Here is a 57,671-nt window from a genome sequence, read left to right as displayed (position 1 = left end):
GCCAGACGCCATTGACACCTATTCTATTGGTAAGAAAAATTATATCGTGACTGCTAACGAAGGTGACGCCCGCGAGTGGGGTAGCTTTAATGAGGAGATAAGCATTAAAGATATAAAAGTAGATGGCAGTAAATATAATACCCTAGCGTGTCACGGGTTCGACTGTGTTAATGATAAAGCGCTGGGCAAATTGGCTTTTTCGTCCGTCATGGGTGATGCCAATAAACAGGGCGTTTATGGCACCTTATACAGCTTTGGTGCGCGCTCCTTTAGCATCTGGGATGCCGACAATATGAGTGCGCCCATTTATGACAGTGGCAGCTTGATGGAAAAATATGTTGCGGATAAATACCCGAAGAACTTTAACGCCAGTAATGATAAAAATGACTTCGACAATCGCAGCAATAATAAAGGGATTGAGCCTGAAGGTATCGTGATAGGTCGAGTTGGTGCGCAAACCATTGCTTTTGTAGGGCTTGAGCGCATTTCTAGCATTATGGCGTTTGATGTCACGGATCCGCTGAACGTCAAATTGCTCGGTGAAATTAACACGCGCAGCTTTGATGATGCCAAATTAGCAGCTGCTAAAAAAGGCACTGCCGCCGCGAATGCCGATGGGGATTTGGGTCCAGAAGGTCTGACGTTTATCTCTAAAGCTGACTCGCCATCAGGCAAGCCATTATTATTGGTTGGATTCGAGGTCAGTGGCACGTCAAGAGTGTTTGAATTAGACTTTACTACTTCATAACTTCAGTCGCTATTTTTCTGATTAAAAATAAGAGATTTAGTGTTGTCAGAAAAACATTATTATTTCAGCTAACCCTCATAAATTGGATACGATTTATGAGGGTTTTTTATGCGTGACATTTTATGCGACCTTTATAGCCGCCGTTTCTTTGATACAGTTGCTACAGCGCGGCGTATTTACTGGTAGATTTCTCGGCAATTAATTTTTTGATGGAGGTAATTTGTGGTGTGGTTGCTTGGCTGCCCGCACTAATTAAGGCTTTGCGCTGGCTGGTATCGAGTGAGCTAATATGGCTAACATTTGGGGTAATGACAATATCAGCGCGTTGCCGTTCAGCATTTGAGGTAGGCTTACGCGGCGTGGTTGAGTTACTATTAAAATTAGCCGTTAAATTATATTCCAATAAGCCCCAAAAGCTACTTAATGAGGTGATAGTAGGTAGCTTAGTATTAGTAAGCGCAGTCGCCTTAGTACCGGAATTAGAATTAGAGCTAGAATCAGTCACGTCAACGGCGATAATTATATCAGCGCCCAAATCACGGGCGCTATCGACAGGCACTAGACTCACTACGCCACCATCAACGTATTTTTTGCCTACGCGTTCTGGAATACGCGGGGCAATAAAGATATTAGGGATACTACAAGAGGCTTGTACCGCAAGTCCCGCGTCGCCTTCGGTGAAAACGGCTTTGGTTAAACTTTCTTTTTCAGTCGCCACTGCCGCAAATGTGATAGGAAAGGCTTCTATCGGACGTCCACCCACTTTTGCATTGATAAAGTTTTTAAGTTTAATCCCTTCAATAAAACCTTGCTTAGATAAGGTAAAGTCGGTCAATGCGCTATCAGGTGTGGTCAATGCCAATTGTTCGAGCTGGGCTGCCGTATAGCCACTGGCATAAAGGCTACCCACTAAGCTGCCGACACTGGTGCCGACCACCAACGTCGGAGTAATGCCACTTTCTTCTAGGGCTTTGATAACGCCAACATGAGCAAAACCTTTCGCACCGCCACCACCTAACACTAAAGCGACACTGGGAATATAAGGCTTAGGCGCAATTTGCACAGGAGCAGCAGAGGGAATACTATTACAGGCATTGGTTAGCAAACCTAGAGCACTAACCAAACTGCTACGTAGTAATAAGGATAAAGGTAGGTGTTTTTGAACAGGGTTGTCAATAAAGTGATTGATAAAGCGGTTAAGTAGAATAGCGGACATAAAGTAGCCTTGTCGATGAACATTAAATCGAAGATATAGGAAACAGAGATACGTTATTAACGCTTAAATATCGAGACGCATCATTACTAAATCACTTAGCATAATCAAGACCTTTGTCAGTTATAATGTTTGGAACGTGTTATTTTTGTAGTATGTTGATTATTATCATTTTATAGTATTTTTATACAGCTATAGCAAGGATGTTAGCAGTACAACACTTAACAATAGATATCCAACAATCATAGGGTTAGGACTTTTTAATGCCGACATCTGCCAGTCATTTATCCGCCACTTTATTCGATACTGCTTCTGTCAATGGAACAGTGGGACAAGTAATGTCGTCGCTGGATATGCCTGTAACGGCACTCGCAGGCGTTGGACCAAAAGTTGCTGAGCAGTTGGCGCAAATGGGTATTGTGCGAGTTTTTGATTTATTGTTGCACTTGCCGCGTGATTATGAAGACCGCAGTCGCATCGTGGCGATTGGTGAGACGATGCACGGGCAAGCGGCGTTGATGGTTGGGCGTATCGTGCATGTTGATAATAAAAGTAGCGGCATGACGGTGATTATCGATGATGGTAGCGGTACGATTGGGCTGCGGTTTTTTAAGGTCTATCCCAGTTTGTTGCAATCAATGAGTGTAGGCACGCGCTTGCAGCTGTTCGGCGAGGTCAAGGTCAGCCGCTATGGTAAACAGCTACATCATCCTGAATATCAAATCCTTACAGATAGCGCACCCGTTACCAATACAGGTCTGCAACCGATTTATCCAACGGTAAAAGGCTTGCATCAAAATAAGCTGCGTACTTTAATTAAATTGGCATTGCAAACGGTTCGTAGCCAAGGTCTGCCAATGACGCTCTTTACCGCTGAGGATTTTGCGACCGTTGCCGATTTACCTTTAGTGTCCTTTAATTCATTCAATAATACAGCAAAAATTGCTGAAAATAATAAGTTAGAAACGGAAGATATTTTTTCTACGCTAGTTCAGCGTGTACCGGAAAACCAAGTAACGGAAAACCAAGTAACGGAAAACCAAGTACAAAAAGCCAATCCCTCTACTTATGATTGTTCAAAATTTGATGAAATAACTGATGAAATAAAGAGTCAAGCCGCTCAAAACGTTTATAACTTAACGATATTTGAGGCATTGGTGTTATTACATACCCCGCCCACTTATACCGATTCTGGGCAGCAATATCATTTATTAACCCAGTTAAGCGCGCGTACGCATGCCGCCTGTCAGCGTTTAATTATTGAAGAGTTGACCGCCCATCAGCTCAGTCTATTGTATCGTCGCCAGCAGTTACATCAACATAAAGCGCCAAAGTGCGCCCCTCAAAGTCCGACGACTGAGCAGTTATTTGCTGCCTTGCCGTTTAGTTTAACAGGTGCGCAAACTCGAGTAATGCAGGATATCACCGCTGATATGGCAACCTCAGTGCCCATGCTGCGCTTAGTGCAAGGTGATGTGGGCGCGGGTAAAACCTTGGTAGCGGCAGGTGCAGCAGGATTTGCGCTTGATAGTGGCTGGCAAGTAGCCGTCATGGCACCGACAGAGATATTAGCCGAGCAGCATTTAACCAATTTTAAGCAATGGTTTGAGCCATTGGGGATTGGTGTTGGTTGGTTAGCGGGTAAGCAAACAGCAAAACAGCGCCGCGAAGCGTTAACGGAAGTTGCCGACAATACCGTGCAAGTGGTTGTCGGTACCCATGCGCTGTTTCAAGAGCAAGTGCAATTTGCCAAATTGGGCTTAGTTATTATTGATGAGCAGCACCGATTTGGCGTTGAACAACGGATGGCGTTGACCAATAAAGGCGTCACGGGCAGCACGCCCCATCAGCTGATTATGACCGCAACACCGATTCCGCGCACGCTGGCAATGAGTGTCTACGGTGATATGGATACGTCCATTATTGATGAATTGCCACCGGGACGCACCCCGATTACCACCGTCACCATTGACCGCAATCGCCGTGATGAAGTTATTGAACGTATCGCGGTGAATTGTGCCGCAGGCAGGCAAGGGTATTGGGTGTGCTCGTTGGTAGAGGAATCGACCGCCTTAGATGCGCAGGCGGCTGAAGCCACTTACGAAGATTTAAATGAGCGCTTAGATATTCGTATTGGCTTAGTCCATGGCAAAATGAAAGCCGCTGATAAACAAGCTGTGATGCAAGCCTTTAAAGCAGGACAATTGGATTTATTAATTGCCACTACGGTAATTGAAGTTGGTGTTGATGTGCCAAATGCCTCGTTAATGGTTATTGAAAATGCCGAACGGTTGGGATTGTCGCAATTGCATCAATTACGTGGTCGTGTCGGGCGTGGCTCAACTAAAAGCTATTGTGTGTTGCTATATCAAACCCCATTATCAGAAACTGGCACGGAACGACTTAATGTGCTGCGTGAAAGTACCGACGGTTTTGTCATTGCCCAAAAAGACTTAGAGCTACGCGGTCCGGGCGAGCTATTAGGCAAACGGCAAACAGGTAATATTGGCTATTATTTAGCCGACCTGATTCGGGATGAGCAGTTGTTTGCGATAGCGCAGCGACTGGCAAGACACATTATCAGTAATCCTGAGCGTAAAGCTGATGTCAGCCAACTTATTCAGCGTTGGATGCCAGAGGCAAGCCGTTATACCAATGCTTAATTTGACCCATTAAACTTTTTATGCATTCAAAATATAATAACTGACAGCGGTAATTATTTAATTTTTATGATTTAACTTTAATTGTTGCGCTCAACTATAGAGACCCATTATGAGTGACTTTCAAGATCCCAATATTCAGAAAAACCCCAAAGCTCAGCAAGATTCTAACCCTGAGCGAACGCATGGAACTGAGTTACCGCCTGAAAATGAGCTGCCACCTTATCGCCAGCCTGATGCCAGCATAAATAAGTCATCGTCAAAATATCCGCTGTGGCTGATACCTGTCATCGTTGCCGTACTAGTCGTGGGCGTATTATTGGGTAAATATTGGGGCAGTAAGGATGCTGCGGTAACAGATGCGCCACTTGCGGTAAACGGTGTGAGTAGTACGCAGAACAAGGATGCCAGTGCGACTGCTGACACTCCTGAACAGACCGTATTATCCGTGGAAACGATACAGCCAAGCCAAGATAATATTGGCAATACCTTAAGCGCGGACGGGACGATTAGTGCCAAAGATATTGCTACTGTCAGTGGTAAGGTCAATGGCGTGGCAATCGAGCGTATCTTAGTGGAGGCAGGTCAGTCGGTCAAAGCTGGTCAAGTACTTGCCGTATTCGATACCGCTGCGTTGCAGCAGCAAGTTCTGCAAGCGCAAGCCGATGTGTCAGAAGCCGAGGCGACCCTTGCTAATGCACGTACGGATGCCGCGCGCGTGTTACCGCTCCTCGATATTGATGCCATTAGTAAACAAGAAGCTGACCGTTACCGCACCAATAAATTACAAGCGGAGGCATCCTTAGACGCGGCAAAAGCACGCCTGAATACGCAGCGATTGAACTTGAGCAATGCCAATGTGGTCGCCCCCGTTAGTGGCGTGATCAGTGAAAAACTGGCTGACGTAGGCATGGTTGCGGGTAGCGACCCTCTCTTTACGATTATTAAAGATGGCATTTTAGAATGGCAAGCGTCTATTGACCCCAAACTTATTGGCGAGGTGAAAGTGGGTACGCCGGTTAAAGTGAGCTTACCGAAAAATCAATCGGTGATGGGTGAGGTCAGCCGAATCGCACCGACAGCGGATAATAATCGCCAAATTACGATTTATGCCAGTTTAGTTGCCAATTCTGCTGCGCGCGCAGGCATGTATCAATCGGGCGAATTCCAATTGGGTAGTGCTAGTAAACAGGTCGTACCCAATAGTGCCATTGTCAGTAATGATGGCTACGATTATGTGATGCTGGTAACGGATATCAAAACCGAAAATGACACTACCAAAAACGACAATACCAACAATGCTAAAACCCAGACTGCTAAAAATGAAAATGCTAAAAACATCGGGCGTATCAAGCAGCTGCGCGTCACCCTTGGCGACCGTGTAGGCGATAATGTCACTATTAAAGAACCGATACCCGTTGACAGTAAAGTGGTGAAACAAGGTGGCAGCTTCTTAAACGATGGTGACTTGGTACGCGTTGTCGATAGCCCAGCGACGCAGGCACGCCCATGAATTTAAATGTGTCGGCTTATTCAATTCGGAATCCACTGGTTGCCATTTTACTGTTTGTCTTATTGACAATGGGCGGATTGTTTGGCTTTCGGCAAATGAAAGTCCAACAGTTCCCTGATATCGATTTGCCAGCGGTCGTGGTAACCGTGACGTTACCCGGTGCCGCGCCGTCGCAATTAGAAAATGACGTGGCAAAAAAGATTGAAAATAGGCTGACCAGTATTACCGGAATTAAGCATATTCGCAGTACGCTCCAAACTGGCGCGGCGACCATTGTGACCGAATTTGTGTTAGATAAAGACATTCAAGAAGCGGTCGATGATGTGCGTTCCGCCGTCGGTGAGGTGCGTGGTGATTTGCCTGCTGCGGCTAATGACCCGATTATTACTAAAGTCTCCACCTCGGGATTTCCGGTCGTTACCTATTCAGTCACTGCCGATAATATGAGCGTGGAGGATTTATCTTGGTTCGTCGATGACACGATTACCAAGCGCCTATCTGATATCCAAGGGGTAGGTGCGATTAGCCGTATCGGTGGCTTGGAACGGCAAATTACCGTGGCAGCTGATCCCATTGTGATGAGCGGTTTGCAACTTTCTATTGCGCAGCTGTCGCAGCAAATTGTAGGCATTCAACAAGATAGCTCAGGTGGTGAGGCAAAAGTTGGTAATACCACGCAGACGATTCGAGTTTTAGGCGCAGTCGAGCGGGCGCGTGAACTCAATGAGTTGCAAATCAACGTGCCGACTGGTGGTACGCAGACACTAGGGCAGATAGCGCAAGTGACCGATGGCGCGGCTGATCCCAGTTCTATCGCTAAGCTTGATAGCAAAACGGTGGTGGCATTTAACATCACACGTACGCGCGGTGCTAGTGAGGTTGAAGTCATGGCGCGGGTTGATGACGCGTTGGTGCAATTAAATAAAGACATGAGCAATATCAAAGTTGATAAAGTTTATGATCGCGCCACCCCGATTGCTGAGGATTATCAAGCATCATTACGGATGCTGATTGAAGGCGGTATCTTAGCCGTTATTGTAGTGTTTTTATTTTTGCGCAATATTCGTGCGACCATTGTTACCGCTGTTGCCTTGCCGTTATCCATTATTCCTACCTTTTTAGGGATGTATCTGTTCGATTTTAGTCTGAATATTATCTCGTTATTGGCATTATCATTGGTTATTGGGGTACTGGTTGATGATGCGATTGTTGAAGTCGAAAATATCATGCGCCATCTGCGGATGGGCAAGACGCCTTATGAAGCGGCGATGGAAGCCGCTGATGAGATTGGGCTTGCTGTTGTTGCCACCACTTTTACTTTAATTGCGGTATTTTTACCAACCGCATTTATGGGTGGGATTGTTGGGCAGTTTTTCCGTCAGTTCGGTTGGACAGCAGCGCTTTCGATTTTTGCCTCATTAATGGTGGCGCGTTTGATTACGCCGATGATGGCAGCTTATGTTTTGCGTCCAGAGAAAAAATATGTTGAAAAACAAAGCCGCCTAATGACGTGGTATCTGAAAATGGTCACGTGGACGTTACATCATCGTTGGCTAACGATGGGCGCTACTTTGGTATTATTTGTGGCATCACTAGGCTTGGTCAAACTGCTACCCACTGCTTTTATTCCTGATAATGATATTGACCAAACCCGTGTGGCGATTGAGATGACGCCTGATGTTGAGCTTGCCGATACGGAGCGCGTCGCCGCACTGGCAAGTGCGCGTATCATGACATTGCCTGAGGTCACCCATATATTTACGGCAGTTGGCGAAGGGCAAGCGTCAATGGGTTCAGATTCGAGTGGTGGGAAGGCAAAAAATATCGCAGGTTTAGATATAGTGCTTGTTCCCAGAAAAGAGCGTGGCTCTAAGCAAGAGATTGAACAGCGCATTAGCGCCATATTGGCAGATGTACCAAGTGCGCGCTTTACCGTTGGCTTATCTAGTGGCGGCGAGACTGGCTATAACTTCTCCTTGACCAGTACCAATCCACAAGTGCTCGAACAGACCGTCCAAAAAATCATGACTGATATTCGCGCCTTACCTATCGCAGGTGCAGTTACTAGCGATCGTAGTTTACCGCGCCAAGAATTGACAGTGACGCCTGATAGACTGGCAATGGCTGATAAAGGCGTTACTACTCAAGATATCGCCACCACATTACGTATTGCCACCGTCGGCGACTATGAGCAGCGCTTATCTAAACTTAATCTGGACACCCGCCAAATACCCATTGTGGTACGGCTACCGGATGTGGCGAAACAAAGCGTCAACCAACTCGAAGGTCTGTACGTGCCAAGCGCGCGCCCAGCCGGACAAGGTGTACGCGTCGGTGAAGTCGCCGCGCTCGACTTCGGCACAGGTCCTGCACAAATCAGTCGCCTAGATCGCGAGCGTGCTATCAGTATTACCGTGCAACCGGCAAATGGAGAGCTTGGCGAATTGGTGAAAGCCGTCAAAAACACCCCGACAATGCAAAAATTGCCAGCATCCATTACCATCATTGAACAAGGACAAGCGGAAAATATGGCAGAACTGTTTAGCGGTTTTGTCATTGCTATGTCAGTCGGTATTGTCTGTATTTTAGGGGTGTTAATCTTGCTATTCGGACGCTTGTTGCAACCCTTTACGATTCTTATGGCATTGCCATTATCAATCGGTGGCGCCTTTGTGGGCTTGGTACTTACCAAGAGTAGCTTATCGATGCCGTCGATGATTGGCTTTATTATGCTGATGGGTATCGCTACTAAAAACTCTATTTTACTGGTCGATTATGCGCTAATAGCTCAGCGGCGCGGGCTAGCCCGTTTTGACGCTATTATTGACTCCTGCCATAAGCGTGCGCGTCCGATCATTATGACCACCATTGCCATGGGCGCTGGCATGTTACCACTGGTTTTTGGTTGGGGCGAAGCAGATCCTACTTTCCGCCGTCCAATGGCGGCAGCTGTATTAGGCGGTTTAGTCACGTCAACCTTATTAAGTTTGGTGGTGATTCCAGTGGTATATACCTTGATGGACGATGTGTCTAACTGGTTTGCTAAATGGCTTGTTCCGCATGGTAAAGATAAGTCCGTGGCAAAAGATTCATAGCATTAATAGCGGGTTAATTTTCATAATCCACTAAGGCAATCACTGAAAATTATAAGTTTAAAGAAGATTAAAAATAAAGTAACGGTCTTCCTTTTTTGCCTTACCGTTTAAAAGTTATATATACATTGATTAATGACGACGTTATGAGCACTATCTATAGATCGATACTGTCATCACAACGGACGTGATTTAGGTGTTAAGGCGGTTTGCATTTTTGTCCAGGAATAACGGTATTTATGACTATGTCTGCATCCTTAAGTTCCTCTACAAAGGAATGTCGTTATGAGCTATTTTTCATTTAGTCGAACAACATCACTTTATCAAAAGCGGTTAGCGGCGCTGTTATTGCTGACAGGTAGCATCGTTAGTAGTCATGCTGCTATCTATTTACTTGAGCCTAATAACTCTAACGTACTTTTTGCTATTGATCACTTCAAAACCTCAACTAATACTGGCGGCTTTTACCATTTAACCGGACAGTTAGAATATGATAAGCGTGCGCAGACCGGCAATGTCTCACTTATTATTCCGATGAACACCTTAAGGACGGGAAATAAAGCGTTTGATATCAATTTAGCCAGTGCTGACTTCTTTGATATTATCCAATTTCCGTTAGCGTCTTTTGTGTCTACGCAGTGGCATTTCTCCAATGATAAAGGTCGCTCAGGTGTCACAAAAGTGGATGGTCTACTGACGTTACATGGAAAGACGAACCCAGTCACTTTAACAGCAACCAAATTTAACTGTTACCTCAGTCCTATCGTCAAAAAAACAGTGTGTGGTGGTGATTTTACGACGACGATTGATCGCAGGAAGTGGGATATTCGTAAATATACCTTGTTAGGTATTACGGAAAAAGTAACGTTAAATATTCAGATTGAAGCGGTTAGACAGTAGTTGTTATTTGCAGTTATTGGCTGATAAGATTTATGAGCGACCATAAAAAATGCCGAAACTTATGGTGATAAGTTTCGGCATTTTAGCGTCATGTTAAATAGTCAGTAAAATTATTCGACCGTCACCGATTTTGCGAGGTTACGTGGCTGATCGACATCGGTACCACGCATCACTGCCACATGATATGACAACAGTTGCACTGGCACACTGTAAACGATTGGCGCTAGCGTTTCACAAACATCAGGCACATACACCACATGCATACGCTCTTCGGCAAGCATTTTGCTCGATTCACTAGCAAAGATGAATAGCTCACCGTGGCGGGCATGGACTTCTTGCATATTGGCTTTAAGCTTATCAAACATGCTGTCTTTTGGCGCCAGTACGACGATTGGCATGTCTTTATCAACCAACGCTAAAGGACCATGTTTTAGCTCGCCTGCCGCGTAGCCTTCAGCATGAATATAGGAGATTTCTTTCAGTTTCAACGCGCCTTCTAGGGCGATTGGAAACTGGAGGCCACGACCTAAAAATAGACAGCTTTTTTTATCTTCAAAGCTTTCACTCATCGCTTTGATATCAGCATCAAGATGTAAGCTGGCATAAAGTTGACCCGGCAGTTTCTGTAGCTCACCAAGTAAAGTCGTTAAACGTTGATTATCAATACGAGATTGAGTCACACCGATTTTGAGTACCAATAGCATTAAGGCGGCAAGCTGAGTGGTAAAGGCTTTCGTTGAAGCCACGCCAATCTCAGGACCGGCAAGCGTTGGTAAGAAAATATCGGTTTCGCGCACTAACGATGACGTTGGCACATTACAGAGTGCTAAGCTAACCAATCCTGCTGGATTTTGCTTTTGTGTATCACGTAATGCCGATAAAGTATCCGCCGTTTCGCCCGATTGAGAAATGCAAATTACGAGCGAGTTATCGACCACAACGGGATTGCGATAGCGAAACTCACTGGCTACTTCAACAGAACAGGGTAGACGCGTCAGATTTTCAAACCAGTATTTGGCAACCATACCTGCATGATAACTGGTGCCACACGCAATCACTTGTACGTTACGAATAGCTGCAAGTTGAGTCTCGTGACGTTGTAAAAAGTCATCGCGTAGTTTTGATGTCTCAGCATTATCAATTGCCATTTCAAGGGTGCGCGCAACCGCATCTGGCTGCTCATAGATTTCTTTGAGCATATAATGCTTAAATTCGCCTTTATCCGCGTTGTACTGCTTGGCATCAATTTCGTGAATTTGACGGCTGACTTCAACGCCATCAGCGTAGACAGTAATGCTGTTGCGTGTTAATTTGGCAATATCACCTTCTTCTAAATACATGAAGCGATTGGTCACTGGTAGCAGTGCCAACTGATCTGAGGCAATAAAATTCTCCCCAATACCCACGCCAATCACCAACGGTGAGCCAAGACGAACAGTAATCAGTTCTTCAGGGCTATCGACATGAATAATACCGAGAGCAAAGGCACCATGTAGTAGTGGGATAACGGCACGAACGGCTTCTAATAAATCAGGCGTTTGCTTATAAAGATCATTGATTAAATGGGCGACCACTTCAGTATCGGTTTGCGAAGTGAATTCATAGCCTTTGGCAATCAGCTCTTCTTTAAGCTCAGCATAGTTTTCGACAATACCGTTATGTACTACCGCAATTTTCCCAGACACGTGCGGATGCGCATTGCGTTGTGCAGGCTCGCCATGGGTTGCCCAGCGTGTATGTGCAATACCGATATGCCCATCAAAAAATTCTGGGTTTACTGCAACCGCATCGACCAATGCTTGCACTTTACCCACTTGGCGCTCACGATGGAGCTCGCCATCACGGATGACGGTCAGACCCGCCGAATCATAACCTCGATATTCAAGACGTTTTAAACCTTCAAGTAAGATATTGGCAATATTACGCTCAGCAACTGCGCCGACTATTCCACACATGGCTAACCCTTAAATTAAAATATATTCTATGATATAAATGAGTATATAACTGCGCACTCATTAAATAAATGTTGAGCTAATATTCTCAGCTCACTAATAGCAATAAGCAGCACCACAAAAGAATTGCCGCGCCGCTTATGGTTTTTTAAATATTTCTGACGATAACTGACTATTTCTGAGTTTTAGTTGGGCGCACATAGCTGCTTTTAGCCGTTTGTCTGGCACGACCAAATGCAAGAGAGTGGGCATCAACATCTTTAGTAATCACTGAACCTGCCGCAATGGTTGCTGTGTTATTAATGGTTACTGGCGCGACTAAGCTTGAATTAGAACCCACAAAAACATTATCTTCAATAATAGTTTGCGATTTATTTATGCCGTCGTAATTACAGGTAATTGTTCCTGCACCAATATTCACGCCAGTACCAACAGTCGCATCACCAATATAGCTCAGATGATTGACCTTGCTACCTTTACCAATGGTTGATTTTTTAATCTCGACAAAATTACCTACCTTACTGTTATCAGCAAGTATTGTATCAGGGCGCAAATGTGCAAAAGGTCCAATATCCACGCCAGCCCCAATCGTGGTGTTATCAATCACGCAATATGGTTTGATATAGCAGGCATTACCAATATGAGCATTTTTAATCACACAACCGGCTTCGATATACACGTTATCGCCAAGGGTGCAATCTCCTTCAAACACAACGTTTACGTCAATAAAGACATCTTGTCCCGCGTTTAAGCTGCCGCGAATATCAACCCGTGTAGGGTCTGCAAACTGTACGCCTGCCACTTGTAAATCAGCAACCAGTTTACTTTGCCATGAGCGTTCTAAATTGGCAAGCTGTTGCCGATTATTCACACCTTCAATCTCAAACGCATGCTCAGGTTCAATAGCGGCAATAGTAATGCCATCAGCAACTGCCATTTTAACGATATCGGTCAAATAGTATTCTTGTTGGGCGTTGTCATTGGACAATTCAGGCAAATATTTATGCAATAACGCATTATCGACGCAATAGATACCGCTATTAATTTCGGTGATTTGTTGCTCGTCACTGCTGGCATCTTTTTGCTCAACGATAGCGACGATATCACCAATCTCGTTGCGCTTAATGCGACCCAAGCCAAACGGCTCATTTACAGTTAACGTGAGCATCGACATACCTGCAGTATTCGCGCTTTGTAATGCTGCCAACGTTTGACCACTAACTAAAGGCACATCACCATATAAAATTAAGCTTTGACCCTCGGCTGGCAACTGTGACAAAGCCATTTTTACAGCGTGACCAGTTCCTAGTTGTTCAGTCTGCGCCACCCAAGTAATCGGTAAATGCGCATACTGATTATCGATGACTGTTTGTACTTGTTCGCCACCAAAGCCATAAACGACAATAGTTTCATCCACAGTAAGTTGTTGACAAGTATCTAGTACATGACCAAGTAAGGGTTTGCCTGCTAAGGTTTGTAATACTTTCGGCTTAGCCGACTGCATACGTGTGCCTTTACCAGCTGCAAGTATAATGACGGAAAGTGAAGATGTCATAAAAGCTCTACAATCAAGAAGTTATAATTATTAACAGCCTTAATTTTAAAAATAGGAAAACTGTTAATCGAAAATTATTACAATAATTGCCTACAATTATAGCGCAAATGTTGAGAGAAAATATACTCAATCATTGTCATAGAATTGTTTACATTTCTATAAGCGCATGGCTAATATAACCACTATCCATACCGCCCCTGCCATGATACCGGCGATGATATCATCGAGCATAATACCTAAACCACCCGCCACCTTTTTATCCGCCCAGCCAATCGGTGGCGGCTTAACAATGTCAAAAAAGCGAAATAAAATAAAAGCGCTAATGAGCCCTAGCATGGCTACCGGTTGCGATATGTTTTGCCAAAAACCATCCTGAGCAAAGCCAAGATAAGAAAATGGTAACAAGGTAATCCATATGCCCGCCCATTCATCCCAAACAATATGCGGATTATCATGACCGCCCATTAGGTCAGAAGTTCGACCGCAAATCCAAACGCCAATGACACAAGATAAAATCGTGATGATGAAAAACGGTACAAATCCCAAGCTCATCAGTAGAATAGCAGCGATTAAGCCGCCAACTGAACCCCAAGTCCCCGGCGCACGACGCGGTAAGCCACTACCCAAACCAATACCGAGCCAATAGACGATACGATCCAACCCGCTAGCATGGGCGGGTAGTGGCGGGCAATCATTGGCTTTGCGGATATCGGGTTTAATCAAATTATCAGTCATATATTAGCCTGTAAAATGTTGATAGCCTGTCAGTGTAGGGAAGATGGGAAAAGGAGTAGGTTGTTGAGCCGTGACGGCTTGACCTTGATAAAATAAAGTAGGGGTTAGTGACAGCGAATTGTTGCTAAGAGAAGATGGGTTATGTAGCGCCACCACTTCACCGATACAAGTCACAGGAGTGTTGCTGACTGGAGGTAAAAGATGCGCAGGCAAGGTAAATGCCAATTCGTAATCATCACCGCCCGTTAATTGACCCTGTAAGCGTTCGGCTAAATCAACGCGAGATAACGGCTTACTGGTTGGCAATTGCTCAAGGTTAAGACGCATACTGACAGCGCTTTGCTTGCAAACATGACCTAAATCTTGATAAAGCCCGTCTGAGATATCAATCATTGCCGTTGCGCCCATTTTTGCCAGTGCTGCGCCCAATTGAATACGTGGGGTTGGCATATGCAAGCGATGGGCAAGCTCAGCGCCAATCTCATTATCCGGATGCTGCAACGCATAAGCGGCATCACCAAGCGTCCCTGAGACATACACCTTATCACCGACTTGTGCACCTGAACGGTACACTGCTGGCGTGTTTGCAGTTAATAATCCTTGCGCACTAATACTCAATATTAACGACTCATTGCGCGTGGTATCGCCACCGATAAGCGTCACGCCAAATAACTGACAGGCGTGAAATAAACCGTTAGCAAATTCGGTCAGCCATTGCTCATTGGCAAGGCGCTCAGGTAATGCCAATGCCAGCAAAATACTATGCGGCGTCGCACCCATCGCAGCCAAGTCGGATACATTAACCGCGACCGCTTTATAACCAATGGCAAATGCCAGCTTATTAACTTCCGCCCAATCGGCACTAAAATGCCGACCTTGTACCAAGGTATCAATACAGCTGACCAAGCGCGCCCCTAACGGTAGCGCCATCACTGCAGCATCATCACCAATACCTTTTTCAATACTGTGCTGATTACCATTGGCGAGGGCGCTATCAACTTGTAGCTTTAAGAATATGTGCTCAATCAGCTCAAATTCAGTCATGACTAGTCGTTGCTTTCTTGAGCATTGCTATCTTGATCACCCGTATCTTTCGCTGCTGCCACTAATTCTTTGATATTAGCATTAGCTTGGTTTGGGCGGTTACGTTTTACGGTAGTACTATTCGCACTAATACGCGGTTTTGTTGAAGCGCTATCAATCACGTCATCAGCCGTATGTTCAGGCGTTGCTACTTTAGCAGCAGTTGGCTTCGCTACAGGCTTTTGCGAAGTGCGTAAATTGGCTTTGGTGTCTGCTTCCACTTCTACTGCGCGTAGCTCAATTGCCATTCTATCGAGCACAGCATTTATCAATTTATGGGCGTCAGTGGCACCAAAATGATTATTCAGCTTCATCGCTTCATCAAGTACGACTTTATAAGGAATCTCTAAGCGGTTTTGTAGCTCATACGCACCAACCAATAAAATGGCGTGCTCAACGGTATCCAGTTTATCGATTTCGCGATCTAGATGTTGACTAATCAAGGCGTCTAGCGCTTCAATCTGCTCTGGAATATCACGCATCATGTCATGATAGTAGCCAATATGTACGGTATGCATGGCGTTGGTTGCGCGCGTACGAGCAGCGATATCATGCGGGGCGTTGTCTTTCCAGCCAAGCTTACCCGTCGTATCAAAGCGGCGATCCGTCATCAACCATTCATACAGACCTTGCAGAGCAAAGCGTCGTGCCTTACGGATAGCGGTGTGACTGGTCTTATAAGAAGACTCACTCATATCGAAGTTTTGGTCACCCGCACTGCTGCTTGCAATACCAACAGCATTGGTAGTATCAGAGGTGGTTTGTGCGGTTTTCGCAGCGCTAATGGCGCGCTTGAGTTGGTCAGTCATAGGGGGTCAATACCTGAGTGTCGAAATGATGTTTTTAAATAGTGTTTTAACAAGAGTCTTTAAATAAAATACAACGAAAAATATAAAGCATAAACGGCTAATAAATATTGCCAGCCGATTATTAATGCTTAAGCGCTGCAAACATTTGCTACAGCGCTCATGAACATTTTAAATTTAATAACTGCTTAAAATAATGCCCGCTTAAATAAAATTAAGCAATGTCGCTACTGTCATCGATATCTAATTGTGACAATACCGCAATCATTTCTAGCACCACCATCGCGGCTTCCGAGCCTTTATTACCGGCTTTTGTACCTGAGCGCTCAATCGCTTGCTCAATGCTGTCAGTGGTCAATACGCCATTGGCTACCGGAATATTATAATCGGTCGCGACATTGCTTAAGCCTTTCGCAGATTCACTTGCGACAAAGTCAAAATGCGGCGTGCTGCCACGAATAATCGCACCTAAAGCAACGATAGCATCAAAACGATCGGACTCAGCAGCGCGCTGAGCAACTAATGGCAACTCAAACGCACCCGGTACACGAATAACGGTAATATTGCTACCCAATACGCCATGACGGAGTAGCGCATCGATTGCACCGTCAACCAAGGACTCAACGACAAAACCATTAAAACGCGCCACTACGATACCAATACGGGCATCGGCATTTTGATGAAGATTACCATCGATATGGGTGACGGCACTGCGCTGCTGTTGTAAATTTGACATAAAGATACCTTTGGTTCTAAGTAGACATTATCGATTAGAGTAAATGGTTATTTTTTTGAATATTATAATAGATAACTGAGTGAAAATAAGTGCTTAGCGCTATGATAACATTTTTTCTAATGCTGTTTTTGTTTTACAAGCGCATCTGAATGCCTTGTGCTGCCATATAGTGTTTGGCTTCCATAATCGTGTGCTCGCCAAAGTGAAAAATACTGGCAGCCAGCACCGCATCCGCGCCACCTTGTAACACGCCATCGGCTAAATGTTGTAGATTGCCAACGCCACCTGAGGCAATCACTGGTACATTCACTTGACTGGTAATTTGCTTCATTAATGGCAAGTCATAGCCTTTTTTGGTACCGTCACCATCCATAGAAGTGACCAGTAATTCACCTGCGCCAAGTGCTGCCATTTTGATTGCCCACTCAACGGCATCAATGCCAGTTGGCTTGCGACCGCCGTGAGTAAAGATTTCCCAGCGCGGCATAAGAATGCCATTCACTGTAATGTCAGCCACGCGCTTAGCATCAATGGCGACCACGATACATTGGTTGCCAAATTTTTGTGCCGCTTCGCCAACAAATTCTGGGGTAAATACGGCAGCTGAGTTAATCGCCACTTTATCTGCGCCCGCATTCAGCAAGTTACGGATATCATCGATTTTACGGACACCACCGCCCACTGTTAACGGCACAAATACCGTTTCTGCCATGCGCTCGACCGTATGATAGGTGGTATCGCGTGCGTCACTGGTTGCAGTAATGTCCAAAAAAGTAATCTCGTCAGCGCCTTGCTCGTTGTAGCGCCTTGCCACTTCGACCGGATCGCCAGCATCTTTAATATCGACAAATTGCACGCCTTTAACCACGCGACCGTTATCGACATCCAAACAAGGGATGATACGCTTTGCTAACATAGGGGTTTTCACCTTATAATCAATTCATTCTATAGGACAAGTGTAGCAAAATCATCGCCATATCAGGCAGATTTTCGCCAAATTAACGCGCTTTTAGATAAAGTTCTGGCATTCGTGCTGTATTTGTCGCGATTGCCGTCATTACTACCATTGAAACTTGTAGTTATTACTGTCTACATTTATTCTTATTTACCTTTCCATTTACCTTTTTAATTGTCATAAGTGAGATGTCATGTCTGTTTATACCCAGTTAACCGATGCCCAATTTGCCGAATTTTGCCAACGTTTTGGCGTGGCGTTTGCTCGTGCCATTCCTATTACTCAAGGTATCAAAAACTCTAACTGGTTTATTCAGACGACAGACGATAATGAGGGCGAGCATTCTTATGTCTTCACGTTATTTGAAGAGCGTCCGCCAAGTGATATCGAAAAAATGGCAGTGATTCTTAATCAATTGGTGGGCAAACTACCCGTAGCCGCACCAATGGCATTGGTTGACGGTAAGGATAAGAGCTATGTGATTCATTATGATAATAAAGCCATTACCCTCGTGCCGTGTTTGAGTGGTGCACATCCGCAGCAAACCACCGAAACCATGTGTGCGGATATGGGCGCAGCATTAGCCGTACTCCATGAAACGTTGCAAGCATTGCAGCCAAGCGAAGACTATGGCGTGGCGCTATATCCGTGGAATGAGGTGCGCGACCGCGAAATCCAGTTCATGCCAAGCGATGAAGCCAAGCTGATGCTTGTTATTTGGCAATCTTATAGCGATTTGCCGCTCGATACTTTGCCAAAAGGCTTATGTCATCTCGATATGTTTGCCGATAACACCTTGTGGCATTTAGACGACAATAACGAAACTTTGAGCGGATTGCTCGATTTTACCGAAGTCAGTGTCGAGCATTATGTGATGGATATTGCTATTACTATTAATGACTTTTGCACCACGTGGGGCGATGCTGAGCAGGGCGAATCGGTTGATTTTGACCGCCAAAAAATGGCAGCATTTTTACAAGGCTACGAGTCAAAACGCACTTTGAATACGGACGAAAAGCAAGCCCTACCAGTCATGTTGGCGAAAGCGGCAGTGATATTTTGGCTGCTACGTCTCAACGTCATTCATTACAACCGTACCGAAGGGCGCACGGGTGATAACATTATGGTTAAGAATCCTGACCTGATGAAACGTCTGGCTGCTTATCATTGGTCGCATGTCGAAAAAGCGTGATATTTATTCAATAAGCTCAACCTGCTTAATAAAATCAGCTTAAGGGATTATAAAGTAAAAAAAGCAAATAACAGCGGCAAATGACAATAGCAATGTGGCGTATTGCCGTCAAAGGTGGCGAGCACTCTATCTCTAAAAGGAATTTACCATGACCGATCAAATCGATAATTGGCACAAACTGGCGCGCTACGATACTAATATACAAGGTGAACTTCACGCGAATTTGCTGCGAAATAATGATATCAAAGTATCCGTGCAAGCATTAAGTAGCCTGCCCGGTATGAATTCAGGTGCCGTATTATGGGTGCAAGATACTGATTTGGCACAAGCGCAGCGTATTTTGTCAAGCATTAATACTAATCTTAATGATGCTGACCTTAATAATATTGACAGCACCATCATACTCGATGGTACGAAAGACGAGAGTATAGTAGACAATATAACGACTGACGATAATGGTCATAATATTAATAAAGGCGGTAATGCATAAATGTGTCAACTTTTAGGAATGAACTGTAATACCCCAACCGATATAGGCTTTAGTTTTGCTGGATTTCGTCGTCGTGGTGGCATGACAGATAGCCATGAAGATGGCTTTGGCATTGCATTTTTTGAGCGCAGCCATTGTCCATCGAGTAATGGTAATAGTAACGGCAATACGAATAATGAAGAGTCGCAAAATGCCTCAACCGGTTTGCGTTTATTCCATGATAACCGCCCTAGCCATTTATCCCCCGTTGCTGATTTGGTCAATAATTATCCTATTAAAGCCATGAATGTCATTGCCCATATCCGTAAAGCAACGCAAGGACAAAACTGTTTGGCAAATACCCATCCCTTTACCCGTGAAGTGTGGGGCGAGCAGTGGGTATTTGCGCATAATGGGCAGATGAATAAAGAATTCATTAAACGCTGCCAGCGCTTGCAAGATAACGGTAATGCCTCGCACTGCCAACCCGTTGGTTCAACCGATTCGGAAATGGCGTTTTGTTACCTGATTAATCGCTTAAAAAGCAGTTTTAAAACCCGCCCCGATGAACAAACGTTATTTAATTTCTTAACCACCCAATGTCGATATTTGGCGGCAAATGGCTTGTTTAATTGCTTGATATCAAATGGCAGTTGGCAGTTAGCGTACGCTGGTAGCTTATTGTTTTATCTCACGCGCCAAGCACCGTTTGGTGAAGCAAAATTGGCTGATGATGATTTAGCCATTAATTTTGGCGATGTGACCACTGATAAAGACAAAGTGACCATTATTGTTACTGTTCCGCTCACTGAAAACGAAAAATGGCAGCAGCTAGCCGTTAATGAATGCTTGATTTTTCAAGATGGCGAAGTTCTCTATAAAGACAGTCCAAGCCAGCGTAAGTTTTTGAGTATTGAGGAAGGAATTGCGATTGCACGGGCGGTTGGGGCGAGTGTTTAATGGTAGCTTACAAGGGTAACACTCATGAATAATATTAAAGATTTTTATGTTTTGCGTTATTCTATCGTTAAAGAGGAACCCACACTTATTGAAACGAAAAATCTCCCAGAGCTTAAAGGTGACACTATTTTATCAACCCTTTTATCAGGATATTCATGGGAGACAAGAGGGGTTAGTTATGCGTTTATAGGTTTTTCTAAGGAGGTTATAGACGACTCGATATTTTACGTTGGTAAAATTGCTAAACTGAAAAAAGCGCAGCTTGGTGTTAAAACTTCTGAAGATATAGTCGAGCAGGAAATAGATGACTGGAAAGCAGTTATTCTTATAGTAGATACTAAAAATCAGTTTATTTTTGCTAGAAAAACCTCTTTATTTGGTGATGTATCTCAGATATGTAATTCAATACAAATAGGAATTAATAAAGTAGTCATTCCTGAATATAACTACAAGGTATTCGTTGAACCTGTTCCTTCTAAAGGTAAGTTTTGGGAAATTGTAGATAATAGCGCAAAAATTTATAGATTAGAGTTGATGATGATATCTCCTAATATTATGGAGACAGATAAAACAGCTCGTGCGGCTCTTGAGAATATGAAAAATTTATTTAATCAAGAGAAGACAATTATAAAGATGGAAAATTCAGCAGGAGAGCTTATTATTCCGTATGAGCCTATTGACGGTTACGTGAATTATATTGAAGAGGGCGAGGGAAAGTGGGAGCTTGTAACAGATGATCATAAAACAAAAAAGAAGAAAAAATATAATAGTGACGGAACTCCAGAAATTTTAGAGGTTGATACCGAGGAATTAGAAAAAAATAATTTAGAAATAATGGATACTAAGCAGCTAGAGCTATATGAACTTAGTATATCGCGTACGAATAAATTTCTTTTAAATATCAAGGACTATATCAAGGGTAAAGTGAGAACGCTTTGAGGAATCTTTTAATGGTCTTTATAGTCAGCTTAATACTTGTTGCTATAATTAACTATATAGCGATGGTTCAATATCTTTGTATGTTGTTAGACAATATTACTCCATATCAAAGTGCTATCACTATATTGATTACCACTATTTCTCTATTTATTTATAACCACATAGATACAATCATCAAAGATATACCTGAGGTTCTAAGAGATACAAAAAAAGATTTATATAATAGCGCTATAGACAGTTTAACAGCACTTAAGAATGAAATAATATCCAATCTTATACTAGCCGTTAGTATTCTACTGGTAAGTTATATTGTAAATAATCTGAAATTCTTTTCATGTAATATTAATTACACCTCAGCCAACCTGAATTTATTGGCTACAATATTTTTTTCGCTAACTTTAATTTATATAATTTTTGATCAGATATCTGCTTTTAAGTTTTCAAGTGAATATCGTTCTTTGATAAAAAAGGGTTAATAGCGTGTTGATAGAGTTAGGTTATGAGAGAGTAGCTACACTAAATAAACCCCACAACAGCGCTTAAACTTCTCTCCAGACCCACAAATACACGGCTGCTTTTGGCTCACGGTCATGTCAACCGTTGGGTCAAGGAAATACCATCGTTCATTTTTCTGATTAGCAGATTTGTCGGTTATTTTTACAAAAGCAGATAGTTCATGATGCGCTTGCAACCCATGTTCAGTATTGTAGAACGCTTTAAATTCAACTTGCGCGCGTCGTTTGCCCAGCTTTGGCGTATGTTTTACTATCTCTAATCCTGCCCAATCAGTCTCTTTTGCCCATGATGATATCGATTCAATATCGAGCAAAGTTTGTTGCGCAGGGAAGGTGGTTTTAACAATATAATCTGGTTTAATCAATACAAAAGCACTATAACGGCTGCGCATCAAACGTTCTGCGCTGTCTGCCTTTATGCCATCTGTTTTATCAATATTGTCATGATAGTCCTGACAGCAGTTTTTATAAGACAACAGTGTGGTTGCCGCGTCTGTTGGATTGATTTGGCAAGGGCAGGTTAGGGACGCATTGATAGACATCAGTAGGACTCGTTTTTAAAATAAAATATGACGGTTCAAGGCGATTAATAGTGCAAGCTATCTATTCAAATTATCTATTAAATCAGGTAGCACGCCAACCTTAAGCTGTGCCCAATGAGTTGGGTCGCGCAATTGCTCCCAAAACGGTGCAAAAGGTGGCGCGGCATACACCAATAATGCCAGCAGCACATACAATAATAGATACCACTGTTTATCTTTATGTTGATAAAACTTCATGGCGGTGCCTGATGAGCGTTTCAGCGTCATCCCCGATAAATTCACGCTATACATCTCGTCAAGCGACAAATGTACCATCGCGCCACCAAATAAGAACAGCCCATAAAACCAGCTGATAGACAGCGGATTATGCAAGCCGTAATAGTTCAAACACGTCAGCCCCAGCCCCAAGATTGCCATATACGGTACCGAATGAATCACACCGCGATGCACCGTCATGCTAGTGAATAAGCGGAAGACCACATAACGCATAAAGCCGTAACCTGCCAGCCATAAAGCAATCAGCGCCACCAAGCTCAGCTCACTACGCCAATGCATCACCAAGCCAAATGCAAAGATAAAGGAGGCAATATTGAAGCCAAGCTTAATCGGCGTTGAATTATCAGAATCCAAATCGGGTAACAAGCCGCCTATCGTACCCAAAGCGACACACATCAAAAATCCTGAATCATTAATCAATCCGGCTTTGTACACCGTCAAGCCAAGTACGCCACTGACTGCAAATGCGCCATTTAAGTGGGTATTAAAATTTGCCATAAAAACTTACCATAGACCAGTCGCCAAGCGGAAAAAAAGCGCACTATGATACCATGAGTCACCACGCCAAATGCATAGAGATTGATATCATAGAAACCACACGACCCGTAGAGATTGTCATCATGAACGATACTGTTCCACCAACTCCATCATTCACCACTCCTAAAGCGTCACTTGATTTAAGCTTTGCTGCGATTGACTGGCAAGCGCCATGGATGGCACATATCAGCCACTTACGCTTTCTTAGTGAGAGGGTACAAAATCTAAGCAATCGTACAGAGTGTTCGGCTAAAAATGTGGAAGCGCAAAAGATTGATAAAGCGGAGTCTGATAAAAATTCTGGTAAAAGCAGCACCGTTATTGCTGACTTATTGAATACTGGAATGTGTCAACAAGCTGAGAGAACCCAGCATCAGCCACAGACCAAACTGTTACTAGCCAAATCGATATTAAATAATCAAGCGCATACCTTAAAATTTGTAGCGCAAGATGATTTGCCAGAAGGCATAGGCTATGAGCATTTTATTGGCACGACAGGCAATATTCCGACCCGTGAAAATTTGCATGATTTATTTAATGGCAGTATTTGGCTGACCTTTCCAAAAACCAAAGCCTTGCTGAATTATCATCATATGCTTGAAATGGCTGCGCAAAGTACGAACGCTATTGATAGTCCAAAAAATCCCCGAGGGCGAGTACGCGATACCATTACGGTATTTGATGAAAATGGCGCGATATTGGTGACGTGTGAGCCAGATATTGGTACGGCATTGATTGATTTTAATTGGCAAAACAGTTTGGTTGCGCCGCGTGCTGAGTGGGATAACCCATTGGCGCCACGTAATGATGCCAAGGCGGCAGTATATATTTTTGGTCATGCCTTGCTGGAGCAGCTTATCGAGCCGCGTAAAACCTTATGCGCCCATAGCGTGGTGTTGAACGTGTCGCCCGATTTCTTTACGCAAGCCTTGCCTGAACGGATAGCGCAGATAGATACGCTGCTGGCAGAACATATGCATCATCTACTCTCGCAAGAAGCGGTTACGCCGCGTCAGCTTGCTCCCTTACCGATATTGGGCGTGCCGCATTTTTGGGCAGACAATGTTAATCCTGAATTTTACAGTGATAGCCGAGTCTTTCGTAGTGGTCGCCGTACTTCCCTATAAGTCGGACGCCCGTATAAATAGCTACCTCTTTTAACTATAGATTATTGCTTAGGTACTAACTCTCTGTTTCGTTTACTGTTTTGCCACCATTCGTTAAGCAGTTAGGGTTAACAACTGTGCGCTTATTTGCTATGGTAAAAGGACGCTTTTATCGATTGAAATGGTTTTTATGGCGTTTATTAATGCGCTTGTGAGTAGCGTTATCTAAGGAAACCGGTTTTAATATTATTGATTTTCTCTTCAAGAAGCTATTTAGCCACCTGTTATACCGATAGACCTAACTTAATCTATAGCATAAATAAGGAAGCTACCATGAGTGACATTTTTAACGTAAAAGATACTCTAACCGTCGCTGGCAAGGAATATGCCTACTATAGTTTACCGACATTGGCAAAAACCTATCCGCATATCGAAAAACTGCCATTTTGCATGAAAATTGTACTGGAAAACTTGCTACGTAATGAAGATGGTGGACAGTCGGTGGGTAAAGAGCACATCGAAGCCGTCGCGAATTGGGATGAGGGCGCTGCCCCATCGCAAGAGATTGCTTTTATGCCCGCGCGCGTGGTGCTCCAAGATTTTACGGGTGTGCCATCGGTAGTGGATTTGGCGGCAATGCGTGATGCGGTGGTCAAGTTGGGTGGTAAAGCCGAGCAAATTAACCCTTTTATCCCGAGTGAATTGGTCGTTGACCACTCGGTACAAGTCGATGTTTATGGTCGCGAAGATGCGCTCGATTTAAATAAAAAAATTGAGTTTCAGCGTAATAATGAACGTTATGAATTTTTACATTGGGGCAGACAGGCGTTTAAAAACTTTGTCGTCGTACCACCAGCAACCGGTATTGTGCACCAAGTGAATTTGGAATATCTAGCGCGCGTGGTCATGGCAGCTGCCGTTGATAATGGCGATGGGGTCGAGCTGACCGCTTACCCCGATACGGTTTTTGGTACGGACAGTCATACGACTATGATTAACGGTATTGGCGTGCTTGGTTGGGGCGTTGGTGGTATCGAAGCGGAAGCAGCAATGCTCGGACAACCGTCGTCGATGCTGATTCCACAAGTCGTTGGCTTTGAGTTGACAGGACAGTTGTCCGAAGGCGTTACCGCGACTGATTTGGTACTGCGCGTTGTTGAGATGCTCCGCGCGCATGGTGTGGTGGGTAAATTTGTCGAATTTTATGGTGAAGGCTTAAACAATATGCCGCTTGCTGATCGTGCCACCATTGCCAATATGGCACCAGAATATGGCGCCACTTGTGGTATTTTCCCGATTGATCAAATCGCCATTGAGTATCTGCGCCTATCTGGACGCGATGCGGCGCAAATTGAACTGGTGGAAAAATACGCCAAAGCTCAAGGTCTCTGGCATGATGCTGATACAGAAGATGCTTGCTATTCAAGTAAGCTTCATCTGGATTTAGCCACGGTTCAGACCTCACTTGCCGGACCAAAATTGCCGCATCAACGCATCAATTTAGCGGATATGCATAAAAGCTTTAGCTCCACTTTAGAGACCATGACTAAAGATCGTAAGGCTGCCATTAAAGGTAAAGATCGCTTTGAAGAAGAAGGCGGCAAGCAAGCGCAGGCGAAATCGTTAGCGGCTGAACCAAGCGCCTTTTGTGATGTCACGAGTAATTTTTGTAGCATCGTTGATATTAATGATGAAGAATACAATTTGCGTGATGGGGCGGTGGTTATCGCGGCGATTACTTCCTGTACCAATACCTCCAATCCAGCGGTTATGATTGGCGCAGGACTGGTCGCTAGAAATGCCGCCGCAAAAGGGCTAACCGCTAAGCCGTGGGTAAAAACCTCCCTTGCACCCGGTTCAAAAGTCGTCACCGATTATCTTGAAAAAACCAAACTCATGGACGAGCTGGAAAAAATTGGTTTCTACTTGGTGGGTTATGGCTGTACCACTTGTATCGGTAACTCAGGACCCTTGCTTGAAAGTATCGAAAAAGGCATTGAAGAAAATAACTTGGTCGCCGCTGCCGTATTATCCGGAAACCGTAACTTTGAAGGGCGCATTCACTCTCACGTGAAAGCCAATTATTTAGCATCTCCGCCATTAGTGGTCGCTTATGCGCTGGCAGGTACGGTAGATATCGATATGACTACCCAACCATTGGGTCAAGACCGTGAAGGCAACGATGTCTTCTTAAAAGATATTTGGCCAACGTCTGCAGAGATTAACGAGCTGATTGCTAATAATATTGATGCCGAAATGTTCCATAAAAACTACGGTGAAGTATTTAATGGTAGCAAGGAATGGAATGCGATCGCCTCTCCCGACAGTCAACTTTATCCATGGAGTGAAGCGTCAACGTACATTCAAAATCCGCCCTTCTTTGAAGGTATGACCATGGAACCAGAAGGTATTCCTGATATTGAGAATGCGCGCATCCTTGGTATGTTTGGCGATTCTATTACCACCGACCATATTTCACCTGCGGGCAATATTGATGCGGATTCTCCTGCTGGCTTGTACTTGCAATCACGCGGTGTGATGGAAGCGGACTTTAACAGTTATGGCTCACGTCGTGGTAACGATGCCGTCATGACACGCGGTACTTTTGCCAACATTCGTATTAAAAATCTCATGATGGATGGTAAAGAGGGCGGTTATACCTATTACTTTAAAGGCGATAAAGCTACCCTGAAAGATGGTAAGCAAATGGCTATCTATGATGCGGCAATGAAGTATAAAGAAGACAAGCGTCCGCTCGTGGTGCTCGGTGGCGACGAATATGGCTCAGGCTCGAGCCGTGATTGGGCAGCGAAAGGTACGATTTTACTAGGTGTTAAAGCCGTACTAACGGGCTCCTTTGAGCGTATTCACCGCTCTAACTTAGTCGGTATGGGCGTGTTGCCATTAACCTTTAAAGAAGGTGAAAATGCGCAAACCCATAAGCTCGATGGCTCCGAAGTATTAAGTATTACCGGACTCAATAACGGTGAAAGTAAAACGGCAACTGTTACTGCCACGCGCGCTGATGGTTCAACAGAAACCTTTGAAGTCAACGTCATGCTCCAGACGCCAAAAGAGCGTGAATACGTCCGTCATGGTGGCGTACTCCATTATGTCTTGCGTCATCTAGCCAGTGACAGCATCAATGCCTCATAAGACATGTTAACTTCTTTTAGTTGAAGAAAAGCCCAATCGTCATGATTGGGCTTTTTATTGGATGATATAATCAAACTGTTATTTCAAAGTATTTTTATCTTAAAACTATTCTGCAGCCAAACTGAGTACACCATGACCCGACGCGACCTAATTACCTTTTTCACCTTATCTTTTATGTGGTCGCTGTCTTTTATATTCTATCGTATCGGTGTGCCTGAGTTTGGCTCGTTAGCATTTGCCAGCCTGCGGGTGGTATTGTCGGGGTTGACCATGTTGGTTTTTGTGCTGTTAAACGCAAAAAATCGCCAAGGTATTCGTGAAAATTACAAAGTGCTTGCCGTGGTTGGCTTACTTTCTGCTGCCATTCCGTTTGTCCTGTTTGCTTTTTCAGCACAGACCATCAACGCTGGTGTATTGGCGGTGCTCAATGCGTCTGTACCCATGATGAGTGGCTTTATTGCCAGTACTTTTTTTAAAGATAAACTGTCTAAAAAACAAATTATCGGTTTGATTATTGGTATTGTGGGCGTTTTTATTTTAATGAGTGAAAGCTTATTTACTGAGCAAGGGCAAGCGGTAAGTTTAAGCTCAAGCTTACTACCGATGGGTTATGGTTTATTGGCGTGTGTCGGTTACGCAACGGGGGCAAATGTCACCAAAAATTATCTGTCCGAGATATCACCCATTGCTATCACTGCAGGTTCGCTCATTATTGCCAGTTTAATTATGCTGCCTATTGCTATCTATGCCTTTCCGTATGGACAAAGCATCAGTGTAACAGCATGGTCATCGGTCATTTGCGTTGGCGTATTCTCGACTGCTATCGCGCTTATTTTTATGAATCAGTTGATTAAAAATATCGGTGCCATGAGGGCGACCAGTATTACCTTAGTCATTCCCATTTTTGCGATATTTTTTGGTTATGTGTTGCTTGATGAGGCATTAGATATTGGTGCCATTATTGGTTCAGTGGTCATATTATTTGGCACGTACTTATCTTTAAATTTATCTTTGAAGAATTTGGCTCGGTCATAAAAGCTGGTTTATAAAGGTTCATTGGTAAAAATGCTTACTCAGGCAAAAACACTTACTCAAACATGAGCTGTTTATACCAATAAAAAACGCATAAAAAAAAGCCCAATCACAATATACTGTGATTGGGCTTTTTAGTGGTACGCTTGTTAGTCTAATCCGATGCTTTTTAGCAACAGTGCTAACAATTGACGCCATGTAGTGGCGTCCCCACGGGGGTTCGAACCCCGGTTACCGCCGTGAAAGGGCAGTGTCCTAGGCCACTAGACGATGGGGACGCATAGGGTTGTTATAAAATATCTATAACGGTAACAACATCAGATTGCTTAATAAGCGGTGCCTAGACTGATGCTGTACAATTAGCAAGTAGTTTATCATAAACAGTGGAGACTTATCATAAATAGTATGGTGGAGCTAAACGGAGTCGAACCGTTGACCCCTTGCATGCCATGCAAGTGCTCTACCAACTGAGCTATAGCCCCTCGCTAAGAGTGAGCATATTTTAGGGAAATAAGGGGGGTATGTCAACACCTATTTTAAATAAATCGCAATAAATATCTTAAAAACTGAATTTAATACGATTTCATCTGAATTATCCGTACAAATTATCGTGGATTTTGCTTACTAGCGATTTCTTTAATGGCTTTATCGGTAGTAAATTCTGCTTGCGTGCCATCAGCAAACAGAACGGCACAACATTCAGTCGGAACAAATCTGCCACTATTTTGGATGACTGCCATGATGCCTTTAAAGCCAGTGATATCCGTTGCTTTTAATGAGGCTAATTTGCTATCGGTATAGCCGCAGTAAGTGGTATATATCCACTTTAAATCTTCAAAGTCCTGTCCAGCAGACAGTGTGAGGTTGGTATGATAAAGCTCTTCGACGACTTTACGATAATAGTGCTGCGCTTCTTTTAACGTTGGAAATACAACGTCTTGGCTGTCTATCGTGACGGTTTTGGCTGCCATATTTATGTCCAGTTGAGGTATTCATTAAAATAATAGGAAGTAGGGTGAATTAGTGAGTGCGTAAACTGCTGTTTTTATCATTTTTTATTTAGAGCTTATTAAATTGCATTACCGCCAGCGCTATTCCATGCTTTGGTAAAGCCTGTTACTGGGAAATAGAATGTCTCATTATTATATTGAATTTTAATAGGTGAAGTGGCTGTTTTAAATAGATTAATGATATAACTGTCACCACGATCTGTTTCAGGAGTTAAGTTAAAATAATACTGTTCCGTATCTGTAAATTTTTGACACCAACGTAACATCTTGACCGCTTGACCATTAAATATCATCGTAATGCTATCGGGCGTAGTGGTTCTATATGTACAAACATTAGTATCTTCGGCATAGTAATCGCTAAAGTAAAGTCTTTGATACCCTGAATTAGAGTGTGTGATTTGGGCTGTAAAAATTTTAGTCTCATCACTGTAGTCACTACTATATTCTATTACTGCACTTCCATTGCCTAATTGCGTCCAAGATACAGAAGTTTCGAATCTAGTAGCATAACTTGGCGTTATTACAAAGTTGCTTATAAGTATTAGTACCAAGAAAGTTATCTGCTTCAAGTCTTTCATCTCCAAATTGATAAAATAAGCCAAACAAGTATACAGTCTACAATATTTTAGTTTTTTTGAAAAAAACTAACTTCTAAAAAAAGGCATGTATTCTATATTCGTAGAATTCACGCCTTTTAGTATTATTGCTAATCTATTTTGATTAACTGTTTTCTAGAAAATCCGGAAACTCAGCTGCTTGTTTCTCAAGCTTTTTCAGTTTTTTCTTACCTAAACTACCAAGTACTTCAACGCCATGACGTAAGCGGTTAAGCGTCATATCCGCGCCAATAATTGCCATCGAATTCATCACTGGTGTCGATGAGGTGCTACCGGCAATGGCGACAAAGAACGGTGCCATAAAGTCGCGCATTTTAATATTAAGCTCGGTCGATAGCCCCTGCATGGTAGCGTAGATGTTTTCTTCTGACCATGTCGGTAGCGTTTCAAGCTGCCAAATAGACAGTTGTAGCATTTCTATGATTTGCTCATCTGATAGTGACTTGTGGCTAAAGCTTTCAGCGGTGATTTTCGGTAAATTTTGGAAATAGAATCCACCCCAATTAACGGCATCAGATAGCAACTCGATACGGGGTTGAATGGCAGCTGCCATGGCGGTTAATTTATCGCTATTATTTGCCCAGTCAAGAATTTTGTTTTTCAGTTCTTCAGGGGTTAGGGCACGTAGCCATTCCGCATTGAGCCAGTTTAGCTTTTCGATGTCAAAAATAGGGCCGCCAAGCGAGACACGCTGAATATCAAAGCTGGCAATCATTTGCTCTAAGGTGAATTTTTCTGCTTCGTCAGGCATAGAATAGCCCATACGTCCGAGGTAATTCAACAGGGCTTCAGGTAAGACGCCCGCATCACGATAATAAGTGATTGAGGTTGGGTTTTTACGTTTAGACAGTTTTGATTTATCAGGATTACGCAGTAATGGCATATGGCACAGAACCGGCATTTCCCAACCGAAATATTCATACAGCAATTGATGCTTAGGTGCCGAGTTGAGCCACTCTTCACCGCGTAACACGTGGCTAATGTCCATCAAATGATCGTCAACAACGTTGGCTAAATGATAGGTTGGCAGACCATCGGTTTTGAGCAATACTTGCATATCCACTTGCGCCCACGGAATCTCAACGGTGCCGCGCAGCATGTCTTCAATACGGCAGACGCCTTCCGTTGGTACGCGCATACGAATCACAAACGGCATACCGTCGGCGACCATTTTATCGGATTCTTCACGTGTTAAGTTGGCGTAGCGACCATCATAGCGCGGTGTTTCGCCATTTGCCATTTGGGCGGCGCGCATAGTGTCTAATTCTTCAGACGTACAAAAGCAGCGAAACGCATGGTCGCTATCGAGTAATTGCTGCGCATGTTGTTTATAGATATCCGCGCGTTCGCTTTGGCGATAAGGGGCATGTGGACCACCAACGTCAGGACCTTCCGCCCAATCCAAACCTACCCAACGCAGCGCATCCAAAATCATTTTTTCAGACTGCTCGGTTGAGCGCACTTGGTCGGTGTCTTCAATACGTAAAATGAATTCGCCGCCATGTGCTTTAGCAAATGCCAAGTTAAATAAGGCAATATAAGCGGTGCCGACATGAGGAAAACCAGTAGGCGAGGGCGCAATGCGAGTACGGACAGGACGGCTGCCGTTAGAATGAGTCAATGTTTGCGATAAGGTTTGGGTCATAGTAGTCTCAAAATGTTGTTGTTAATTAAAGAGAGTCAGTGAAAGAGTAGGGGTTAAAAAAGAAGCGAGATGGCGTAAAATAATGCCCCATTATAACAGGGATGGCTAATATTTTTGCCGAAAAGCTCAGATGGTACTTGACTACAGATGTATCCTTGCGATAATAACGCAAGACAAGTCATAACTTGTTTATTTTCATCTAATTATTGGCCAAATTGGTCGTCATTTACTGAGTTATTTGTGTCAATATCAAATTCTAAGCCAAAGTATAAGCCAAATTCTAAAGTCCATCCTTTATCTGCCGCAGATGCTTCTGCTCCATCGGTGGACTCTTCTGCTATGAGTAATCCGCCTGATCAACAGCCAATAGTGCCTGAACCCTTAAGTGCTGTGAATGATTTTGCGCATGATGCTGTACTGTTACAAGAAGCCGTTGCCGCGGTATTGGGCGTCAAATCGTTGTCCCATTCAAAAAACGAAGCTAATAATAGTCTACCAAAAGCTAGCGGTATCTATGTCGATGCAACGTTTGGGCGTGGTGGTCATAGTCGATTGTTATTAAGTCAGCTTGCTGATGATGCGCAGCTGATTGTGTTTGATAAAGACCCGACCGCAATTAGCGTTGCGCGTGAATTGGCACGTATAGACAGCCGCGTAACCGTGGTTCATGATAGTTTTGCGACCCTAACAGACAGTTTAGCAGCGATGGGTATTACCCAAGTTGACGGGTTAATGGCAGATTTGGGTGTATCGTCACCGCAAATTGATGATGGCAGTCGTGGCTTTAGCTTTATGCGTGATGGCGCGGTTGATATGCGTATGGATACCAGTCGCGGACAGTCGGTTGCTGAGTGGCTGATGACAGTCGATGAAGAAACTTTAGCCAATGTGCTTTATGATTTTGGCGAGGAGCGTCACAGTCGCCGTATTGCCCGTGCGATTAAAGCGATGGATAGTTTTGATTCTACCTTAGCATTAGCTGAAGTGATTAAAGTGGCGCACCCAAAATGGCAAAAAGGCAAACATCCCGCGACGCAAAGTTTTCAAGCGATGCGTATTTTTATTAATAATGAGCTTGGTGACGTCGATAGCTTTTTAGAACAAAGTATTGCCATTATTAAAGCGGGCGGTCAGCTGGCGGTGATTAGCTTTCACTCCTTAGAAGACCGCCGTATTAAGCAGTTTTTGCAGCGCCACAGTAAAGGGCAATATCCTGAAGACGAGAAGCTACCGATGCCGCCCAATCGTCCGCGCTACTTTGGTAAGCCTAAACGTGTCGCCCCAAGTAACACAGAGATTGCGGGTAATCCACGTTCGCGCAGTGCTTGGCTACGGTCGGCAACGCGTACGGATACGGCTTATCAGAACGAGCCAAGCTAGGTAAGCGTAGAAAGCTACTATCGTAAATGTATAAAGCCTTCTGTTTAAAATAAAACAGCTAGACGTAAAGTATTTAAAAGTAGAGAATTGGCAGTGTTGCATAGGTATTTTTTATGCTGATGCGATGATGGTAGACTAATTACTACGTTACTGTTAAAAAGCTGTAAATATTATCTGCTACTCTCATAAGCCAATTTTTTATTTGGCTTTTGTTGGTTATTGGCGCTGTAAATGTTTGACAGCCGTTGTTATTGTGTTTTGTGTGTTATTGATGAGTCTGATGGGAAGTGTGACGCTGATAAAGGGTTATCCTGGTCTGTCTTTTATATTTGAGTTTACTTTTTTGAGAGCGTCATGGCAATATCTGGCAAACCTGCAAACCGTCGCAACCCTCCGCTGCCACATTCTGCTGATTTTGGCGAAGTGTTGGTGCAGCGTTTTAGTATGGTGGGTATTTATGTGGCGGTATTATTGCTATTAGCCGCTGCCATCGTGTGGAGCGGTATCAAAACTGCCGAAGCAATTCAGCAATATCATCAGGATTATAAAGCGTTGCAAGATATGAAAAAACAAGAGCGCACGTTGCAAATTGAGCATCAACGCCTATTAATTGAACAGCAAACCTTTAGCGCCACTCCACAAATCGCCAGTCGCGCGGTTACCGAACTGGGTATGTATACCCCAACTTTTAAAGATAAGCTCATTATCCAGCCGGGCGCTGCCGTCGCTGAACCTATCAGCGAACCCACCGTGGAGGCAGGACAATGAGTGATAACAACTCTACTAAAAAGCCTACTATTAAAAAGCCCAGTGCAGCGGCTAACAAAAGCACGGCGAAAAATAGCACTAAAAACCCAACCAGTGGCACCGTCATTAAGCCATTACGCCGTTCTAGTACTACAAAATCAACCACCGCTGGCAGTAAGTCTACAAACAAGACGTCTATAAATAAAACTGCGACAAAAAATAACGCCTCCAAAGAAAATGTAAAAAATCGCTCAAATAAGCTGACAAGCCGCCTGAAAAAGAATGAAACGCAAGGCGCGTATACCAGTGTCAAAAACCGTAAAAGTAAAAAGGTGATATTTAGTAAAGCGTCAGGGGCATCCTCACGTGGTGGCTTTGAAAATGATAAAAACCGCTTTCGTACCATTTGGGGGATTGCCTTAGTAATACTCTGTATGCTCATCGGGCGTGCCTTTTATTTACAAGTAGCGAATGCGCAGTTTTATCAAGATAAAGGTGATGAGCTCATCACCAGTAAACGCACCCAAAAATCTTATCGCGGAATGATTACTGACCGTAATAATTTGCCGCTTGCCGTCAGCGCCCCATTGGCGACCGTGTCGTTTAGTCCGCACGATTATGCACGCGAATACTATGAGATTAAACGGGTTAAAGTTGCCAATCCTGACAGTCCAAAACTACAAGCGCAAATGCAAAAGCGTTTGGATAATATGGATTTGACGCGTTTAGCAGCGGCGTCAAATATGCCTTTAGCTAAATTACAAAAAGCCACGGCTATTGATGACAGTATTGACGTCACTGATGCCGACGCGGTAAAAGTAGCCTTGCCATCTGGTGCCGGTTCACACTATCTGCCATTACTCAATAAAGTCACGCCTGAAATTGCCCAAAGTGTCAGCGACCTTGAATTTCCAGGCGTTTACGAGAAAAACTTCTTTCAGCGTTTTTATCCGCAACCGCAGCCAAACGCGCAACTGTTGGGCTTTATGGGACAAAATGCCGATGATCCAGACGGTGGCTACGAAGGGCGCGCTGGTATTGAGCGGCAGTATGAAACAGAGCTGGCGGGTAAAGATGGCAAAGTGTTGATTCTAAAAGATGCCAAGCAAAACAGCCTAAAAGAAATCAAGCAACTTGAGCCAGAAATAGCAGGACAAAATGTCGCGCTGACGATTGATTCGCGGTTGCAGTATTTGCTCTATAAAGAGCTGGAAAAAGTAGGGCGCTCGCGTGAAGCTCTATGGTCAACGGGCATGATAGTCGATGTACAAACGGGTGAGGTGTTGGCTTTATCAACATGGCCGTCTTTTAACTCGAATAATCTAAACGAGATGACCGGTGAGAACCAGCGTAACCGTGCGGTATTGGATGTCTTTGAGCCGGGTTCGGTGATGAAACCATTCACGGTAGCGGCTGCATTAGATTCAGGAAAATATACCACCAGCTCTTTGATTGATACTAATCCTGGCTCTATTTATGTTAAAGGCTATACCATCCGTGACCATGATAATTTAGGCTCTATTACGATGGCAACGCTGCTACAAAAATCAAGTAACGTCGCCTCGACCAAGATTGCATTATCGTTGCCACCTGATGCCATTAGCAATATGCAACGGCAGTTTGGCTTTGGGACAAAAACACCGCTACAGTTTCCGGGTGAAGGTCGTGGTTCAATTGTGACCCCAAAAGAAAAAGAGCTGTCACGGCGCGCTACGATTAGCTATGGTTACGGCTTACAAGTCACGCTGGCACAGGTGGCACAAGCTTATTCTGCGCTAGCAGCAGGCGGCGTGATGCATCCACTTACCTTGATTAAAAGTGACAAACCGCAGCCAAGCAAGCGCATTATGGCGCATGAGCAAGCCATGTCTATTGTCCAGATGTTAGAGGCGGTCACGGCTCCAGGGGGTACAGCCGTTGCAGCAGCGATTGATGGCTATCGTGTCGCTGGTAAAACTGGAACGTCACGTCGAGTGAATCCAGAAGGTGGTTATTATACCGATCAATACCGTAACGTTTTTGCAGGTATTGCACCCGCATCTAATCCAAGATTGGTTGGCGTCGTTTTGGTCGAAGATCCGCGTGGACAGTATTATGCCGGTGTAACCGCCGCGCCCGTCTTTCACAATGTCATGAAAGAGGCGCTGCGTTTATATAATGTGCCGCTAGATAAGCCATTACAGACTAAATAGTCTTAGATTAAGTTTGGCTTCTGACTGTTTTAATTAACGGTTAGTTAGATGTGAAATTTTTGCTGCTGCTGTTGCTGTTGTTTATTGAATCATTACTCAACCCTATTATTCTCATTATTTTTTATACGTCTAGGATTTGAATTGCCCATGACCATGCCGACTTCATCGCAAAGTGACCTGACTTTACAGCAGTTAATCGATCACGATATTGCCAATAATAAAGGCACTCATAGTGCTAGTAAGGGGTTGCAATATCAGCTATTGGCAATGATACAGGCATCAGTGAATCCAACGACAGTCGCTCATCTGCCGTTTCAGCACTTGCGTTTAGACAGCCGCCATGTTGCGCCGAAAGACGTATTTGTACTTTTAAAAAGTCAGACGCAAAATTGCCAAAAGAGCCGTGACTATCTCTATCAAGCAGCGCAGCAAGCAGCATTTATTTTATCGGAAGTTGATCCGCAAGCGTTACTCACGAATGAGTCGCCTTCTTGTCCGGTTATTTATGTGCCTACGATTCGTGATTTTTTAGGCGATTTGGTGCAAGCGTGTTTGCAATATCGTAAGCCAGTGACGTTGCCAACGGTGGTAGCCGTGACGGGCACGAATGGTAAAACCACCATTAGTCAGCTGGTCGCGCAATTGGCACAATTGGCGGGTATGAGCAGCGCGGTCATGGGTACGGCAGGTAATGGTAAGCTTGGCGCACTGATACAAGCCAGTCATACCACGGGCGATGCGCTAGCAGTGCAGCAATTTTTATATCAAATGGGTGAGGAAAAAGCCGATTTATTGGCGTTAGAAGCCAGCTCGCATGGTCTTGATCAACAGCGCCTGCAAGGTGTGCCGGTCAGCGTTGCCATTTATACCAATCTCAGCCGCGACCATTTAGATTATCATGCCACCATGGCGGATTATGTAGCAGCGAAAGCCAGATTATTTGATAAAACACATTTTCCGACTTTGACGCATGCCATTATTAATAGCGATGATGAATATGCACAAATGATGCTGGATATGGCGCATGCCAGTGGCTTGACAGTCTGGACGTATAGTTTAGACGCAGCGTCGACGGCGACTTTTGTGGCATCGCGTATCGCACCAAGTCTGCAAGGGGTTGAAATTACCTTACAGAGTAAATTTGGCAATATTAATATGATAAGTCCTTTGTTAGGACGATTTAATGTTGCTAACTTACTTGCCGCGATTGCAGCGGCAGTCGCATTGGGTATTGATATTGAACGTATGACTGATCTAATACCACAATTGCAAGGCGCGGTTGGGCGTATGCAGCGCGTGCCGTCAAAAGAGGGCTGCTTTATCGTGGATTATGCGCATACGCCTGATGCCTTGGTGCAAGTATTGGACAGTCTACGGACGCATTGCCAAGGCAAACTGTGGGCAGTATTCGGCTGCGGTGGTGACCGCGATACCGGCAAGCGGCCATTGATGGCGCAGGCAGGATTGGCGGGTGCAGATCAAGTGATATTGACTGCGGACAATCCACGCACCGAAGATCCCAACGTCATTTTACAAGATATGCAAGTAGGCATGACTGCTGAACAATACCAGCGCACCCATATTGAGCCTGATCGCCAACAGGCAATCACCTATGCGGTTAAGTATGCCAGCGCCAATGATATTGTCGTGATTGCCGGTAAAGGTCATGAAACCTATCAAGAAATTAACGGTGTCCGTCATGACTTTGATGACAGCGTTATCTTATATCAGGCATTGCAGCAAGTTGGGCGTGTCTAAAAAATACTCTATGCTGCTAGGGCATACAATAAGCAGTCACCATAATCAGGTAAATACGACAAGGTAATCGTTATGACAGCTGACAATAATAGTAGGCAGTCGCAAGGACTGTATGTCTGGCAAGCAGATAATTTGCTGGCGGCTACAGCGACACTCGATGGTCACTGGCAGCTCGGTGACAACCAAATAGAGAGTAGCCACGCTGATTTAGCCGTCAATATCGCCAGTACGCGCATTGCCACGGATACGCGAAAAATTCAAGCTGGCGACATTTTTTTAGCGATTAGTGGTGATAACTTTGACGGTCACGACTATATCAATACCGCTGCTGCCCAAGGTGCGGTTGCCGTTATCATCTCACGTCCTATGGCATCTGATATTGCTAATAGTATTCCGCAACTGGTGGTTAGTGATACCCGTTTGGCATTAGGACAATTGGCAGCGTATCGTCGTCAGCAGCATCCGGATTTGACGATTATTGCCATTACTGGTTCAAGCGGTAAAACAACCGCTAAAGAGATGCTCGGCAGTATTTTTAGTCGCCTAGCACCGACCCTAATTACCCGTGGTAATTTAAATAATGATTTTGGCGTGCCTATGATGATGCTTGAGCTGACAGATCAGCATCGTTATGCCATTTTAGAGTTGGGCGCCAATCATATTGGCGAGATTGCTTATACTACTGAGCTTGTTCGTCCGGATGTAGCATGTATTTTAAATATCGGTACCGCACATTTAGGAGAGTTTGGTAGCCGTGACGGCATTTGCCAAACCAAAGCCGAAATTTTTCATACCTTAACGGATAAGCAAGTTGCCATCGTGCCAGATACCGATGATTATGCTCAGCAGTTGCGAAACATAGCTAAAACGCATACGTCGCAAGTGCTTGGCTTTGGCAGCACCGATGTGACCGCTAGTGACATTAAAATTCATGCTGAAGGCAGTGAGTTTACCTTGCATCTTGGTAGTCAAGCAGGTGCAGTCCGTTTACCGCTGGCAGGTGAGCATAATGTGAGTAATGCTTTAGCAGCAGCGGCATGTGCTTATGCGCTCAATATTGATATCAATGATATTGTCATCGGGCTGAATAATGCCCGACCAGCGAAAGGTCGTTTAGACAGTCAAATGCTAGGCGAGCATCGGCTGATTGATGATACTTATAATGCTAATCCGCATTCTGTCCGCGCTGCTGCGCACGTATTAGCCGCGCAAACGGGCACTCAAATTATGGTGCTGGGCGATATTGGTGAACTTGGTGAAGCCGCAGTTAGTGAGCACCATAATCTTGGACGCGCGATTGCGGATACTGGCATTGATATGCTGTTGTGTGTTGGCGAATTTGCACCGCATAGCGTTGCTGGTGCCAATACAAATATTAATGCCAATGCCGCTAGCAGTATTGAAGCGCACGCATTCACAGATAAATCCCATTTGTTAGATTTTTTACAGCCGTATTTACAGGCGCAGCAAGCACAGCCTTGTACCGTGTTGTTCAAAGGCTCTCGTTCCATGGAAATGGAAACTCTCATTGATGCGCTAGTAAAGGAGTAGACCGTGTTAGTTTGGTTGTTTAATTGGCTTGGGCAGTTTTATTCTCCGTTTTATGCGGTTTCTTCCCTAACATTGCGTGCTTTACTTGCGGTAGTCACGGCGCTGGCGTTCAGTCTGATTTTTGGTGGGCGTGTCATTCGCCATTTACGCGCCTTGAAATATGGGCAAGCCATTCGTAATGATGGTCCGCAGTCGCATTTGGCAAAAACAGGCACGCCAACCATGGGCGGGGTAATGATTTTAACCGCTATCGGGGTTTCAACCTTACTGTGGGCACGGCTGAATAATCCCTACGTCTGGATTTTGCTAGTGGTCATGGTGATTTTTGGTTTGGTAGGCTGGACGGATGATTGGCTGAAAATAAAATATAAAAACCCAACTGGCTTAATCGCCCGCAAAAAATACTTTTGGTTATCAATGGGTGCCTTATTCGTCGGCGTATCGTTATATTATATCGCCACGCAGCAAGCCGATATTAATACCACGCGTGAGATGCAAGATGTGCTATTGCCTGTCTTTAAAAACTTAACGATTCCATTCTCCGCGGTGCCGTTTGGGATTGGCTTTATTATCTTTACCTACTTTGTGATTAATGGTGCGTCCAACGCAGTTAACTTAACCGACGGTTTAGACGGCTTGGCTATTTTGCCGGTGGTATTGGTAGCAGCGGGTCTTGGTGTGATGGCGTATGTGTCAGGTGACGTTCGGTTTGCCGATTATTTACACGTACCGTATATCGCCTATAACTCTGAGGTGATTATCGTCTGCGGGGCGATGATTGGCGCAGGACTTGGATTTTTATGGTTTAACGCCCATCCAGCACAAGTCTTTATGGGTGACGTGGGAGCATTGTCACTGGGCGCAATGCTCGGTACGATTGCTGTCATGACTCGCCAAGAGATTGCCTTTGCGATTATGGGTGGACTGTTTGTTGCCGAAGCATTATCCGTTATCCTACAAGTAGGCTCGTATAAGCTACGCAAGAAACGTGTCTTTCGTATGGCGCCATTGCATCACCATTTTGAAGAGCTTGGTTGGAAAGAGACGCAAGTGGTAGTCAGATTTTGGATTATAGCCATTGTATTGGTGGTTATGGGTTTAATGACCTTAAAGCTGCGCTAGATTCCCGTTACTCATGCATAAGAAAGCCACTTCTATTTCGGTAGAAGTGGCTTTTTTGTCGCTTAAAAGACCTGAATTTTGCTACTATGCTTATTATATTTGTATGACTTAGAGATGCTTGTGTCCTTATTTATTTGTCCAATCTGTCAATCTCCATTGCACCCTGCCGCCGATACATGGCGCTGTGATGGCAGCCTGCACCCGAAACAAACCTCGCATCCCTTTGATGTGGCGCGCCAAGGTTACGTTAATTTATTACCCGTACAACAAAAAAAATCTAAAGCGCCCGGTGACAGCCAGCAGTCCATTATCGCGCGACAACGGTTTTTAGCCGCAGGCTATTATCAGCCGTTGCGAGACTTAATCTGTGAGCAACTGGCACAGTTATTGGGGCAAGATAAAGCCAATACTGACCATGATAATAGCGAGGTTAACTGGCTAGACATTGGCTGCGGTGAGGGCTATTACACCCAAGCCATGGCGCAACAAGGGATTATCGATAATCTAATAGCCGCTGATATCAGCAAACCTGCATTGGTCGAGCTTGCAAAAGCCAGTAAAGCAAATGGTAGGTTGTGGTATCAGCAAGAAAATAAAAACGAAATACATGCAAATAAAATGGCAATTTATCCGCTAGTGACCAGCGCCGCGCATTTGCCATTACGTACGCATAGTATGCACGGCATTAGCAGTATTTTTAGCCCGATTTTGCCAGAAATCTTCGCTGATATGTTGACAGCAGATGGCTATTTAATCATTGCCAAGCCAGATATTGGACACTTAATGACTTTGCGTGAATCATTGTTTGATAGTGTGCGTGAGCACGATTCTGATAAATTTTTACCGACCTTAGCGCCATATTTTACGTTAATAGCAACGCATCAGGTGACAAGCGCCCTGAGCTTACCAGCTGACGCTTTGGCAGATTTATTAACCATGACGCCTTATGCTTATCGCGCTCGCGCTGAGAATCGCCAAGCGCTATTAGCCAGTGCGGAGACGACAGCATTTAATACTGAAGCAAAATTTGTCGTTTACATTTTACAAAAAACTGCTGATAACGCTCACGGATAAATCAAATCGGTCGAGCATGCTAAAGAACAGGACCCATTGTGGATACAATATTATTCCAAATCCTATACGGTAATGACCACTGTTCTACTTGTTCGCGTTTGACTTCGACCGAGTCCGTAATATATTGATATTGGCGTGCCATGATATTAGCAGTTAACGCCTTATCGCTCATAATCACGTTATTTTCATAATTAAGGTCGAAGCTGCGTAAGTCTAAATTGGTCGAGCCAATCAGACTGATTTCACCATCAATGGTCAAGGTTTTGGCGTGTAATAAGCCCGGCTTATACTCATAAATTTTGACCCCAGCTTCTAATAATTCCCAGTAATAGCTGCGACTGGTGGCAGCCACTACAAATGAGTCATTATTTTTGGGAAAAATTAACGTAACCTCTACACCGCGATAAGCCGTGGCACATAAGATGCTAACCAGTGAGTAATCGGGTACAAAGTAGGGCGTTGAAATAATCAAAGTGCGCTGAGCTTGACTGATGAGCGCGCCTAAGAACTGCGGCGATGTGCCGCGTTTTTGAATTGGACCGTCCGCGAATACTTGTGCCGCAAAGCCATCGGGTTGCGGCGTAGTGTCATAATAAAAGCTTTCTAAAGGCGTATTGGGGTGCTCTGTCAGCCAATCACTGGCAAACAGCATTTGGTTTTGCGCGACCACTGGACCTTGGACACGCAGCATAATATCTACCCAAGGCGCATATTTTGGCTTTGGGCTAAACTCAGGATCAGCGCAATTGCGACTGCCAGAATAGCCAATTTTACCGTCAATAACTGTGATTTTTCGGTGATTACGCAAGTCAATACGGCTAAACAATAGCACCTTAATTAAGTTGCTAATCGGTAGCGCCACACTGACTTGTACGCCCGCGTTTTTCATTTCCTGCCATAGCTTTGAGTTCACCATTTTGCGCGAGCCTAAGCCATCAACCATGGCTCGGCAAGTAACCCCACGTTTTGCCGCCCGTATCAGCGCTTGGGCGGTAGCCTTACCCATACCATCGTTCAGCCAAATATAATACAGCACATGAATATGATCGGTCGCTGCATCAAAATCAGCAATCAACCGCGCCCGCGTTTCCGCCGCATCTGCCATCAGCTCCGCACGATTGCCCAAGGTAGTATGAAAGCCGGTCACATTCGCAGCATAAGCAAATGCCGCTTGGTATTCAGGTTTAATGGCTGCTTTTAACACCGACTGACTACTAAGTACTTCAGGGTTATGCGCATGTAATTTATTGATAATCTCGCGATTTTTGCGCTCAAAGTCGCGTCCCAAATGAATCTCGCCGAACATCCAATAGACTACCACCCCAACATAAGGCAGTATAAATAGAATCACCAGCCATGCCAGTCGTGCTGATGAGGTAAAGTCATGCCGTGCCAGCACGCGTAAGGAGATAATAATCAGTAAGATAAAATGGATGCCAAGCAGGATATTTATTATATTTATAGCCATAAGGGCTGCCTATTATTGTTATTTAAATTGTTATTTAGCTCTTTTGCTAAGTATAACGTACTCTGGCTTGAGATATGTTTAGCGCTTATTAAGGGCGCTTATTAGAGTGAGGCATGCCATGCTGAACTAAAAACAGAAGGGAAGAAAAGCGCAGAAAAAGAGGGTACATAAGAGGTTAAATAAAGAGGGCAGAGAGGTAATAGATTGACTACATTTATGCTTTAGCACCTTGGCGTTGCTAAAGCATTTGAGCGTCGTTGCCATACGCTAAGTTGATTTTCAAAGTATGAACTATCTTAATCTAACGCTTTTAATCCTGCTTTGGCAATCTGTACATCTTCGCTGCCGTGCGCACCGCCAACCCCAATACCACCAACCACGATGCCATCAATATAGATCGGCACACCGCCATCTAGAATCAGTATGTTTTCATCTAAATATCTAATATCGGCAGGAACGGTTCCATCCACAACACCTTGAGCAATAGCTGCCGTTTCTCTTTTCTGCGAATTAGCGGTATACGCTTTTTTATAACTGGCGCGAATGGTATGCACGCCCGCTCGGTGATCGCGTAAGACCGCTAGCGTCTGCCCAGAACGATCAACCACCGTGATTGTCACCATAAAGTTATTTTTTTGCGCCTCTAAAGCAGCGGCATTCACAATCTTCTGTGCCATATCGCCCGTTAATAATGGAACGGTTACGTTATCATTTGATAGATTTTGCATAGGCGTTACATTCTGTTTTATTGGAGTGGTTGGTGAGGTACTGGCACAAGCGGTAACTGAGACTATCGACATGAGCAAAGCGCCATAAATGGTTAATTTTTTCATTTTAAATCCTAGTGACTATTCTATGTATGAAGATAAAATTTATCAAACATTCGGTAAGTTTATAGCCTTTGCATAACTGGCAGGGGCAAACTTAATCGTGACCAGTAGCATACCCACGAGCGTAATCAGCAGCATGATCCAAACGGCTTGAAAGCTGCCTGTCCATTCACGCAAAAATCCTGCAAGGTAAGGAACAATGGCGGTAATAATAAAACCAATACCTTGTACAAATGCCGTCAATGCCGACGCCAGACTGGGTGCTGATAAGTGATCAAGCGCTACTGTCAGCGTCAGTGAAAAGCAAGCACCAAGTCCACACCCAATCATGGACACCCATAGGATTAACATTGAGTCAGGCATTAGCATTAGTCCGACAAAGCCGAGCACCTGAATGCCTACTGCAAAAAATAGCCAAGGACGTCGATCCAAGCGGCTTGCTGACAGTGCAGGTGCTGCGAGTGCGCCGATAACTTGAAAAATAGTCATGATACCAATCAGCTCGCCACTATCTTGCGCACTCCAGCCTAAACCACGCGCATAACTGGGTAGCCAAGCAATCATACAAGCGTAACCGGCATTTGCCAGTCCAAAGTAGCTCGCCAGTAGCCATGCGCGACGATTACTAAAGAAATTAATCTTCCCGTTACTGTGTTTGGTGGTCATCTCTTCACTGGGTCTTAACCACCATAATAATAGCGCAATGACAGGCAGTATTAGCCAAATACCCAACCCTGCTTGCCAACTGCCATAATGCTGCGCGACCAATGGACTTAGCATTGCGGCACTACCACCGCCCGCCATTAATGACGCAGAATAAATACCCATCGCAAGCGGAACACGCTGTGGATACCAGCGTTTCACAACGCCAGGTGCCATCGCTTGTACAACAGCGATGCCGATACCACCCAATAAAGTACTGGCAATTAATGTCCACCCTGATGCCAGTTCCAAACGCCATAAGCCCGCTAAGGCAATGGCAAATAGCCCGCCCGTTATCCACACACTTTCGCTTAATCGTTTGCCAATCCACGGTAGTAATAACGGAAAGACACCCATACAGAGCATCGGCAGCACCACCAATAACGAGGCGACTTGTAAGCTGATACCTGTGCTCAGCCGGATTTCTTGTAACAGCGGACCCGTCGAGGTCAGAGTCGGGCGTAGAGTCATTGCCAATACCGCAATGATAACCATAGGAAAAAATAGCGTCAGAACGGACTGGCGGCTGTGGGAAGAAATATGATCAGTGCTCATGATTGAAGAGATGTCCTTAGTCGCCAAAAAAGTCGGCGCGAAACGCCGACTTTTCCATATTACAATAATTGTGCTGCTATTTTAGCATGATGGCTTTTTTAGAAAAAGTTGTCAGGCAAACGCTTAAAAAGGTTTAAAAGGTAAGAATTTACCATCAAGGGTAATAACAGCGCGATCGCCACCTTCTGGATCTGCTACTTTTTTGATATCCATTTTAAAGTTAATAGCGCTGATGATACCGTCGCCAAACTGTTCATGAACCAATGCTTTAAGGGTAGTGCCGTACACCTGCATCATCTCATAAAAGCGATAAATGGTTGGATCGGTCGGCATACTGTCGCCAACACTACCGCGTAGTGGAATCGCTTGTAATAAAGCGATAGCGTTGGCATCAAGTCCCAACGTGTCGCCAACTTTTTGCGCGGCCTCAGCAGGTAATGGATGCTGACCAAGCAAGGCGGCGGTTACGTAGACATCACTTAAACCCGTGCCGGCTGCGATTTGCTCAAATGATAGGTTCTTTTCAGCTTTAGCGGCAATGATAATGTCTGTTAACGCTTGGCGTGCAGTGTTGCTAACTTGAGTTTGCATTATGGTAATACCTTTTATAGTAAGTGAAGTATCGTTAGTGTTAATTTAAACAAGGGTTAATTTAAAAAGTGTTCATTTAAAAAGTAATGGCGTGAGCGCGAATTAGGACAATGCTATATAGGATAGGCGCGCACCTCCGTATGTTCGGCAAGGGAAACGAAATGATTGCTCGAGCCATCTAAAGCATCAATGCTGCCGGTCTCGATATCGTAAACCCAGCCATGCAGTGCCAAACGTCCTTCTCTTATGGCTAAACGAACTGACGGATGGGTTTTGATATTTTCAATTTGCGCAATCACATTTTCGCGCACCATGGATGCAATCCGTTCGCTGTCATTGAGATGAGTAATAGATTCATTCACCACCCGCGCTGAGTCAGCGTATTTTAGCCAGCTACCCACCGCTGGCATGTGATCCATGCAAGTGCAATTAGCAATCGCAGTCATGGCACCGCAGTCTGAGTGACCACAAATCACCACATCGGTGACTTGTAATGCCGTCACGGCGTACTCTACCGATGCAGACACGCCACCCGGCTCAGGACCATAAGACGGTACAATATTACCGGCATTGCGAATAACAAACAGACCACCGGGTTCGCGCTGCGTGACCAGCTCAGGGACTAAGCGGCTGTCTGAACAAGAAATAAAGAGCGTGCGCGGATTTTGCTGCGTAGCTAAATTTTTGAATAAATCCGCGCGTTCAGGAAAGGCGTCGCTGTGGAATTTTAAAAAACCTTCAATGATATCTTTCATAAGCGCTGTCTCTATCGTGTTGATAAAGTGAATACTACGCGGTTATTGTAATAAGGTAAAAGACTGGTATATTATGATATCGATAATAAATACTTATAGTTAAACCATGACGTTGACTAAAACATTGACCCCAACATTGATCATGAAGCTGATAGATAAATTATGATACTTCGACACATCAACTATTTTTTGGCAGTTGCCAAGTACGAAAGCTTTACGCGGGCAGCAGCGTCTTTGTATGTCTCGCAGCCTGCCTTATCACAACAGATTAAGCAGCTCGAAGAGACACTGGGCACGATATTGTTTGACCGTTCGGGGCGCACTGTCAAGTTAACCGATGCCGGAGAAGTGTATGCCCACTACGCGCAAAAAGCCTTACAGGACTTAGAAGAGGGTCGTCGAGCGATTCACGATGTCCAAAACTTGAGTCGTGGGGCGTTACGTATTGCCATTACACCGACTTTTACCACTTATCTCATAGGTCCATTGATAAAAGAATTTCATAACAGTCATCCGAATATCACGCTGAGCGTGCAAGAGATGTCGCAGGAGAAGATGGAAAAACAATTACTTGACGATGAATTTGATGTGGGTATTGCATTTGCTGATGTGCGTTCTAGCGATATAGAAGCGCAAACGTTACTGATTGAAACGCTTGCCTTGGTTGTGAATAAAAATCATCCGCTTGCGCAGCACCAAGCCATTGACCTACAAACCCTGAGCGCCCAGTCATTGGTGCTGTTAAGCCATGAATTTGTCACCCGTGAACAAATTGAGCGCTATTGTCGTCAACATGACATACAGCCCAAAGTGCTTATGGAAGCTAATTCACTTAGTGCAGTGATTGAAATTGTACGGAATACCCAATTGACCACCTTACTGCCCTCGAATATTGTCAGTAATCGCGATGAGCTGGTAGCCATTGCCTTAGCGCCCTCTTTGCTCAAGCGCACCGCAGTATTGCTGCAACGCAAAGGCGCTTACCAAAGTGCGGCGGGGGCGGCATTTATAACATTAGCGCATCAATATTGCGATAATCAAAAATGAGCCGATAAAACAGCTCTATTCACAAATATTTACCACTGAGCAAAATCGTAGAATATCAGCAAAGGTATGAAGCACAGCGACAAGAGAACATATTAGGAACAAGACAGCGCCATTAAGCGTGATAGAGTAGGGCGGGCAGATATTTCTAAGCGATTCAACAATAAGAAATACTATATTTGCCCGTATTTCATTGATAACCAAAGTTTACTTATTTATTTACTTGTTAAACATATGGCATAGTTTGTCAAGTTATGGAATACTAATAAACCTAACGACTTGGTCAACTATAGCGCATAGTTAGTTCCTATTAGTGCAGTACGAGAACCAGAAGTACGAGCAGTACAAGAAATAGAAGTACGAGGAACAGACCAACCCACTGAGCTTAAATTTTATAAGCTTTAATTAGAAAGGATGCTAAAAGATGAAAGCTAACGCCAAAATAGACCCAAAATTAGAAACATTTATTCATATTGTCCACAGTCCGCGCCTCAAGCCGCTGAAAAAACAACCGGCTGTTAAGTGTGTCGAAGCGACAAGAGCTATTGATAAAGAATATCTTGCTGAACTCGCTGGGTCTGATGAATATATATCCATCGCCTTTTGCTATAAAAACTATAATGAAGAAACCAATCCACGCCTGAGTGAAAACGAAAGCTGTGCGGTTATCAGTGTCGCTAAAGCCAAAGAATTACTACATACCGAAGTATTGGCAGAAGAAGCATTAACCTCAGTTAGTATTATTTTGTTCAGTGCCGTATCGCAAACCTTTGGTGGTTTCTTAACCGATGGCGAAACCAACAAGCGCTATGTCTTGTCTAAAGGTACAGAATACGCAGGTCTAACCTCACTGTAAAAATAGTCATTATAAAAATAACTTATATTTTGCGAGATTATGGAATACCGAGCATTATTTTTCCAAAAATCAGCTAAATTGATCAAAAAAATAAGCCACTTTAAGTGGCTTATTTTTTTTGGGCAATGTTACTCAATATAAAAAAATGAAGGCATGGGCATATAAACCGTAAGCTTTATACTTAAAGTATTTTTATAGGTTTAGGATGTTTAAGAGAGGGTAGAACAGGATAGGAAAATAGGAGTGTTATAAAAGTTGATAAGATTGGCGGTGAAGGAGGGATTCGAACCCTCGATACGCTATTAACGTATACACACTTTCCAGGCGTGCGGTTTCAGCCACTCACCCACTTCACCGTTTGATAACTGCTTACCACCAATGTGTTGCACGTCATGAAGAATGGCGCGATATTGATAGTCATCTGTTATTTTAGACGGCTTAGTATAGCCGATAGTGGCGGCAATGTCACGGTTTGCGCCTGCCAATAAACAAAAATGTGCAGCGTAGGCATGTCTTTCTTTATCGATGCGTGCCTGCTAGGATAGGGTATTGTAAGATAGAGAGAGTTGACGGTTAAATGATAACGTTAGATAGCTATAAGCATAGAGAAAATAAAGTGGGCAGACCTCGTCATTCTTGGACGCGTATGACCAGCATAACGCTGACCATAGTCAGTATGTTAATAAGCATAATAATAGGAATAGTACCCGCCCATGCTGCTGATTTCTCTAAGTGCAGTCAGTCTTTCTATGGCGGCGTTTATCCAGAGTTTACCAATAAAAAACTGAGTAAAGACACTCAGGATTTATGTTTTAATGGTTTTGCCGTGCTGTATTCTGATGTGTCGCGCACACCATTATGGTCAGCAGAATATTTAACGCGTCAGCGTTTAGAGCAAGCCAAACAGATCGATCGTGAGGATAGCTTTCATGAAGAGAGTCGGCTACCGACATCATCCCGCGCTAAACTAGCTGATTATTCAGGCTCTGGTTTTGACCGTGGACACTTAGCACCGAATGGTGATATGGCGAATCGTAGCCAGCAGTATGATAGCTTTAGTCTGGCAAATATTGCTCCACAGTCACCACGTAACAACCGTTATATTTGGCGCAATATTGAAACGGCAACCCGCTATTTAACCCAGCAATATGGCGAAGCTTACATCATTACCGGTGTGGCATTTACCGATAAAAAAGTCCAGCAACTAAAAGGTCGTGTCTTAGTTCCGAGTCACTTTTTTAAAGCCGTCTATATTCCAGCTATTAATAAAGCAGGCGTATATTATGCACCCAATGACGAATCAGAGCGGATAGAAATTATTAGTGTCGATGAGTTGACTGCGCGGATAGGTATTGATGTGTTGCCCGTACTCGATCGACAGGTGAAAGCACAAGCTTTTACGCTACCACTGAAGGCAGGCGAAAAAATTGATACGCCCGTTACGCCAGCAGAAAAACCCAGTTGGATGCTTTTTGTTGTCGCCATTATTGATTGGGTAATGGCGCAACTACAAGCTTAAATACCAATTTGGAGTCGCACGCTGTAAATATTCCATGCGTACCACGCTGTTTTGTTGATAAATAGGAAACATAAATGATTGAACCTTTTGCGAACAACCATCAAAGTATGCAGATTGGCGACTTAGTGATCGAAAATCAGACGGATAAAATCACTATTTATGGCGATATAGACCTCAAGCGTGACGTTGTAGGAAAGCAGCAAGCGCAGCAACTGCACGAGCTCACCAGTAAAATATTACAAGCGTTTGATAATTATCCTGAAAATAGCAAAAATCTAGCTGAGTCAAAGGATAACAATGACTCAGCAGATGAAACTATAGACAATCCATTCTTATAACTATTTGATATAGTTTGGATTGTATAGTCATCCTCATCTATAAAGAAATGACTATGCAAAATTCGGAATTTGCTTATAATGAATGAAACGGCATTTATGTTACTCCAAGGCTAAATATAAAAACCATTAAAAAATGGTCAACGATAGTTAGCATTGGAATGATAAATAAGTATAAACACCATCACGTTTTATATTCTCATCGTACGAAAGGAATCGATCTATGAAATTATTTACTAAAACTGTATTAACGGTCGCTGGTATCAGCATGGCAACCATGGCATTCGCCGCTGACCCTTTGGCTAATACCAGCTGGCAGACCTTCGAAGATGGTAAGCCTAAAGGTGTGGTAAAAATCACTGAATCAAATGGCGTTTTGACTGGCAAGCTTGTGGAAGCCAATACCGCAAAAGGTAAGCAATACGTCGGTATGACCATTATCTCAGGGCTAAAAGCAGATGGTAATGGTAAATATAGCGGCGGTACAATTACTGACCCAGCAAAGAGTAAAACTTACCGTCTGACCGCTACGGTCAAAGGCGATACTATGGATTTAAAAGGTCATTTAGGGCCATTCACACGTACTCAAACGTGGAAAAAGAAATAACTTTATAAACGTTATTTTGGATAATCTAAATTATTAGCTTAATACCTTAGTGTCATAAAAACCCCGCATTACCAATAGGTGATACGGGGTTTTTATATTGCGGCATTCATTAAGGTTAATAATTTGCATCACGCAGACATTAATTGGCGTAGAAATTCTGGATAATCTTCTTAAGCATAGTCTAGGATATCCGACCCTAACATAAAATCATCGCCACAAATATCGCCACAAATAAGATGCATCGTATAGGAAATGAGATAGCTAATATACCTCTATTTTTAGCGAGATTAGGTTTACGCTATACTCTATTAGATGGCGTCGTGTCCGGTCTCACCGGTACGAATACGAATGACTTGTTCAAGATTGGTCACAAAAATTTTGCCATCGCCGATTTTACCCGTACTGGCAATCCGAGTGATGGCTTCTATAGCAGGCTCAACCATCTCATCAACGACCGCGACTTCTACTTTTACTTTCGGCAAAAAATCTACTACGTATTCAGCACCGCGATATAGCTCTGTATGTCCTTTTTGGCGACCAAAGCCTTTGACTTCAGTAACGGTGACGCCTTTTACGCCTATATCAGACAGTGCTTCGCGTACGTCATCGAGCTTAAAAGGTTTTAAAATCGCAGTGATGAGCTTCATAATAAATTTCCTTATATGAGTGAGGTGGCAAGCAGAGTTATGCATTTTGGTATATTTTATCTTTGCATTTTGCATGTCTTACGGTCAATGATTCAAACAACTGTGCCTAAAAAACACTCATAAACTAATGACACGTTAACGGTAAGACAATCTTTATAATGATAATTATTTATAATGGCAATGCACACGCCGCTATTCTGCCTGAAATGGTAAAAAATTAGGATTTTATTATAACCAAATTCTGAACGACTGGGGGCAGCTATCCTGTGATGATTTGCTAAAGCTTGAAGACAGCGAAAAAGTAGAATAAAGGATGTTATTAATAAAAATAAGCAATAGCAGAGTGAATTTAAGAAAGAAAAATTGCGTCATTGAAGATTGAGTCTGCTGTGCCTAACTGATAATTCAAGACCACTGACTGCACACGTTCACAGATACTGGTTATCAATTAGGGCTATCTATTAGGTTTATCAATTAGAGCTACTCATAGATGGAAAGTGAGTAGAATGTCGCTAATAGATCTTGCTAATAGCTATAGCGACTATAAATCCTTGGGAAAAAGAAGATAAGGCGTTTTAGTACTGCCAAGTAGCTTTTTAGTATCGCTACCTTGGAGCAGCTCACGCAGGCGTGATTGTCCAAATGCACCGCTCATGAGCATGCCAAGATGGTGTTCATTTTGGTAATGATTCAAAGCAGCACAGACGTCGCGGCTTTCTATTAAGGCTTTTTTACAGTTGATACCTGCTTGCTTAAGTCTAGCATACGCTTCGCGCAGGGCATCGCAGTTTGTGGCATTTTCTTTGCCAATCATAACGATATGAATGGTTAATGCACGTACTAAGGGTGTTTTACAAAGCCATTTGAGCATTTTATGAGAGGTTGGGCGATTATCAAAGGCAAATAAAGCAGTGGTTGGCGCTAAAAAATGCACGTGGGTGACAAGCACCGGACATTGGCTTAAACGCACCAGCTCACTCAAAGTCAGCTTGCAGGTGAGATGATGACCGATGACCACCAGTTGCGATTTTTCATCGACGTAATCTAAGCTTTCAACCAGCGGCTCGTGCCGATGTAAGGTATAGACTGGTCGTTTATAATGCTGTTGTCCACAGTAAGCAGTAGCTTGATACAGCAAGAGTTTACCTTGCGCTTTTAGCTCAGAGTTGCTTAAATGCTCTTTAGTGGTAAATTCTTCCAGCAAGGCGCTTTCATCATCAATATTTAAGCAGCCTGAATAATTAATCGCGGCTTTTTGTTGTAGACTTGGCACAGAGTAGAGCAAGCCAATGGGCGCTTGCAGACGTACCGCTGCCCACATGCTGGCATCCAGTACCGCTTGCACATGGTCTGGGCAGTCTAAACAGGCAATCACACTATCTGGTTTTAAATTACTCATAACACAACCACATCATCTTAAGAATGAAAATACAGTCGAAATAAAGGGTGGAATGCACACCTTTAATCAAGCAAACCAATATCGCGGCGATCATGCACAGAGAAGCGATCAATCAGCGTGCGACTGGCATTGTTGAGTCCAACCACCTTGACATCAATGCCTTCGCGTTGCAAGCGCATCACTAGCTTGTCGAGCGTATCGACGGCACTGATATCCCAAAAATGCGCTTGGCTCACATCAATATGCACATTATCTAACGCCTCTTTGGTATCAAAACTTTGCAAAAATTGCGTCGTAGAGGCAAAGAACACCTGACCTTGCACATAATAATAGCGAGTATTACTACTATCATCATACTCACTAAAGACCGTTAAAAACTGTCTGATTTTGTTGGCAAAGAATAGTGCCGATAGCAGCACGCCAACGCCCACACCATACGCTAAATTATGAGTGAAGACAGTGGTCAATACCGTCGATAACATCACGATATTAAAGGACATAGGATGGGTTTTAAACTCGCGAATAGACTGCCAGTTAAAAGTACCAATAGACACCATAATCATCACGGCAACCAATGCCGCCATTGGAATTTGGCGAACCCATTCACTTAAAAACACAACCATAATCAATAGAACGACACCAGCAATCAGGGTCGATAAGCGCGTGCGTCCGCCAGATTTAACGTTAATCATTGACTGACCAATCATCGCGCAACCTGCCATCCCACCGAAAAAGCTCGTCACCACGTTGGCAATTCCTTGACCACGGCATTCACGGTTTTTATTACTTGGGGTATCGGTCAATTCATCAACAATGGTGGTCGTCATCATGGATTCCAGCAGTCCAACAATCGCTAGCGTAATAGAATACGGCGCGATAATCACTAGCGTATTCAAATTCAGTGGAATATCCGGTAATAAAAACATCGGTAGCGAATCTGGCAGCTCGCCCATACTACCCACATTGCGGATGTCTAAATTCATATACATTGCCACAATCGTCAAACCAACGATACAGACCAGCGGTGAGGGCAGTACGCGTCCAATTTTCGGTATCAATGGAAATAAGTAAATAATGGCAAGTCCCGCTGCGGTCATGATATACACCGTCATGCCGACCCGTTCCGTCATTGGATTGAGCTCAGGCAGTTGGGCGGCAAATATTAAAATTGCCAACGCATTCACAAAGCCAATCACCACCGAGCGCGACACAAACCGCATCAAATTGCCCAGCTTTAAGATGCCAATGACAATTTGAATGACGCCACATAATAAGGTGGCGGCCAGTAGATATTGTAGTCCATGGTCGGCGACCAAGGTCACCATGACCAAAGCCATCGCACCAGTTGCCGCTGAAATCATCCCCGGACGTCCACCGACAAAGCTAATCACTACCGCAATACAAAACGAGGCGTATAATCCCACTTTAGGATCAACGCCTGCGATAATAGAAAAGGCAATCGCCTCTGGAATCAGTGCCAATGCGACCACGATACCCGATAGGATATCGCCTCGCACGTTAGAAAACCATTCGTCACGTACGTTATCAAGAAAAGAGGTCATAAATAAACTGCATACCATTAGGGGCAAAAAAAGTAATCATTAGCCAGTAGTCATATGGTTTATTGACAATAGTAACCACTGGCTAATCTACCGCGTCGCTTAACATAGTCGTACTGTTAAGTGGTCCTAAGCTTTAGCGTCTTATCAAGAAATTTTAGCGTCTTATCAAAAAAACAGTCATTAACCGACAGTCACTAATCAACAATCAACAATCATGAATCAATATAGTAGGAGCAACAATAAGTAGGGCTATCGAGCGTCTCACCGTGTGAAATAGTGTCAGTGATAGTATCGATCATAAAATAAGATACCGTCATAGCTTACATAAAAATCCGATGAAAAATTCAAGAGGCTATAGAAGTAGAATGAGACTAAGAATAGTTGCTGAATACTGCGTGACAATAGGGCGATATGGGTTACAACATGCTAAACTAAAACGCCAAATGAACGTGGCTGTCAAAGTCACAGAACGTTAAACTAAAAACATGCGCATAATACCACATAGAGATAAAAAAGCAGTACCGAAACCTGAACGATACCGTTATGATGCTTAGAATAGTATGTATCGGTTCTTATCTTCAATAGACCAGTGGCTGCCATGTAACTGACACGTATTTGCCATGTACCTGATGGATGCCGTTTTGTCCGCTAGATAACTTGATTGCTCAGTGAATAATACTGTACAAGGAAACAATATGACCCGTCTTGCCGCAACAGAATTATTAATCCATAAAGACAATGCCTTACAAAACAGTGATCTACAAAATAATGACCTACAAGTCGTGGTTGGATTAGGACAATCGGGATTATCAGTAGCACAGTATCTGACTGAGCAGGGTTACCGCGTGGCAGTGACGGACAATCAGAGTGCGCCGACATTAGCGGATAAATTACCAACCGCGGTTGAAATTCGTCGCTTTGGTGCGATTGATGGTGATTTGTTGCAGCAAGCAGCGCGTATTATTATTAGCCCTGGTATCTCGCTAGATACGGAGGCGGTAGCTGCTTCTCGGCAGGCAAATATTCCTGTAGTTAGTGATATTCAGTTATTTTGTGAAGCTTGCACCGTACCGATCGTGGCTATTACGGGTTCAAATGCCAAAAGCACGGTGACCACTTTGGTTGGGCAAATGGCAGCTGATGCAGGGGTCAACGTTGGGGTTGGCGGCAATATTGGCATACCGGCATTAAATTTACTTAAAAATCCGGATATGCAGTTAGCCGTACTTGAGCTATCCAGTTTTCAATTAGAAACGGTCACCAATTTAGGCGCCCAAGTCGCCACCGTGCTCAATATGTCCCCCGATCATTTGGATCGCCACGGTGATATGCTCGGTTATCATCAAGCCAAGCATCGCATTTTTCAAGGTGCGAAGTCAGTAGTCATTAATCGTGAAGATGCGCTGACCCATCCCTTACTGGCGGACAATGTACCGCGTTTAAGCACGGGGATTCATGCGCCTGCTAACGGTCAATACGGTTTGATTATTGATTCTGACGGACAAACTTATTTGGCACGTGGTACAGAACGTCTGTTATCAGCGGACAAACTAATTATTAAAGGTCGCCATAATTTACTCAATGCTCAATCTGCCTTGGCGCTGGGTGAGCTTGCAGGATTACCGCTCGATAGTATGCTAACCACGCTACAGCAATTCGCTGGGCTTGACCATCGCTGCCAATATGTCGCAACGGTAGCCGGTATTGATTATTTTAATGATTCAAAAGGTACGAATATCGGCTCAACGATGGCAGCTATTGAAGGGTTAGGCGCAGTCTATGCCCCTAAAGATGGCAAGCTATTATTGATTTTAGGCGGTGAAGGTAAAGGGCAGCAATTCGGAGAATTAACCCCGTTTATCAATCAATACGTCAGCCAAGTGCTGTTTATTGGTCAAGACAGCTTACAAATCGAGCAAGATCTACGTGCCGCAAAGCTGAGTGATGACGTTACGTTGCACCAGTGCCAAACGTTAGAGGGCGCATTTGCAACGATTCAGCAGGTGACTGCGAGCAGTTTGTCGCAAGTACAAGCGGTACTATTATCGCCCGCTTGTGCCAGTTTTGATCAGTTTAGTGGCTACGCGGCGCGCGGTGAGTATTTTAGTCAATTGGTCGCAGAATTAGATACTGTGATTGTTAGCTAAAGGTTGGCATTCACTCACGTCTAAAGAGGATGGCTTGGCTATGTATTCGCTCAATGTCTTTTTTTAGATAGTATTTTTAGGTTTTATGAAGTAAACGGTGGCGTTGAATAAACGCCGTGTTTTTTGTTTGTTAGTGTATTCAAATATTATGGCGTTCTCTTTTCTTTCTCGTTCTTCTCGCTCGCCTCAGTCAACGACTGACTTAGGTAGTAGGCCGTATATGCCTTCAGCACGTACCACTTTGTTGTCTAGTGTTGGCTGTATGTTGGTGCTCAGCTTGCTGATGGTGGCGTCTGCTTCTATTCCATTTTCGCTCAGTCGCGGGATGACAGAGCTGCACTTTTTTAATCGTCAGCTGTTGTATATGGCTATCGGATTGGTGGTAGCAGGCATATCCTATTTCCTCGTACCGCTCAGAATGCTGTATCAAACGACGACTCAGTTTGTCTTATTGGGCATCACAGGATTGCTACTGGTAGCGGCGCTGTTTGGTACGCCAGTTAATGGTTCAAAACGCTGGCTCGACCTTGGCTTCATTAACTTTCAAGTCGCTGAGCTGGCAAAGCTGGTCATCATTGTGTTTGTTGCTGATTTTGTGGTGCGGCGCTCATTTGAGGTGCGAAATGGCTGGGATGGCTTTTTGCGCATCTCCTTGGTCATTGGCTTGCTGACAGTATTGCTGCTATTACAGCCTGATTTTGGTTCATTAGTCGTTATTGTCGGTACTGTATTTGCGATATTCTATATTGCTGGCGCACCTTATAAGCAGTTCATTGCGTTAGGAGCGGTAGTTGGTGCTTTAGCAGTCATGGCGGTTGCCTTTGTGCAATATCGCTTGACGCGAGCGTTATCATTTCTAGACCCGTTTGATGATATTCAAGATACA

General features: G+C 44.0%; 47 protein-coding genes and 3 tRNA genes (2 of these 50 running past the window's edge). 26 read left to right on the top strand and 24 right to left on the bottom strand.

The window, feature by feature from the left end; genetic code table 11:
* Positions 1-748, top strand: the final stretch of a protein-coding gene (locus AOC03_RS06015) for a choice-of-anchor I family protein (RefSeq protein ID WP_227514297.1). The gene continues 1,007 nt to the left of window position 1, outside the view; the window shows 748 of its 1,755 coding nt (coding positions 1,008-1,755); the start codon falls outside the window, past its left edge; it ends in the stop codon at positions 746-748.
* A 160-nt stretch (positions 749-908) separates the two neighbouring features.
* On the opposite strand, the gene AOC03_RS06010 is transcribed toward AOC03_RS06015, so the two are convergent.
* Positions 909-1,964 carry a patatin-like phospholipase family protein gene (locus tag AOC03_RS06010; RefSeq protein WP_062534223.1) on the bottom strand — a complete coding sequence of 352 codons (1,056 nt, stop codon included), beginning with the start codon at positions 1,962-1,964 and terminating at the stop codon, positions 909-911.
* A 260-nt stretch (positions 1,965-2,224) separates the two neighbouring features.
* Between AOC03_RS06010 and recG the strand changes: the two genes are divergently transcribed.
* From recG to AOC03_RS05990, 4 genes are all read left to right on the top strand, one after another.
* Positions 2,225-4,624, top strand: a complete 2,400-nt coding sequence (gene recG / locus AOC03_RS06005; protein WP_062534220.1) for an ATP-dependent DNA helicase RecG — start codon at positions 2,225-2,227, stop codon at positions 4,622-4,624.
* Between the two features lie 109 nt (positions 4,625-4,733).
* Positions 4,734-6,134 carry an efflux RND transporter periplasmic adaptor subunit gene (locus AOC03_RS06000; protein WP_084785788.1) on the top strand — a complete coding sequence of 467 codons (1,401 nt, stop codon included), beginning with the start codon at positions 4,734-4,736 and terminating at the stop codon, positions 6,132-6,134.
* Positions 6,131-9,229, top strand: coding sequence for an efflux RND transporter permease subunit (locus tag AOC03_RS05995; RefSeq protein WP_062534217.1), 3,099 nt, complete (start codon positions 6,131-6,133; stop codon positions 9,227-9,229). The genes AOC03_RS06000 and AOC03_RS05995 overlap by 4 nt, the downstream gene beginning before the upstream one ends.
* Positions 9,230-9,511: 282 nt before the next feature.
* Positions 9,512-10,126 (top strand): YceI family protein, encoded by a 615-nt coding sequence (locus AOC03_RS05990; RefSeq protein WP_062534215.1) that lies wholly within the window; start codon positions 9,512-9,514, stop codon positions 10,124-10,126.
* A 110-nt stretch (positions 10,127-10,236) separates the two neighbouring features.
* Here the strand turns inward: AOC03_RS05990 and glmS are convergent, their stop codons facing one another.
* The 7 genes from glmS to hisF all read right to left on the bottom strand — a co-directional run bounded on the left by glmS (position 10,237) and on the right by hisF (position 17,909).
* Complete coding sequence (gene glmS / locus AOC03_RS05985) at positions 10,237-12,081, bottom strand: glutamine--fructose-6-phosphate transaminase (isomerizing) (protein WP_062534213.1); 1,845 nt, start codon at positions 12,079-12,081, stop codon at positions 10,237-10,239.
* Between the two features lie 169 nt (positions 12,082-12,250).
* Positions 12,251-13,633 carry a bifunctional UDP-N-acetylglucosamine diphosphorylase/glucosamine-1-phosphate N-acetyltransferase GlmU gene (glmU, locus tag AOC03_RS05980; protein ID WP_062534211.1) on the bottom strand — a complete coding sequence of 461 codons (1,383 nt, stop codon included), beginning with the start codon at positions 13,631-13,633 and terminating at the stop codon, positions 12,251-12,253.
* 156 nt (positions 13,634-13,789) lie between these two features.
* A complete protein-coding gene (locus AOC03_RS05975) occupies positions 13,790-14,368 on the bottom strand; it encodes a phosphatidylglycerophosphatase A (RefSeq protein ID WP_062534209.1) in 579 nt (192 codons plus the stop codon).
* A gap of 3 nt (positions 14,369-14,371) precedes the next feature.
* On the bottom strand, positions 14,372-15,412 hold the full coding sequence (gene thiL, locus AOC03_RS05970; protein WP_062534207.1) for a thiamine-phosphate kinase: 1,041 nt from the start codon (positions 15,410-15,412) through the stop codon (positions 14,372-14,374).
* Positions 15,413-15,414: 2 nt separating this feature from the next.
* A complete protein-coding gene (gene nusB, locus AOC03_RS12535; protein ID WP_084785787.1) occupies positions 15,415-16,260 on the bottom strand; it encodes a transcription antitermination factor NusB in 846 nt (281 codons plus the stop codon).
* Between the two features lie 211 nt (positions 16,261-16,471).
* Positions 16,472-16,993: a 6,7-dimethyl-8-ribityllumazine synthase gene (ribE, locus tag AOC03_RS05960; protein WP_062534205.1), complete on the bottom strand. Its 522-nt coding sequence runs from the start codon at positions 16,991-16,993 to the stop codon at positions 16,472-16,474.
* 133 nt (positions 16,994-17,126) lie between these two features.
* Positions 17,127-17,909, bottom strand: coding sequence for an imidazole glycerol phosphate synthase subunit HisF (hisF, locus tag AOC03_RS05955; RefSeq protein ID WP_062534203.1), 783 nt, complete (start codon positions 17,907-17,909; stop codon positions 17,127-17,129).
* Positions 17,910-18,141: 232 nt separating this feature from the next.
* Here hisF and AOC03_RS05950 point away from each other — a divergent pair, with 232 nt between their 5' ends.
* From AOC03_RS05950 to AOC03_RS05935, 4 genes are all read left to right on the top strand, one after another.
* Positions 18,142-19,140, top strand: a complete 999-nt coding sequence (locus tag AOC03_RS05950) for a homoserine kinase (RefSeq protein WP_062534201.1) — start codon at positions 18,142-18,144, stop codon at positions 19,138-19,140.
* 148 nt (positions 19,141-19,288) lie between these two features.
* Positions 19,289-19,630, top strand: coding sequence for a hypothetical protein (locus AOC03_RS05945; protein ID WP_157049292.1), 342 nt, complete (start codon positions 19,289-19,291; stop codon positions 19,628-19,630).
* On the top strand, positions 19,631-20,569 hold the full coding sequence (locus AOC03_RS05940; RefSeq protein ID WP_062534199.1) for a class II glutamine amidotransferase: 939 nt from the start codon (positions 19,631-19,633) through the stop codon (positions 20,567-20,569).
* A 24-nt stretch (positions 20,570-20,593) separates the two neighbouring features.
* Positions 20,594-21,508, top strand: a complete 915-nt coding sequence (locus AOC03_RS05935; RefSeq protein WP_062534197.1) for a hypothetical protein — start codon at positions 20,594-20,596, stop codon at positions 21,506-21,508.
* Positions 21,509-22,019: 511 nt separating this feature from the next.
* On the opposite strand, the gene AOC03_RS05925 is transcribed toward AOC03_RS05935, so the two are convergent.
* Both AOC03_RS05925 and AOC03_RS05920 read right to left on the bottom strand, forming a co-directional pair.
* Positions 22,020-22,565, bottom strand: coding sequence for a YchJ family protein (locus AOC03_RS05925; protein ID WP_084785786.1), 546 nt, complete (start codon positions 22,563-22,565; stop codon positions 22,020-22,022).
* 57 nt (positions 22,566-22,622) lie between these two features.
* Positions 22,623-23,339, bottom strand: a complete 717-nt coding sequence (locus AOC03_RS05920) for a metal-dependent hydrolase (protein WP_062534193.1) — start codon at positions 23,337-23,339, stop codon at positions 22,623-22,625.
* Between the two features lie 53 nt (positions 23,340-23,392).
* On the opposite strand from AOC03_RS05920, the gene AOC03_RS05915 reads away from it, so the two are divergent.
* The 3 genes from AOC03_RS05915 (at position 23,393) to AOC03_RS05905 (ending at position 28,675) form a co-directional block, all read left to right on the top strand.
* A complete protein-coding gene (locus tag AOC03_RS05915) occupies positions 23,393-24,505 on the top strand; it encodes a DUF3025 domain-containing protein (protein WP_062534192.1) in 1,113 nt (370 codons plus the stop codon).
* A 312-nt stretch (positions 24,506-24,817) separates the two neighbouring features.
* The gene (acnA, locus tag AOC03_RS05910) at positions 24,818-27,640 is read left to right on the top strand and encodes an aconitate hydratase AcnA (RefSeq protein WP_062534190.1); all 2,823 of its coding nucleotides are present in this window, start codon (positions 24,818-24,820) and stop codon (positions 27,638-27,640) included.
* A 132-nt stretch (positions 27,641-27,772) separates the two neighbouring features.
* Positions 27,773-28,675 carry a DMT family transporter gene (locus tag AOC03_RS05905; protein ID WP_062534188.1) on the top strand — a complete coding sequence of 301 codons (903 nt, stop codon included), beginning with the start codon at positions 27,773-27,775 and terminating at the stop codon, positions 28,673-28,675.
* A 199-nt stretch (positions 28,676-28,874) separates the two neighbouring features.
* Here the strand turns inward: AOC03_RS05905 and AOC03_RS05900 are convergent.
* The 5 genes from AOC03_RS05900 to gltX form a co-directional block, all read right to left on the bottom strand.
* Positions 28,875-28,950 (bottom strand) — tRNA-Glu (locus AOC03_RS05900).
* A 128-nt stretch (positions 28,951-29,078) separates the two neighbouring features.
* Positions 29,079-29,154 (bottom strand) — tRNA-Ala (locus AOC03_RS05895).
* A gap of 123 nt (positions 29,155-29,277) precedes the next feature.
* Complete coding sequence (locus AOC03_RS05890) at positions 29,278-29,643, bottom strand: hypothetical protein (protein WP_062534186.1); 366 nt, start codon at positions 29,641-29,643, stop codon at positions 29,278-29,280.
* A gap of 98 nt (positions 29,644-29,741) precedes the next feature.
* Positions 29,742-30,251 (bottom strand): hypothetical protein, encoded by a 510-nt coding sequence (locus tag AOC03_RS12670; RefSeq protein WP_162199617.1) that lies wholly within the window; start codon positions 30,249-30,251, stop codon positions 29,742-29,744.
* A 151-nt stretch (positions 30,252-30,402) separates the two neighbouring features.
* The gene (gene gltX / locus AOC03_RS05880; RefSeq protein ID WP_062534182.1) at positions 30,403-31,944 is read right to left on the bottom strand and encodes a glutamate--tRNA ligase; all 1,542 of its coding nucleotides are present in this window, start codon (positions 31,942-31,944) and stop codon (positions 30,403-30,405) included.
* Between the two features lie 339 nt (positions 31,945-32,283).
* On the opposite strand from gltX, the gene rsmH reads away from it, so the two are divergent.
* From rsmH to AOC03_RS05845, 7 genes are all read left to right on the top strand, one after another.
* On the top strand, positions 32,284-33,324 hold the full coding sequence (rsmH, locus tag AOC03_RS05875) for a 16S rRNA (cytosine(1402)-N(4))-methyltransferase RsmH (RefSeq protein WP_062536541.1): 1,041 nt from the start codon (positions 32,284-32,286) through the stop codon (positions 33,322-33,324).
* A gap of 354 nt (positions 33,325-33,678) precedes the next feature.
* Positions 33,679-34,092 (top strand): cell division protein FtsL, encoded by a 414-nt coding sequence (gene ftsL, locus AOC03_RS05870; protein ID WP_084785785.1) that lies wholly within the window; start codon positions 33,679-33,681, stop codon positions 34,090-34,092.
* A 239-nt stretch (positions 34,093-34,331) separates the two neighbouring features.
* The gene (locus AOC03_RS05865) at positions 34,332-36,263 is read left to right on the top strand and encodes a penicillin-binding transpeptidase domain-containing protein (protein WP_204247946.1); all 1,932 of its coding nucleotides are present in this window, start codon (positions 34,332-34,334) and stop codon (positions 36,261-36,263) included.
* Between the two features lie 147 nt (positions 36,264-36,410).
* A complete protein-coding gene (locus tag AOC03_RS05860; protein WP_062534180.1) occupies positions 36,411-38,021 on the top strand; it encodes a UDP-N-acetylmuramoyl-L-alanyl-D-glutamate--2,6-diaminopimelate ligase in 1,611 nt (536 codons plus the stop codon).
* 72 nt (positions 38,022-38,093) lie between these two features.
* Complete coding sequence (locus tag AOC03_RS05855; RefSeq protein WP_062534178.1) at positions 38,094-39,572, top strand: UDP-N-acetylmuramoyl-tripeptide--D-alanyl-D-alanine ligase; 1,479 nt, start codon at positions 38,094-38,096, stop codon at positions 39,570-39,572.
* 3 nt (positions 39,573-39,575) lie between these two features.
* Positions 39,576-40,694 carry a phospho-N-acetylmuramoyl-pentapeptide-transferase gene (mraY, locus tag AOC03_RS05850; RefSeq protein WP_062534176.1) on the top strand — a complete coding sequence of 373 codons (1,119 nt, stop codon included), beginning with the start codon at positions 39,576-39,578 and terminating at the stop codon, positions 40,692-40,694.
* A 114-nt stretch (positions 40,695-40,808) separates the two neighbouring features.
* Positions 40,809-41,768 (top strand): putative RNA methyltransferase, encoded by a 960-nt coding sequence (locus AOC03_RS05845; protein WP_062534174.1) that lies wholly within the window; start codon positions 40,809-40,811, stop codon positions 41,766-41,768.
* Positions 41,769-41,787: 19 nt separating this feature from the next.
* Here AOC03_RS05845 and cls read toward each other — a convergent pair whose 3' ends face one another.
* The 5 genes from cls to AOC03_RS05820 all read right to left on the bottom strand — a co-directional run bounded on the left by cls (position 41,788) and on the right by AOC03_RS05820 (position 46,669).
* Positions 41,788-43,236 carry a cardiolipin synthase gene (gene cls, locus AOC03_RS05840; protein WP_084785783.1) on the bottom strand — a complete coding sequence of 483 codons (1,449 nt, stop codon included), beginning with the start codon at positions 43,234-43,236 and terminating at the stop codon, positions 41,788-41,790.
* 296 nt (positions 43,237-43,532) lie between these two features.
* A complete protein-coding gene (locus AOC03_RS05835; protein WP_084785782.1) occupies positions 43,533-44,069 on the bottom strand; it encodes a GlcG/HbpS family heme-binding protein in 537 nt (178 codons plus the stop codon).
* Positions 44,070-44,111: 42 nt separating this feature from the next.
* Complete coding sequence (locus AOC03_RS05830; protein WP_062534172.1) at positions 44,112-45,323, bottom strand: CynX/NimT family MFS transporter; 1,212 nt, start codon at positions 45,321-45,323, stop codon at positions 44,112-44,114.
* A 123-nt stretch (positions 45,324-45,446) separates the two neighbouring features.
* Entirely contained in the window at positions 45,447-45,914 is a 468-nt protein-coding gene (cynS, locus tag AOC03_RS05825) for a cyanase (RefSeq protein ID WP_237182071.1), read from the bottom strand.
* Positions 45,915-46,027: 113 nt separating this feature from the next.
* Positions 46,028-46,669 (bottom strand): carbonic anhydrase, encoded by a 642-nt coding sequence (locus tag AOC03_RS05820; protein WP_062534168.1) that lies wholly within the window; start codon positions 46,667-46,669, stop codon positions 46,028-46,030.
* Positions 46,670-46,831: 162 nt separating this feature from the next.
* Between AOC03_RS05820 and cynR the strand changes: the two genes are divergently transcribed.
* Both cynR and AOC03_RS05810 read left to right on the top strand, forming a co-directional pair.
* A complete protein-coding gene (cynR, locus tag AOC03_RS05815) occupies positions 46,832-47,716 on the top strand; it encodes a transcriptional regulator CynR (RefSeq protein WP_062534166.1) in 885 nt (294 codons plus the stop codon).
* A 421-nt stretch (positions 47,717-48,137) separates the two neighbouring features.
* The gene (locus AOC03_RS05810) at positions 48,138-48,569 is read left to right on the top strand and encodes a hypothetical protein (protein ID WP_062534164.1); all 432 of its coding nucleotides are present in this window, start codon (positions 48,138-48,140) and stop codon (positions 48,567-48,569) included.
* Between the two features lie 265 nt (positions 48,570-48,834).
* On the opposite strand, the gene AOC03_RS05805 is transcribed toward AOC03_RS05810, so the two are convergent.
* A tRNA-Ser gene (locus AOC03_RS05805) sits at positions 48,835-48,925 on the bottom strand.
* 290 nt (positions 48,926-49,215) lie between these two features.
* Between AOC03_RS05805 and AOC03_RS05800 the strand changes: the two genes are divergently transcribed.
* The 3 genes from AOC03_RS05800 to AOC03_RS05790 all read left to right on the top strand — a co-directional run bounded on the left by AOC03_RS05800 (position 49,216) and on the right by AOC03_RS05790 (position 51,030).
* Positions 49,216-50,088, top strand: coding sequence for a DNA/RNA non-specific endonuclease (locus AOC03_RS05800; RefSeq protein WP_157049342.1), 873 nt, complete (start codon positions 49,216-49,218; stop codon positions 50,086-50,088).
* A gap of 74 nt (positions 50,089-50,162) precedes the next feature.
* Positions 50,163-50,426: a hypothetical protein gene (locus tag AOC03_RS05795; RefSeq protein WP_062534160.1), complete on the top strand. Its 264-nt coding sequence runs from the start codon at positions 50,163-50,165 to the stop codon at positions 50,424-50,426.
* Between the two features lie 220 nt (positions 50,427-50,646).
* Positions 50,647-51,030, top strand: a complete 384-nt coding sequence (locus AOC03_RS05790; protein WP_062534157.1) for a DUF2147 domain-containing protein — start codon at positions 50,647-50,649, stop codon at positions 51,028-51,030.
* 308 nt (positions 51,031-51,338) lie between these two features.
* Here AOC03_RS05790 and AOC03_RS05785 read toward each other — a convergent pair whose 3' ends face one another.
* From AOC03_RS05785 to AOC03_RS05775, 3 genes are all read right to left on the bottom strand, one after another.
* On the bottom strand, positions 51,339-51,677 hold the full coding sequence (locus tag AOC03_RS05785) for a P-II family nitrogen regulator (RefSeq protein WP_062534155.1): 339 nt from the start codon (positions 51,675-51,677) through the stop codon (positions 51,339-51,341).
* 541 nt (positions 51,678-52,218) lie between these two features.
* Positions 52,219-53,076, bottom strand: a complete 858-nt coding sequence (locus AOC03_RS05780; RefSeq protein ID WP_062534153.1) for a universal stress protein — start codon at positions 53,074-53,076, stop codon at positions 52,219-52,221.
* 62 nt (positions 53,077-53,138) lie between these two features.
* On the bottom strand, positions 53,139-54,638 hold the full coding sequence (locus AOC03_RS05775) for a SulP family inorganic anion transporter (RefSeq protein ID WP_062536533.1): 1,500 nt from the start codon (positions 54,636-54,638) through the stop codon (positions 53,139-53,141).
* A 695-nt stretch (positions 54,639-55,333) separates the two neighbouring features.
* On the opposite strand from AOC03_RS05775, the gene murD reads away from it, so the two are divergent.
* Both murD and ftsW read left to right on the top strand, forming a co-directional pair.
* On the top strand, positions 55,334-56,785 hold the full coding sequence (gene murD, locus AOC03_RS05770; protein WP_062534150.1) for a UDP-N-acetylmuramoyl-L-alanine--D-glutamate ligase: 1,452 nt from the start codon (positions 55,334-55,336) through the stop codon (positions 56,783-56,785).
* 220 nt (positions 56,786-57,005) lie between these two features.
* Positions 57,006-57,671, top strand: the 5' portion of a protein-coding gene (ftsW, locus tag AOC03_RS05765; RefSeq protein ID WP_062534148.1) for a putative lipid II flippase FtsW. The gene runs 459 nt beyond the window's last position; the window shows 666 of its 1,125 coding nt (coding positions 1-666); the start codon lies at positions 57,006-57,008; its stop codon lies off the right edge, out of view.

This window comes from Psychrobacter urativorans (genome assembly GCF_001298525.1).
GTDB classification, from domain to species: Bacteria; Pseudomonadota; Gammaproteobacteria; order Pseudomonadales; family Moraxellaceae; genus Psychrobacter; species Psychrobacter urativorans_A.
The sequence above is the reverse complement of the archived record's forward strand: the minus strand, read 5'-3'. Positions and strand labels throughout refer to the sequence as shown.

What these genes read in the sequence shown, in the direction of transcription:
- AOC03_RS06010 (WP_062534223.1), bottom strand. Translation starts at nt 1,964, where the DNA reads ATGTCCGCTATTCTACTTAACCGCTTTATCAATCACTTTATTGACAAC.
- recG (WP_062534220.1), top strand. Translation starts at nt 2,225, where the DNA reads ATGCCGACATCTGCCAGTCATTTATCCGCCACTTTATTCGATACTGCT.
- AOC03_RS06000 (WP_084785788.1), top strand. Translation starts at nt 4,734, where the DNA reads ATGAGTGACTTTCAAGATCCCAATATTCAGAAAAACCCCAAAGCTCAG.
- AOC03_RS05995 (WP_062534217.1), top strand. Translation starts at nt 6,131, where the DNA reads ATGAATTTAAATGTGTCGGCTTATTCAATTCGGAATCCACTGGTTGCC.
- AOC03_RS05990 (WP_062534215.1), top strand. Translation starts at nt 9,512, where the DNA reads ATGAGCTATTTTTCATTTAGTCGAACAACATCACTTTATCAAAAGCGG.
- glmS (WP_062534213.1), bottom strand. Translation starts at nt 12,081, where the DNA reads ATGTGTGGAATAGTCGGCGCAGTTGCTGAGCGTAATATTGCCAATATC.
- glmU (WP_062534211.1), bottom strand. Translation starts at nt 13,633, where the DNA reads ATGACATCTTCACTTTCCGTCATTATACTTGCAGCTGGTAAAGGCACA.
- AOC03_RS05975 (WP_062534209.1), bottom strand. Translation starts at nt 14,368, where the DNA reads ATGACTGATAATTTGATTAAACCCGATATCCGCAAAGCCAATGATTGC.
- thiL (WP_062534207.1), bottom strand. Translation starts at nt 15,412, where the DNA reads ATGACTGAATTTGAGCTGATTGAGCACATATTCTTAAAGCTACAAGTT.
- nusB (WP_084785787.1), bottom strand. Translation starts at nt 16,260, where the DNA reads ATGACTGACCAACTCAAGCGCGCCATTAGCGCTGCGAAAACCGCACAA.
- ribE (WP_062534205.1), bottom strand. Translation starts at nt 16,993, where the DNA reads ATGTCAAATTTACAACAGCAGCGCAGTGCCGTCACCCATATCGATGGT.
- hisF (WP_062534203.1), bottom strand. Translation starts at nt 17,909, where the DNA reads ATGTTAGCAAAGCGTATCATCCCTTGTTTGGATGTCGATAACGGTCGC.
- AOC03_RS05950 (WP_062534201.1), top strand. Translation starts at nt 18,142, where the DNA reads ATGTCTGTTTATACCCAGTTAACCGATGCCCAATTTGCCGAATTTTGC.
- AOC03_RS05945 (WP_157049292.1), top strand. Translation starts at nt 19,289, where the DNA reads ATGACCGATCAAATCGATAATTGGCACAAACTGGCGCGCTACGATACT.
- AOC03_RS05940 (WP_062534199.1), top strand. Translation starts at nt 19,631, where the DNA reads ATGTGTCAACTTTTAGGAATGAACTGTAATACCCCAACCGATATAGGC.
- AOC03_RS05935 (WP_062534197.1), top strand. Translation starts at nt 20,594, where the DNA reads ATGAATAATATTAAAGATTTTTATGTTTTGCGTTATTCTATCGTTAAA.
- AOC03_RS05925 (WP_084785786.1), bottom strand. Translation starts at nt 22,565, where the DNA reads ATGTCTATCAATGCGTCCCTAACCTGCCCTTGCCAAATCAATCCAACA.
- AOC03_RS05920 (WP_062534193.1), bottom strand. Translation starts at nt 23,339, where the DNA reads ATGGCAAATTTTAATACCCACTTAAATGGCGCATTTGCAGTCAGTGGC.
- AOC03_RS05915 (WP_062534192.1), top strand. Translation starts at nt 23,393, where the DNA reads ATGAGTCACCACGCCAAATGCATAGAGATTGATATCATAGAAACCACA.
- acnA (WP_062534190.1), top strand. Translation starts at nt 24,818, where the DNA reads ATGAGTGACATTTTTAACGTAAAAGATACTCTAACCGTCGCTGGCAAG.
- AOC03_RS05905 (WP_062534188.1), top strand. Translation starts at nt 27,773, where the DNA reads ATGACCCGACGCGACCTAATTACCTTTTTCACCTTATCTTTTATGTGG.
- AOC03_RS05890 (WP_062534186.1), bottom strand. Translation starts at nt 29,643, where the DNA reads ATGGCAGCCAAAACCGTCACGATAGACAGCCAAGACGTTGTATTTCCA.
- gltX (WP_062534182.1), bottom strand. Translation starts at nt 31,944, where the DNA reads ATGACCCAAACCTTATCGCAAACATTGACTCATTCTAACGGCAGCCGT.
- rsmH (WP_062536541.1), top strand. Translation starts at nt 32,284, where the DNA reads ATGAGTAATCCGCCTGATCAACAGCCAATAGTGCCTGAACCCTTAAGT.
- ftsL (WP_084785785.1), top strand. Translation starts at nt 33,679, where the DNA reads ATGGCAATATCTGGCAAACCTGCAAACCGTCGCAACCCTCCGCTGCCA.
- AOC03_RS05860 (WP_062534180.1), top strand. Translation starts at nt 36,411, where the DNA reads ATGACCATGCCGACTTCATCGCAAAGTGACCTGACTTTACAGCAGTTA.
- AOC03_RS05855 (WP_062534178.1), top strand. Translation starts at nt 38,094, where the DNA reads ATGACAGCTGACAATAATAGTAGGCAGTCGCAAGGACTGTATGTCTGG.
- AOC03_RS05845 (WP_062534174.1), top strand. Translation starts at nt 40,809, where the DNA reads ATGCTTGTGTCCTTATTTATTTGTCCAATCTGTCAATCTCCATTGCAC.
- cls (WP_084785783.1), bottom strand. Translation starts at nt 43,236, where the DNA reads ATGGCTATAAATATAATAAATATCCTGCTTGGCATCCATTTTATCTTA.
- AOC03_RS05835 (WP_084785782.1), bottom strand. Translation starts at nt 44,069, where the DNA reads ATGAAAAAATTAACCATTTATGGCGCTTTGCTCATGTCGATAGTCTCA.
- AOC03_RS05830 (WP_062534172.1), bottom strand. Translation starts at nt 45,323, where the DNA reads ATGAGCACTGATCATATTTCTTCCCACAGCCGCCAGTCCGTTCTGACG.
- cynS (WP_237182071.1), bottom strand. Translation starts at nt 45,914, where the DNA reads ATGCAAACTCAAGTTAGCAACACTGCACGCCAAGCGTTAACAGACATT.
- AOC03_RS05820 (WP_062534168.1), bottom strand. Translation starts at nt 46,669, where the DNA reads ATGAAAGATATCATTGAAGGTTTTTTAAAATTCCACAGCGACGCCTTT.
- cynR (WP_062534166.1), top strand. Translation starts at nt 46,832, where the DNA reads ATGATACTTCGACACATCAACTATTTTTTGGCAGTTGCCAAGTACGAA.
- AOC03_RS05810 (WP_062534164.1), top strand. Translation starts at nt 48,138, where the DNA reads ATGAAAGCTAACGCCAAAATAGACCCAAAATTAGAAACATTTATTCAT.
- AOC03_RS05800 (WP_157049342.1), top strand. Translation starts at nt 49,216, where the DNA reads ATGACCAGCATAACGCTGACCATAGTCAGTATGTTAATAAGCATAATA.
- AOC03_RS05795 (WP_062534160.1), top strand. Translation starts at nt 50,163, where the DNA reads ATGATTGAACCTTTTGCGAACAACCATCAAAGTATGCAGATTGGCGAC.
- AOC03_RS05790 (WP_062534157.1), top strand. Translation starts at nt 50,647, where the DNA reads ATGAAATTATTTACTAAAACTGTATTAACGGTCGCTGGTATCAGCATG.
- AOC03_RS05785 (WP_062534155.1), bottom strand. Translation starts at nt 51,677, where the DNA reads ATGAAGCTCATCACTGCGATTTTAAAACCTTTTAAGCTCGATGACGTA.
- AOC03_RS05780 (WP_062534153.1), bottom strand. Translation starts at nt 53,076, where the DNA reads ATGAGTAATTTAAAACCAGATAGTGTGATTGCCTGTTTAGACTGCCCA.
- AOC03_RS05775 (WP_062536533.1), bottom strand. Translation starts at nt 54,638, where the DNA reads ATGACCTCTTTTCTTGATAACGTACGTGACGAATGGTTTTCTAACGTG.
- murD (WP_062534150.1), top strand. Translation starts at nt 55,334, where the DNA reads ATGACCCGTCTTGCCGCAACAGAATTATTAATCCATAAAGACAATGCC.